Below are 57671 nucleotides of genomic sequence, written 5' to 3'. Positions count from 1 at the left end.
GTGTCGGTGAGCACGAACGCGCCCGACACGAACATCACCCCGAGCACCACGGCGAGGCCGGAGAGGACCAGCCGCAGCTTTCTCGAGAGCAGGCTCTTGAGAGTTGCCCAGATCATGACGCCGGGACCTCTTCCGCGACGACGGTGTCGAGCCGCTTCATGGTGTCGAGCACGCTGTCGGCCGTCGGGTCGGTCAGCTCGGAGACCACCGAACCGTCGGCCAGGAAGATGACGCGGTCGGCGTAGGACGCGGCGACCGGGTCGTGGGTCACCATCACGATCGTCTGGCCGAACTGGCGCACCGAGTTGCGCAGGAACCCGAGCACCTCGGCGCCCGAGCGGGAGTCGAGGTTGCCGGTCGGCTCGTCCGCGAAGATCACTTCGGGACGCGAGACCAGCGCCCGCGCGCACGCGACGCGCTGCTGCTGGCCGCCGGACAGCTGCGAGGGCCGGTGCTTGAGCCGGTCGCGCAGCCCGACGGTGTCGATGACCGTGTCGAACCATGCCGGGTCGGGCTTGCGCCCGGCGATCGACAGCGGCAGGAGGATGTTCTCCTCGGCGCTGAGCGTCGGTAGCAGGTTGAACTGCTGGAAGATGAACCCGACCTGCTGGCGCCGCAGGCGGGTGAGGGCCTTGTCGCGCAGGCCGGTCACCTTGGTGTCGCCGATGTAGACGTCGCCGCGGGTCACCGTGTCGAGCCCGGCGAGGCAGTGCATCAGCGTCGACTTGCCCGACCCCGACGGTCCCATGATCGCGGTGAACTTCCCCCGCCCCAGCTCGACGCTGACCCCCCGCAACGCGACGACCTGTGCCTCGCCGCTGCCGTACACCTTCCACACCTGGTCGGCGCGGGCCGCAACCTGCGAGCCGTGCCCCGTGTCCGCCCGCGTGGGCACCGTGACCGTCACCGTGGTCCTCCATGTCGTCTGTGTGTTTTCACAGACGATCGTCGGCGCTTCCGCGGCCGATCTCGTCGGCTTCCGGGGTGACCTGGTCACTGGTTTCCGCCCCGGGCGTACCCGTACGGCGGGTCAGGGTTCAACCCTGAGACGGCGCCGAACGTGAGTCGGATACCCGATGTACCACTGACTTCCGACGCTGTTCCGATTCACTGGTGGCGGTTCACCGACGGGGGAAGGGATCTCTGTGCCCAGCTTCAGCGCGCCTGGCCGCGGGCCGGTGGTGGTCGTCGACGAAGGGCCGCTGGCCGGTGCCTGGCACGACGCCGTCGACGCCTTCGCCGGACGGGTGGCCCCGTCCGGCGGTCTCCGGGTGCGGTCGCTCGCCGACGGCCCCGGCGCCGCACCGACCGGTGCGGTGTTCGTGGTGACCGACGGCTGGTCGCCGGCGTGGCGCGGCGGCGCCGTGCACCGGCTGCTGGCGGCCTGGGCCGGCACCGCCGTCGTCACCGTGGTGCAGCTGATGCCGCAGGAGGCGTGGCGGCAGTCGGTCGACACCGTCGAGGTCACCTGGCGTCCGTCCCGGAATACGGCCCGGACCACGGCGGGCATGGCCTGGTCCGAGACCGGCCTGGGCAGCCGCGCCGTCGTCCCCGGCACCGTGGCCGTTCCCGTGATCGAGACCGGCGACGGGTGGCTGCGGCGGTGGGCCGGCCTGCTGACGGGCACGGCCCCGGTCACCCTGCCGGCGCTCGTCACCTCGCCCGGCTACCGACCACCGGCCCGGTCGCCCGAACCGGTGCCGCCGGCCGACCTGGTGGCGCAGTTCCGGGCCGGGCGCAGCCGCGCGGCGTTCGGCCTCGCGATCCGGCTCGCCGCGGCACCGCTCACCGACGAGACGATCGGGGCCATCCACCGCTCGGTACCCCGGTCGACCACGGGCCACCTGGTCGAGGTGCTGTCGAGCGACCTGGTGCGCCCGTGCGCGGCCACCGGCTCGGGCGCCATCCGGTTCGAGTTCGTCGACGGTATCCGCGAACGGCTGCTCGCGTTCGGGCACCGCGACCGCACGATGGCGGTGCAGCACATCGTGGAGGAGTCGCTGGCGGCGTCCGTTCCGGCGGTGCGCGGCCTGGTACGGCGCGTCCGCGAGCCGGACCGCGTCGAGCCGCACCCGGTGGACCCGGCCGACACGCCCTACCGCCGCGTCGAACTCGCCGTGCACCAGGCGCTCAGCGGTCCCCACCTGGTGGCGGCCCGGCGACTGCGGCACGCCCTCGGCTGAACGGGTTGTCCGGATCCTGCCCGGCCCGCACCATACGGGCGACATGGCTGGTTACGGAGTGGCTGACCGCCGCATAGCATGCCTGTATGTCACGCGACGTGGTAGCCGTCGATACGGTTGGCGACGCCGGGGCGGCCCGTGGTTGACGGCCATGAGGGGGTGGACGCGGAGGTAGCCGCGTACCGGCGCCGCATCCGCCGGGAACTGATCGAGGCGATGGTGGTGGCGCCGGTCCTGCAGACCGCGGACGGCTGGTCGTTGTTCCTGCACGAGTTGAGCCTCGCTCTCAGCGACGCCGTCCACCGGATCGGCCAGGGTACGTTCCAGTCCCGCGTGGTCAAGGTCGTCAACCACTGCAGCCGCCGCGTCGACGGGATGCGGTCGATCGCCGAGAGCATGAAGCTGCTCGATCCCGACAGCCACGAGACGACGAGCATCCTGCGCTGGGTCGACGAGTGGCACGTCGTCGAGCTGCCCACCGGCGTCGACGTTCTGTGGCTCAAGGACGTGCTCGACGCGCTGCCCGCCTCGGGCGACGTGTACCGGCACGCCGTCGAGGCGCGGATGGACGAGCCGCCCGGGTACTGCGTCACCGGCTGGCAGCTGTTCGCGAACCTCGCCGGGGAGAACGCGGTCGAGGGCACGCTGCCCTGCCTGCGGTTCCTGCAGAAGGTCGCCCCGTCGCTACCGTTCGCCACCCGGGCGCGGCTGCGGAACCTGCTCGGCGCGCTGTTCGCCCGGTGGGAGATCGTCGACCAGCCGGCGCCGGCCGCGCCGGTGCCGCCCTTCGGCGACATGGCGTACCTGATCATCCAGTTCGAGAAGTACGGCGGCGACGGCGACTCGTACCTCGTCTCGCACTGGCGGCAGTGGGCCACCGTCTGGCGGCCGGTCCGCGGCCGGGACCGCCGGGTGAGCGAGGCCGACCTCGAGACCGTCGTCGAGGAGATCGTCGTCGAGGTCGAGCGCGAGTGGGCCGACCGGATGGGCCCGGTGACGATCGAGTTCGTGCTCCCCGACTCGATGCTCGACCTGCCGGTCGAGGAGTTCCGCCGGGAGCTGCGGTCGGTCGAGGCGACCCCGCTCGCCATCAAGTACCCGATCTGCGTGCGGAGCCTGACCCGGCTCCGTTCGACGGAGTGGCACCGCGTGTGGCGCATGCGCTGGCAGCGCCGCGAGACCGCGGAGCTCACCGATGTCGTGCTGCACTGCGCCGCCGACGGAAGCGGCGCCGTGCAGGTCGAAGCGAGCCTGAGTGGAGGAACCGTCGTGCTGGTGCTCAGTGAACCGCCCGTGCCGGGAGGCATCGGGGAACGGCAGTTGCTGGCCGGTCTCCGGGCCGGACTTCCGGCCGTGCTGTGGCACCGGAGAACCTATCCACGTCCGGAGCGGTGCGAGACCGTGGCATCGATGATCCGGGATGCGCTTCTGGGTTCGGGGCTAGCGGAACTCCCGGCCCATGTCGCAGAGTTGAGGAAACGTGCGTGGGGAGAGGGCTCCGAACGGCGGACCCGGCACGTCGGCAACGGCATCGTGATCCTGTGGGACGATCCCGACCGTCTGCCACACCGAGCCTCCGCCGGCGGGGTCGGGGAGGTCCGGCCATGAGCGAGAACGGACGTGGTTCCGGTCGCTCGGGGTGGTGGATCTACGACGGGTCCGGACTGGCCGCGACCGGCGACTGGCCGGAACCGCCGCCGTGGCGCGACTTCCGCGGCGGCCCCGATCTTCCCCCGCCACCCGACGAGCCCGAGGAGGCCGAACGACGGCTCGGCCGGGCGGCGGCGGTGCGCCCGAAGCGCGACCAGCTCGACATCATCAACGCGGCGCTGCGGCTGCGCCGCCCGCTGCTGGTCACCGGCAACCCCGGCGTCGGAAAGTCGAGCCTGGCCTACCAGCTGGCCCGCGACCTCGGCCTCGGCCGGGTGCTGCACTGGTCGATCACGTCGAGGTCGACGCTGCGCATGGGGCTCTACGACTACGACGCCATCGGCCGCGCGCAGGCGGCGTCCGAGCCGGCGGGTCCGGAGGACACCGGTCCGCGCGGGTCGACGATCGGCGACTTCATCCACCTCGGGCCGCTGGGAACGGCGTTGCTGCCGTACGCCCGTCCCCGCGTCCTGCTCGTCGACGAGCTCGACAAGAGCGACATCGACCTGCCCAACGACCTCCTGAACGCCTTCGAGGACGGCACCTACACGGTGCCCGAGCTCATCCGGCTGCGCAGCCGGCAGGCGCGGGTCGAGGTACACACCGCCGACCCCGGCAGCCGGGCCGCGATCGAGGGCGGCGTGGTGAAGTGCCACGCGTTCCCGGTGGTCGTCATCACCTCCAACGGCGAGCGCGACTTCCCCGCGCCGTTCCTGCGCCGGTGTCTGCGCCTGGACCTGCCCGACCTCGACGAGTCCGGACTGGCCGACCTGGTGGCCGCGCACTTCGCGGCGCCCGACGGCCAGGTACGTGAGCTGATCCGGGCGTTCGTCGAGCGGCGCGGCGAACGCGGCACGATCGCGGCCGACCAGCTTCTCAACGCCGTCTTCCTCGCGTCGTCGGGCGTCGACCCGCAGGCGACCGACGGCGACTGGCCGAAGCTGCTCGACGCCGTGTGGCGCAGGCTGGCGCCGGGCAGGCCGTAGTGGACGATCCGATGCGGCCCCAGCCGCCGCCCCCGCGCCAGTGGCCCCGCGTGGGCAGGCTCGCCGGGTTCGAGATCGCCGACGCCGTATGGCTTGCCAGCCGGCCCGGGTTCGGTCCACCGTCCACAGAGGACACCGACCCGACCGGTACGGCGCCCGACACCGACGACGGCACCGACGAGGCGACGGACCCGTCGACCACCGCACCACCCGACCTGCCGACCGCGCGGCCGCCCGCCGACGACGAGCCGTACTTCCTCCCCGTTCCCCCCGACGACGCAGGCGACCCGGCGGCCCGGGTCTGGGAGGGTCCGTTGACCGGTGGGTCGGCGGCCGGATCCGACCGGGTGCCGTCGCGGGCCGACACCCTCAGCGCCCTGCGGCTGACCGTCGGGTCACCGGCCGCCCGGGAGCTCGACGAGGAGGCGACGGCCGAACTCGGCGCCGTCACCCGGCGGTGGACCCCGGTGCTGCGTCCCACCGACGAGCGCCGCTGGGACGCGGTGGTCGTCATCGACGAGAGCCCGCTCATCGACGCCTGGCGCGAGCCCCTCGCCGACTTCGTGGCGGGCCTGCGCCGGCAGGCGGCGTTCCGCACCGTCCAGGTGCGCTGGCTGGTCGAGGGCGACCGCGGCGCCCTGGCCCTGCGGTCGGGCCCCGACGGCCCGTCCGAGTCTGCCGCCGGCATCGTCGACCTCACCGGCCGGCGCATGATCTTCCTGGTGACCCACAGCTGGTCGGCCCTGTGGCGCCGCGGCGTCGTGCACCGGGCCCTGGCCCGCTGGTCGGCGAGCATGCTGGTCACCGTCGTGCACCTGATGCCGCAGGAGCTGTGGCGGCAGACGCTGGCCACCACCGAGGTCACCTGGCACCCGTACGGCCCGGCGCGCAGCACCGGCGGCATGGCCTGGACGGAGAGCGGCCTCGGCAAGCGGGCGGCCTCCGACTTCGAACCCGGAACGGTGGCCGTGCCCGTCCTGGAGCTGGGGGAGGGCTGGCTGCGGCGGTGGTCCCGGCTGGCGGCCGGCACCGTCACCGGCCCGGTCACGCTGCCGGCCGTGATCGCCTCGCCGTCCTACCAGCCGCCGCCGACCGGCGGCCCGCAGACACCGGCCGACCTCGTCGCCGAGTTCCGGGCCTCCCGCACCCCGACGGCCTGCGCCCTGGCCGCCCGCCTGGCCGCCGCACCCCTGACCGACGAGGTCATCTGGGCGGTGCAGCGGTCGACCCCGCGGGCCGGGCCGAGCCACCTGGTCGAGGTGCTGTCCAGCGACCTGGTGCGCCCGACCGGCCCGCCACCGGGACGGCGCAAGCCGGGCGCCATCACCTACGAGTTCGTCGACGGCGTGCGCGAACGACTGCTGTCACTGGGCCAGCGCGACCGCACGATCGCGGTGATGCACCTGGTCGAGGACATCCTCGCCGCGAGCGTGCCGGCCGTCCGCGGAATGGGCGCCCGGGTGCGCGACCCCCGCGCCGAGCACACCCCGGTGGTCGACCCCGCCGACGCGCCCTACGTACGGGTCGAGCTGACCGTCTACCAGGCCCTCAGCGGACCGCACCTGGCCGCCGCACGACGTCTGAGGCACGCCCTCGGCGCACCACCCCCGTCCGGGAACGGACACCCCGTCCCGGAAGAACACCCCCCGACCACGGAGCAGCCCATGCCTGAAGCGCCAGACTTCCGCACGCCCGACGCTGACGCTCCGGCAGAGGGACACTCCGGCGCGGGCCGGCCCGACGCGCCACCCGAGGGACGGCCGAACGCCGTCGCGAACAACCTGCCGCCGCAGAACCCCAACTTCACGGGACGGCGCGACCTGCTCGACGCGCTGCACCGCCGGCTGCGCGCCGGCACCACGGCGGTGCTGCCGGAGGCCGTGCACGGCTCGGGTGGGGTGGGCAAGTCGCAGCTCGTGGTCGAGTACGTCTACCAGCACCTGAAGGACTACGACCTGATCTGGTGGATCCCGGCCGAGCGGCCGGCCCAGATCGTGTCGGCCCTCGTCGAGCTGGCCCAGCGGCTCGACATCTCCGCCACGACCGCGAACACCGCCGTGCCCCTGGTCCTCGACGCGTTGCGCATCGGCCGTCCGCACTCGAACTGGCTGCTGATCTTCGACAACGCCGAGTCGCCGGAGGACGTGCAGCGGTTCTTCCCGGAACACGGGCCCGGCAGCATCGTGGTCACGTCCCGCAACGCGGCGTGGACCGAGGTCGCCAACGGCCTGCGGGTCGACGTGTTCGACCGGCACGAGAGCATCGAGATGCTCCGCAAGCGCAGCCCCGCCCTCAGCATCGAGGACGCCGACCGCCTGGCCGCCGCGCTGCGCGACCTGCCGCTGGCCATCGAGCTGGCGGCCGCCTACCGGGCCGCGACCGACATGCCGGCCGACGAGTACCTGCAGAAGCTGACCGAGATCCTGCCCGACTTCCGCGACGTGGAGGGCGAGCAGGACTTCCCCGACTTCGTCGCCGCCGCCTGGAACATCGCCCTCGACGCCGTGGAGAAGCGCGACCGGGAGGCCCTGCGGCTGCTGCAGGTGGTCGCGTTCCTCGCGCCGGAGCCGATCAGCAAGGCCCTGCTCCAACGGGCCGGCCGGGCCAGCGTGCACCCCGACCTCGACCGCGTGCTGCGCAACGACAACCGGCTCAACCAGGCGATCCGGTCGATCAGCCGGTTCTCGTTGGCCCGCATGGACTACCGGTCGAACTCGTTCCAGATGCACCGCCTCGCCCAGCGGGTGCTCACCGCCCAGCTGAGCGCCGACGACCAGGAGACCCTGCGGCAGGCCGCACACCGGCTCCTGGCCGGTGCCGACCCGGCCTTCCCCGACGAGGCCCCGAACTGGCCCCTGTTCGGCGAGCTGTACCCGCACATCATCGCGTCGGCCGCCGAGCGCTCGGTCGACGAGCGGGTGCACACCCTGATCCTCAACGAGGCCAAGTACCTGTGGCGCTGGGGCGACTTCACCGGTGCCCGCGACTTCGCCCTGCGGGCCCACGACGCCTGGACCGAGGCGCTGGGCGAGGACCACCCCGACACCCTGCAGATGGCGTCGTGGCTGGGCTACATGTACTTCGTCGTCGGCGACTTCCCGGCCGCGTACCGCATCAACGCCCGCACCGTGGAGCTCAACCGCGAGACCTTCGGCGAGGACAGCCAGGAGACCCTCAACGCGATCGGCGCCGTGGCGGCGGACTACCGGGTCGGCGGTGACTTCGCCAGCGCGCTCGACCAGTCCCAGACGGTGTACGAGCGCGCGCAACGCAACTTCGGCGACGAGGACCCGGAGACCCTGCGGGCGGCGCACAACCTCGCGGTGAGCATGCGCCACTCGGGCCTGTACGGCCGGGCGTTGCAACTGGACGAACAGACCTACCGGCGCCTCATCCTCATGTACGGAACGGACCACCTCATCACCCTGGACACCTTCGGCGGCATCAACCTCGACCGCCGCGAACTCGGCGACTGGGTGACGGCGGTCAACCAGCAGGAGACCGTGGTCGAGACCGCCCGCCGCCTCGTCCCGACCGACGACCACCCGGATCTGCTCCTGCAGACGCTGAGCCTGGCGAGCTTCCGCCGCAAGGCCGGTGACCTCGCGGGAGCGCTGCGGACCTCGGCCGGCGCGCTGCGTCGGTACACATACCGGTTCGGCGACAGCCATCCCGACACCGTGCTGGCGAAGCTGACGTCCTCGATCGACATGCGGGTCACGGGGGACCTCGACGGCGCGCTGGAGGCCGGTCAGGCGGCGGTGGAGAGCCTGCGGGCTCTGTACCGTGCTACTCACCCACACACCGCTGGTGCCGAGGTCGATCACGCTGTCACTCTCCGGCTCACCGGACAGGTCGCCGAGGCGCGCGCGTTGAGCGAGCGGGCGTACCGGGTGCTGGCCGAACGCCTCGGCGAGCGGCACGCTCTCGTCCTGTCCAGCGGCATCAACCTCGCCAGCGACCATGCCGCGCTCGGCGACCACACGGCCGCCTACGACCTCGACCTCGACCTGCTCCGCCGCTGCCGCGAGCTGCTCGGCAGCAACCACCCGACGACGTTGTCGTGCGCCCTGAACCTGAGCCTCGACCAGCGCGCGATCGGCCGGGTGGCCGAGGCGGTGACCATGCAGGACGACACGATGACGCGGTTCATGAGCGTTCTCGGCGCCGAGCACCCGGCCACGATCGCCGCGGGCCAGGGCGTCCGGGCCAACTGCGACATCGACCCGCTGCCGCTCTGACCCCGGGCGTCAGACCGCCGTCCACCCCACCGGCTCGGGGTCGGCCGGTGGCAGGTGCGCGCCGATCCAGCGGGCGACGTCGACGACGTCGGCCGGGGTGGACGGGGTCGACCGGGCCATGACCGCCCGGACCAGCTCGGGCCGGCCGATCAGCGCCCGGGCGGCCGGGTCGGTCGGCCGACCGGGCCGGGACAGGCCGAGCCCGACCAGGCTGTGGATGTCGTCGGGCGCGGCGGAGAGCTGATCCAGGTAGCCCCGGTACGCCAGCTCCCGGTCGCCCGCCACCCACGCGACGTCGGCGGCGGACGCGCCGGTCACGGTGCGGCCAACCGTGCCCGGATCGGCGCGGAACAGGTCGAAGGTCGAGGGCCGGGTCAGGCGGTACCGGGCGAGCACCGCGCGTGCGTCGAGCAGGCCCACGTCGGGTACCGCGCGAACGGCCAGCGAGGACCGGTCGGGAACCGGCGCCGGCGCGCCGCGCTCACGGGCGGAGACCAGGTCGGCGACGGCGGCGTCGGGCACGACGACGTTGTGCGCCCGCCACAGCGCCGCGTGGTCGAGTGCCAGATCGGTGGCCAGGGCGTACTCCGCCCGCGGCACCGGTTGGCGCAGGTAGTCCTCGACCTGGTCGAGGAGGGTTCCCGTCAGCCGTTCGCCGTGCCCGGTCAGCTGTCCCGACGCGAGCAGGGTCCGCAGCACCAGGTGGGTCTGCTGACGCCACAGGGCGAACTCGAACTGGGCCAGCGCCACCTGCGCCGGCTCGCACCGGGTGCGGTGGACGAGCCAGAACCCGGTGACTCCGGCGAAGGCGTACGCACCCTGGAGAAGGCCGCTGGCCGGCCGCGGATCGTCGCGCCACCCGGCGTAGTACCGGGTCGTCGGTACCTCCCGGGTCAGGGTCAGCAGGTGGAGCAGCGCGCCGAGTTTCTGGTGCTGGAACTCGTGGACGAGCGTCACCGCGAGCTGTGTCGCGTCGTCGGGGAACGACAGCAGCACCCCGCCGAACGCCTCGCCGCCCGACGCGGACAGCTGACGGAACGGCTCCTTCGCGGCGACGGGAGCCAACACGCGCAGCCCGGCCGCGATCGCCCGCGCGGCCGGCTCGTGGTCGCGGACGAGGATCGCCCACGCCTCGCCGACGACGCTGCGCCACCGGTCGACCTCGGCCGTGTCCAGCGGGCGGGGAACGGCCGGGCCCCGCAGGTCGCGGTAGACGTCGCGGTCGGCGAGATCCACCCGGAGGTCGATTCCGTCGGCCGACGTATCGACCCGGACGGCCTCGCTCCACCCCGGACGTCCCGCGCCGATCCGTACCGTGGCACCGGCAAAGGTGATCTCGCCCGTGCCGCTGTGGACCCGGGCGGTACCGAACGGGGCCGTACCGAACCGGGCGTCGGACGGCGCCACGGCCGCGCCCACCGTCGGAACGACCGCGGTGCCGTTGCGGACGGGGATGTCGAGCTCGACCGTCAGGCCGGTGCGGATCGCGGCCGCCGCGGCGAGAGCGTGCACGTACCCGAGGTCGACCCAGAGCGGAACGTCGGAGAACGGGGCCGTCTGCACGCGCCGCAGCGTGTGCGCGGCCCAGATGCCGACCTCGGGCCGGGCGAGCAGTTCCTCCGTGACGTCGGGGTCGCGCTCGTCGGCCCGGACCAGCACCGCCCACGCGACGTCCAGCCCCGGCAGGGGACCGGTCGCCATGATCCCGTCGGTGTCGGACTCCAGCAGGCGACGCACCACCGTCAGCCGCCAGCTCCGTTCGGACTGCCAGAGGGCGGCGACCACGTCCTCGTCGCCGACGCCGCGCGCGAGCGACTCGAAGTCGTCAGGTGAGACCCGGTGACGCGAGCCGAGCAGGGCGACGTCGTCAGCCGGCACTGTCTGCCGGTGCTTCCTCGGAAGGCCGCATCTGTCCGGAGAACGAGCCCTGGTACCCGCTGATGCTGCCCAGGGAGTCGGCTATCCGCGCCGCCACCCGGGCGGAAGCCGCGTCGAGATCAGCCGAATCCGCTGACCTCAGCATCGCGATGGTGACCCTGGATAAATCGAGCAGCTCAGACTCGATGCCTTCCCTCGGCACGCCAATCACCCAGGCCCCTTCGCCCGTTCGCACGGCAGACGGGGCTCATCCTGCCATGAACACTGCGGGAAAAACGGGTGGGGTGTGCAACGTGTCGGGTGCGAATTACACCCATCAGGGGGGTGCCCCGAGTCGCCGGGTGGCGGCCTCGAAGCGGTCCATCGACGGGTCGCCCGACGCGAAGAACCGCACGGCCTCCACCAGCTCCTCCAGACCGCCGGGGAACCTCATGCACGTGCGGATGACGCTCACCGCCTCCAGCCTGGCCGTCTGCTGGCGGGGGATGGCCGTGTAGACGCGGCCGCGCAGGAGACGGAGGATCTCCTCGCGGGCGGTGGGGCTCTGGAACTCGGGCACCGACTCCAGGGCCTCCACAGCGGGAAGCAGGGCGGCGGCGGTCAGGCGGGGTTCGGCGGCCGGCGCGGGTGCGGTACCGGCGGGCCGCAGGAGGTGCCCCTCGTTGCCGGTGGCGGTGCGGTGCCAGAGGTACGTGGGCGTCTGCGAGGTCCGGCCCTGGGCGCGGAGGTCGCTGAACACCGCGCGCAGGCGGGCCGGCAGGTCGGGAAGGGCGGACACGCCGTCGGCGGTCAGGACGCGCAGCACCTCGCGGCTGAAGACCCCGGTGCGTGCGGCGACCAGGTCCAGGGCGGGCTGGCCGAAGCCGGCGGCGAACAGCACGTCCTGGGCGCGGCCGGGTACGGCGTCGCCGGCCTCGAACGTCTCGTGGCCGGTCACCCGCGGGCTGGGGCCGTGCGGGCCGTGGACCTGGCACGCGTCGACGATCCAGTACTGGCGGTCGAGCCGCGGCACCCGGTCGGAGGCGAAGCGGGCCAGGAGCGCGTCGAGGTCGAGGTCGAGGGGGTCGGCCGGGGTCGTGTCGGCGTAGTAGAGCCGGCGCCGGCGGTGCACGTCGACGAAACCGTGGCCGCCCCACACCACGAACAGGGTCGACCGGGTCTGTGTCGCCGGCCGGCGCACCAGCACCTCGCGCACCGTGGCGCGGTCGGCCGGCAGCACCTCGACGCCGTCCGGAAGGCCGGACGGAACGGGAGAGGCCAGCACCGTGATCTCGGGGACGCCGACCGACCGGAACCACTCCGCGAAGCGCGCCGCGTCGGCGACCGGGCCGGCCAGGTCCCAGCGGGGCTCGTCGCCGTAGCGGTCGATGCCCACCACCACGGCGACGGCGTCACGCACGTCGGGGGGAACGGCGTCGGCGGGGGGACGTGTGATGGGGGAGAGGTCCCTGGGCACGGACAGAACCGTAGCCGAGGGGACGACTCACCACGGGCGAACCCGGTTACATCGACACCGGTTGCGGTTCGTGACCGTTTCGGCGGCAGGTCGGACGCGGGAACCGGCACCGGGCCGTGGCGCCGGTAGCGTGACGCGGATGGAGTTCCGGGTCCTCGGTCCGCTGGAGGTCTGGAGCGCGGGGCGCCGGGTGCACGTCGGTGGGCGGCAGCCCGCCAAGGTGCTCGCCGCGCTCCTGCTCGACGCGCACCGGGTGGTCACCGTCGAGGCGTTGATCGGGGTGGCGTGGGACGGGGAGGAGCCCGCCACGGCCCGGCACCAGGTGCACAAGCTGGTCGCCGGGCTGCGCGGGAGGCTGCCGGGCGCGATCGGCACCGACGGGCCCGGGTACCGCATCGAACCCGGCACCCTCGACGCGCACACGTTCGCCGGGCTGCTCGCCGCCGGCAACGAGGAGGCTGCGCTGGCGCTCTGGCGCGGACCGGCCCTCGCCGGCATCGACAGCCGGGTGGTCCGGGCCCGTGCCGCGGCGCTCGACGAGCGCCGGCTCGCGGCCGTCGAAACGCTCGCCGACCGGCGGCTCGCGGCCGGCGACGCGGCCGCCGCCGTGGCCGGGCTCACCGCGGCGGTGCGGGAGCACCCGTTGCGGGAGACCCTCTGCGTCCGCCTGATGGTCGCGCTCGACCGGTGCGGACGCCGCGCGGACGCGTTGACGCTGTTCGCCCGGACCCGTGCTCTCCTCGCGGACGAGCTGGGCGTGGATCCGGGACCCGAGCTCGCGGAGACCCATCAACGGCTGCTCCGGACGTACCCGAGGCGGCCTCACGCGCGTCCCCCCTCCACAGCGACCACGACGCTGCCGTACGACCTCCCCGACTTCCGCGGCCGCGCCGCGGAGGAGGCGAGCCTGCGCGCGGCGGCCGCCATCACCGCGATCGACGGCATGGCCGGGGTCGGCAAGACCGCGCTCGCGGTGCACGCCGCGCACCGTCTCGCCGACGCCTACCCCGACGGGCAGCTGTTCTGCGACCTGCGCGCGCACACCCCCGGCGGGCGGCCGCTCGACGCCGGGGCCGCCCTCGACCTGCTGCTGCGCATGCTCGGCGTGCAGCCCGACGACGTTCCCGACGGCCTCGCCGCGCGCACCGCCCGGTGGCGCGCCGAGCTCGCCGGCCGGCGCGTGCTGGTGGTGCTCGACAACGCCGAGAGCGCGGAGCAGGTCCGTCCACTGCTGCCGGGCACGTCGGGGTGCCGCGCGATCGTGACCAGCCGGCGGCGACTCGGCGGGCTCGACGGCGCCACGGTGCTCTCGCTCGACGTGCCGCCCCGGACCGACGCGCTGGACCTGCTGGCGGCGGTCGCCGGCGCCGACCGGGTCCGGGACGAACCCGCCGCGGCCGCCCGGGTGGTCGACCTGTGCGGGCGCCTGCCGCTGGCGATCCGCATCGCCGGCGCCCGGCTCGCCCACCGTCCGATGTGGACGGTGGCGGCGCTGGAACGGCGGCTGTCGACCGGCGGGCTGGGGGAGCTGACGCTCGCCGACCGGGGCGTGGAACCGGCGTTCGCGTTGTCGACCGGCTGCCTCGACGGCGGCCGGCACCGCCTGTTCCGGCTGCTCGGCCACCACCCCGGCGCCGACTTCGACGCCGGCTCGGCCGCCGCGCTGACCGGACTCACCGACGTGGAGCCGATGCTGGAGTCGCTGGTCGACCTGCACCTGCTCACCCAGCCGGCGGCGGGCCGCTACTCGTTCCACGACCTGCTCCGCGGGTACGCCCGCACGCTGTGCGACCCGGACGAGGTCACCACCGCCCGGGCGCGTCTGTACGACCACTACCTCGACGCGGCGACCGCCGCCACCGCCCGCGTCGCCGACGGCCGCGATCCCGGCGTCGACCGCGCGCTGGACTGGCTCGACGCCGAACGGCCGGCCCTGGTGGCGCTGGCCACCACCGTGCACGACTGGCGGCTCGCCCACGCGTTACGGCCGTACTTCGAGCACCGCGGCCTGTTCGCCGACTGGCTCCGCGCCGCCGACCACGCGCTGCTCCACGCCGACGCCGCCGGCGCCACCCTGCTGCGGTTCGGCCTCGGCACCCGGGCGATGTGGACCGGCGACCTTGCCGCCGGCATGGCGCACTTCGCGGCCATCCTGCCCACGACCGACGACCCGGGCCTGCGCGCGGCGGCGCTGACCAGCCTCGGCATGCTCGCCCACCTGATGCACCGCGACGCCGAGGCGGCCGGGTACCTGCGCCGCGCGCTGGCCATCGAGCACGACCACTCCCGCATCGTCGCCGTGGGGCTGAACAACCTCGCCCTCACCGAGGGCCGCCTCGGCCGGCCCGCCGAGGCCCTCGCGCACCACCACCGGGCCCTGACGATGGCCCGGCACGCCGGGAGCACGGCGGCCGAACGGGGGATCCTGCTCGGCATCGGCGAGACGTCGCTACGCGTCGGCGCGCCCGCCGAGGCGCCGTTCCGGCTGGCCCGCGACCTCGCCCGGGCCGGCCGGTTCCGGATGCAGGAGGCGCTGGCCCTCGACGGGCTCGCCCACGCGACCGGCGACCGGTCGGCGTGGCGGGCGGCGCTGACGATCTTCGCCGACCTGGGGGCACCCCAGGCGGCACTGGTCCGGGCCCACCTCGAGGACCCGGACTCACCGCACTGCGACCTCTGCTAGCGCCGGCGCCGGCGCCGGGCCGCGTCGTGCGCCCGCGACAGGAGCGCGAAGCCCGTGGCCACGGCGTACATCGCGACGAACACGCCGAAGAAGAACGCGTACTTCGCCCCGGCCGGCACGTGCGGCCAGGCCCACAGCGCGGCGGCGAGCAGGAATCCGATGGTGACGACGACCCAGATGAGCAGACCGCCGTACGGATCGCGGTTCCCGGTTTCCATGCGGTCATTGTGGCATCGATCGACGCACGGAGATGCCGCGACCGTGGGGGAGCACGGCCGCGGCATCAGCTGTCGGCGCAGCGCCTACTCGTACGCGATCGCGTTCAGCACGTTCAACCGCGCCGCCCGCACCGCCGGGATCACCGCGGCGGCCACGCCGATGACGACCGCCGCGAACAGGTACACCACCATCAGCCCGACCGGCAGCGTCAGCGACGTGATGCCGTCGTCCTTCAGGGCCTCGACCACCGCCACGCCCAGTCCCAGGCCCACACCGAGGCCGAGGATCGTGCCGAACAGCGAGATCACCACCGACTCGACGGTGATCATCCGCATGGTCTGGCTGCGCCGCAGGCCGATGGCCCGCAGCATGCCCAGCTCCCGGGTGCGTTCGAGCACCGACAGCACCAGCGTGTTGATGATGCCGAGCACCGAGATGGCGATCGCCACCAGCAGCAGCACCTGCACCGCGCCGAGGAGGAAGTCGAAGATGACCGTCTGGCTGCCGATGTACTCGTCGCGGGTCTGCGCCGACACCTCGGGGCTGTTGGCCAGCACGTCGTCGACCTGGTCCTTGACCGCCGTCACCGAGGCGCCGTCGTCCAGGGTCAGGTAGGCCATCGTCCACTGTGGAGTCTTGAACAGCTCGACCGCGTCGTCGTGGTTGACGATCCAGCCGGTGTTCACCTCCGTGCGACCGGTGACGCCGACCAGCGTGAACGTCCGCTCGCCCTGCGGCAGCGCGAGCGTCACCCGGTCGCCGGCCTTCTTGTCGAAGGCCTTCGCCGTCTCCTGGTCGGCGATGATCTCGCCGCGGTCGAGGGAGGTGATGTCGCCGGTGCCGGTCGGCATCTGCAGCACCTCGCGGGCGTCGGCCCAGTCGTCGTAGGCCCACACCCGCGACCCGCCCTCGCCCTCGACCTCGACGAAGTTCTCCAGCGACACCGCCGCCGCGGTCCGCACGTCGGGCAGGGCCCTGACCTTGTCGTAGGCCGGCTGGTCGAGGATCGGCGGCGTCTCCGACGTCTGCGTGCCGGCGACGATGATGTCGGCCCGCATCTGCTTGTCCATCGCGCCGTCGATCGTGGTGCTCACCGACGACACGATCGTGCTCACGCCGGTGATCAGCGCGATGCCGATCATCACGGCCGCCGCGGTGATGGCGGTGCGGCGCGGGTTGCGCGAGGAGTTGCGCCGGCCCAGCTTGCCCGGCACCGACCAGGAGAAGATCCGCCCGACCGCCGAGACCACCGGCCGGCACAGCAGCGGCGTCAGCAGCGCCACGCCGATCAGGCCGAACAGGATCCCGCCGAGCACCAGCAGGATCGGCTCGTCGCCGGTGCCGTTCAGTCCCAGGACCAGCAGCGCCACGCCGGTCGCGGTGACGATGCCGCCGGCGACGGTCAGCCCGACGATCGACCGGTCGGTGTCGGCGGCGTCGCGCATCGCGGCGACCGGGGGGATCCGGGCGGCGCGCAGCGCCGGCAGCAGCGCGGCGAGCACGGTCACGGTCGTCCCGATGACGAACGAGCTGACGACGGCGGCGGCGGGGACGCCGAGCCCGGCCAGTTCCAGCCCACCGGCGGCGAGCTTGCCCAGGCCCCACGCGCCGACCCAGCCGAGGCCGACCCCGAGGAGCAGGCCCGCCGCCGACCCGATCAGGCCCACGACCACGGCCTCGATCATCACCGAGCCGATCATCTGGCCGCGGCCGGCGCCGATCGCCCGCATCAGCGCCAGCTCCCGGGTCCGCTGCGCCACGATGATCGAGAACGTGTTGAGGATCAGGAAGACGCCGACCAGCAGCGCCACCCCGGCGAAGCCGAGCAGCACGTAGTTGATGAAGTTGAAGATCTCCTTGAGCGGCGCGGAGCTCTTCTCGGCCAGCTCGTCGCCGGTCTCGACGGTGTAGGTGTCGCCCAGTGTCGCCTTGAGGTCGTTCTGCACGGCCTTCACCGAGGCGCCGTCGTCGACCTCGACGGCGATGTTGCTCCAGAGCCCGGTCTCGCCGAGCATGAGCCGCTGGGCCTGCGCGTCGTTCCAGAAGACCATGAACTCGCCGCCGAGCGAGTCGCGCCCACCGGTGTAGCCGGCGATCCCGACGATCCGGAACTCGCGGTTCTCACCCTTGATCCGCACGACGACGGTCTGGCCGACCTTGTAGTCGCCGTCCTTCGCCGCCTGCGCGTTGAGCGCCACCTCGTCGTCGGCGCGTGGCGCCTCGCCCTCGCGCATCCTGATCACCGGGTCGTCGCCGAGCCAGTTCGCGCCGAGCTGGGTGCCGCTCTGGTTGGGCAGCAGCTTGCCGTCCTTGCCGAGCACCAGCGCGCCGTTGGTCGCGACGTACCCGACGGCCTTGCTGACGCCGGACACGCCCTCGACCCGGTCGACCACGGACTCCGGCAGCGGCTGCGCCACCGGGATGCCCTGGAACTCCAGCGACGGCTTCGCCGCGACCTCGAGGTCGGTGTACTGGTAGACGTTGGAGAACAGGTTGTCGAACGTGCGCCCGAGCGTGTCGTTGAGCACGAGCGACCCCGAGATGAACGTGACCGCGAGGATCACGGCCACCCCCGACAGGGCCAGCCGGAGCTTGCGCGCCAGCAGGCTGCGGAACGTCGCCCGGATCATGCCCGCGCACCCTCAGACGGCTTCTTGGAGAGGTCGGGACCCGCGGCCACGTCGAGGTGCTTCAGCTTGTCGAGCACCGCGTCGGCGGTCGGCTCGAACAGCTCGTCGACCACCGCGCCGTCGGCGAGGAACACGACCCGGTCGGCGTACGAGGCCGCGTTCGGGTCGTGCGTCACCATGACGATCGTCTGGCCGAACTCGCGCACCGAGTTGCGCAGGAAGCCGAGCACCTCGGCGCCCGAGCGGGAGTCGAGGTTGCCGGTCGGCTCGTCGGCGAAGACCACCTCGGGCCGCGACACCAGCGCCCGCGCGCACGCCACCCGCTGCTGCTGGCCGCCGGACAGCTGCGAGGGCCGGTGACCCAGCCGGTCGCGCAGTCCCACGGTGTCGATGACGGTGTCGAACCACTGCCGGTCGGGCTTGCGCCCGGCGATCGACAGCGGCAGCAGGATGTTCTCCTCGGCACTGAGCGTCGGTAGCAGGTTGAACTGCTGGAAGATGAACCCGACCTTGGTGCGCCGCAGCTCGGTCAGCTGCCGGTCGGACATGCCGGTGAGCAACGTGTCGCCGACGTACACCTGGCCGCGCGCCACCGTGTCGAGCCCGGCGAGGCAGTGCATCAACGTCGACTTGCCCGAGCCCGACGGCCCCATGATCGCGGTGAACTTCCCGCTGGCCAGCTCGACGTTGACCCCCCGCAGTGCGGCGACCTGTGCCTCGCCGCTGCCGTACACCTTCCAGACATCCACAGCCCGCGCGGCGATGCCGGTCGCGGCGATCGTCCCGGTCACGTCGGTTCCCCTATCGTTCGCAGTCATTGCGACAGACGTTAGGGGACCTGCCGGCCCATTCCGTCCTGCCCGACGGCGATTCGGGGGTACGCCCTGGGGCTGAGTCCGGGGGTGGACCTACCGCCCCGGACGGACGAGCCCGGTCTCGTACGCGAGAACCACCGCCTGTACCCGGTCGCGCAGGCCGAGCTTGGTGAGCACGTGCCCCACGTGGGTCTTGACGGTCGTCTCGCTCACCGACAGCTCGCGCGCGATCTCCGCGTTGGACAGTCCCCGGGCGAGCTGTACCAGCACCTCGCGCTCCCGGTCGGTCAACGCGTCGAGGCCGCGCGGCGGCTGCGCCGACGGGTCGGGCAGCACGGTGGCGAACCGGTCGAGCAGCCGCTTGAGGATGCGCGGCGCCACGACCGCCTCGCCGGCCGCCACCGTGCGGATCGCCGCGACGAGGTCCTCGGCCGGCACGTCCTTGGCGAGGAACCCGCTGGCACCGGCCCGCAGCGCGCCGACCACGTACTCGTCGAGGTCGAACGTGGTGAGGATCAGCACCCGCACGGGCAGCTTCGCCTCGATGATCTGCCGCGTCGCCGCCACCCCGTCCAGGCGCGGCATGCGGATGTCCATGAGCACCACGTCGGGCAGCAGCCGCCGGGCCAGGTCGACCGCCTCCGCCCCGTTGCCGGCCTCACCGACGATGTTCAGGTCGGTCTCGGCGCCGAGCACCATCTTGAACCCCGTGCGCAGCAACGGCTGGTCGTCGGCGAGCAGCACCCGGATCGGCGCACCGGCGGCCGGTGTGATCGGTGGTACAGGTCCGTCGGTCACACCGGGTCCTTTCCATTGTTCAAGGTGACGGGCACAGCACCGACCTCGTCACCGGTGGCGCCCTGGTAGCTGGTGGGGTCCGCCTTCTCGACCGTGTCCGCTTTCTCGGCGGTCTCTCCGGACGTGGGCCGGTCGCCCTGTTCGCCTTCGAGCGGGATGCGGGCGAACACGCGGAACCCGCCTCCGGGCCGGGGCCCGGCACGCAGCGACCCGCCGTAGAGGCTGATCCGTTCGCGCATGCCGAGCAGCCCGTGTCCGACCGTGCGGGGTCCGGGCCGCGGCCCGCGGCCGGTGTCGCTGATCTCAATGGCGAGCTCGCGGGCGGCGAACGACAGCCGCACCTCCGCCGACGCCGGTCCGGCGTGTTTGAGCGCGTTGGTGAGGGCTTCCTGCGTGATGCGGTAGACGGCCAGCGCCACGCCGGGGTCGAGGTGTCCGGGGTCGCCGAACGTGGTCAGCTGCACCGGCAGCCCGGCTTCGCGTACCTGTTCGATGAGCCCGTCGAGGCCGGGCAGGCCGGGCTGCGGTTCCAGCTCGCCGGCCGGCTCGGTGTCGGTGCGCAGCACCACGAGCAGCCGGCGCATCTCCCGCAGCGCCACCCGCCCAGTCTCCTCGATGGTGGCGAGCGCCTCGTCGGCGGCCACCGGGTCGCGGCTCAACGCCCGGCGGGTGCCGGTGGCGAGGACGCTCATGACGCTGACGTGGTGGGCGACCACGTCGTGCAGTTCGCGGGCGATCCGTCGCCGTTCGTCGGCCACGGCCTGTTCGGCGATGGCGAGCTGGCCGCGTTCGGCGGTGCGAGCGCGGTCCTCCAGCGCGCTGACGTAGGCCCGCCGGTTGTGCACCGTGCGGCCGATGAAGAAGATCAGGAGGAAGAGCAGGACGTTGTACGCCACGTAGTACGCGACCGGCAGGTCGACCGGGATGGGGTCGCTCCTCGACAGGCCGAGCGGGGTCAGGGCGAGGGCGAGCGGTCCGAGCCAGAGCAGCACGCTGGTGCCGATCGTGTACCGCAGGCTGCACGACGCGGCGATCGTGTACGTGAGCACGATGAGCGAGGCGCCGCTGCCACCCCAGTCCCTGATGATGGCGGCCACCGACAGGTTGACCACCAGGATGGCCACCGCCCAGTGGACGGCGGTGCGCCGCAGTGCCACGGCGACGTATCCGAGGGCGAGCCAGACCACCGGCCACAACCACGTGGAGGGCTGGTACTGGGGCGGCTGCAGCACCCAGAGCACCGACTCGCCCACGAACAGCACCACGGCGAGCATGACGTCGAACAGCAACCTGCCCCGCGGGCCCTGCTGCTGCGCCACCATGCCTGCGAGGCTATCCGTCCGCGGAGACCGATTCTCGTGCCCCACGCTGATCTCGTCTCCTCCTCCAGGATGAGATCGCCACCCCCCACCCGGCCCCGAGAGGCACGTGCCCCGGCCCCGCCGACCCTCCCCGGCTGAGTCCCCGGCAGAGTCCCCGGCTGAGTCCCCGGCAGAGTCCCCGGCAGAGTCCCCGGCTGAGTCCCCGGCAGAGTCCCCGGCAGAGTCTCCGGCAGAGTCTCCGGCAGAGTCTCCGGCTGAGTCCCCGGCAGAGTCTCCGGCAGAGCGGACCGAACTTCCGGGCACGCAGATACCGCACGGCCCTCCGCCGGGTACCTCCGCGCCCGGAAGCCGAACCGCTCCCGGCTACACCGCCGCGGCCAGCGGGACCCCTCAGCCCTCAGGCGACCCGGTCACGACCGGCGCGCCGTGCCCCGAGGCCGCAACCGCGCCCGCCGCGGCAGCCCCCTCCGCCGGGGGACGGGGTTCCGGGTACGGCGGCGGAGTCCCCCCGTACGCCGGGCACAGGTCCTGATAGCTGCACCACCCGCACAACCGGCTCGGGCGGGGACGGAAGTCGCGGTCGGCGGTGGCTCGTTCGATGGCCTGCCACAGGGCGACGAGGGTGCGTTCGAAGCGGGACAGCTCCTCCTCGTCGGGGGTGTAGTCACACACCTCGGCGTCCTTGAGGTACACCAGGCGCAGCACCCGGGGGACGCGGCCGCGCAGGCGCCAGACGACCAGCGCGTAGAACTTCAGCTGGAACAGGGCGCGGGCCTCGAACGCCTCACGGGGGGCGCCGCCGGTCTTGTAGTCGACGACGCGCAGCTCGCCGGTGGGTGACACGTCGAGGCGGTCGATGATGCCGCGCAGGAGCAGCTCGTCGCCGAGCTGGGTCTCGACCATGACCTCGCGTTCGGCGGGTTCGAGGCGGCGGGGGTCCTCGACGGCGAAGTAGCCGCCGAGGAGGGCGCGGGCGCCGGAGACGAACTCGTCCTCGGTGAGGCCCTCGCCGAACAAATCGGTGACCGCGGCCCACTCCTCGCGCATCCGGACCCACTCGGGCTCGACCAGGGCCTCGGCCGACCCGGGCGTGCGCTCGGCGGCCGGCAGGTCGAACAGCCGGTCGAGCACGGCGTGCACGAGGGTGCCGCGCACCGCGTCGGCGTTGGGCTTCTCGGGCAGCCGGTCGACGGTGCGGAACCGGTACAGCAGGGGGCAGGTCTTGAAGTCGCCCGCGCGCGACGGCGACAGCGAGGGGAGGACCCGTTCAACCGAAACCGTCATGCCGAAGAGGTTAGGTGAGGGGTCTGACAATCCGGACGGCCGTACCATCACCAGGGTGGTCGAGCACGAGGCAGATTCGCGTCGGGCGGGCATCCCGCTCGGGCGGCTCCTCGGCTTCCCCGTGCACCTCAGCCTGTCCTGGCTGGTGCTGGCCGTGCTGGTCACCATCCTCTACGGCGAACCGGGCGCCTACGCCTGGGGTGCGGTGTTCGTGCTCGGGCTGCTCGTCTCCGTCCTGCTGCACGAGCTCGGCCACGCCGTCGCCAGCAGGAGGCTCGGCACCGGTGTGAAGGGCATCACGCTGGAGTTCCTCGGCGGCTACACCGAGATGGAGCGCGACGCGCCGCGTCCCCGGGTCGAGGCCGCCGTGTCGTTGGCCGGCCCCGGCGCGTCCCTGCTGGTGGCGCTCGTGGCCGGCGCCGGCGCCGCGGCGCTGCCCGACGACGGCACCGTGACCCGGCTCCTCGTGCACCTGGCGGTGAGCAACGCGATCATCGCGGTCTTCAACGCGCTGCCGGGCCTGCCGCTCGACGGTGGCCGCGCCCTGCACGCGCTGGTCTGGGCGGTCACCGGCGACCGGCACCGGGGCCAGCGGATCGCCGGGGTCGCCGGGATCGTGCTGGCGGTCGTGGTGGCCGGGGCGGCCGCGTGGCTGCTCGTCGCCGACCACCTGTCGCTGGTCGGCGCCGGGTTCACATTCGTGGTCGCGGGGTCGATCGGCCTGGGCGGCGGTACGGCGGTGCGGCTCGCCGCGCAGGACGCACGGCTGCGGCGGCTCGCCGTCGACCGGCTGACGCGTCCCATATTCGGGGTACCCAGCGGAACGTCGGTCGCGGAGGCCCACCGACGGGGCGGGGAGGGCGCCGTTTTCGGCGTCGTCGACCCGGACGGACGGCTGTGGGCGGTGGTCCCCGAGGCGGAGGATGCGACGGTGCCGGTCGACCGCCGCGAATCCGTCGAGATCGACGCGCTGGCCCGCCTGGTCGGCGACTACCCGTCGGTGGACAGCCACCTGACGGGCGACGACGTGCTGAAGGCCGTGGAAGCCGACCCCGTCGGCGACTACCTGGTCACGGCGGGCGAGGATGTGGTCGGCATCCTGCGCGCCTCCGACATCGAGGGGGAGCGCGTCCCGCTGACCAGAAGGAGTGGCACGTGACCGCCACGCACGCAGGCCCGAGGCACCGAGGGCCGTTCCGGGTGGGCGACCGCGTGCAGCTCACCGACCCCAAGGGCCGGCTGCACACGATCACGCTGGAGCCGGGCAGGCAGTTCCACACCCACCGGGGCATGGTCGACCACGACGCCCTGATCGGCCTTCCCGACGCCAGCGTCGTGACCAGCTCCGGCGGCACCCAGTACCTTGCGCTGCGCCCCCTGCTCGCCGACTACGTCCTCGGCATGCCCCGCGGCGCCCAGGTGATCTACCCGAAGGACGCGGCGCAGATCGTCGCGATGGGCGACGTGTTCCCGGGTGCGAAGGTGCTGGAGGCCGGTGCCGGGTCGGGTGCGTTGAGCTGCTGGCTGCTGCGCGCCGTGGGGCCGACGGGTCAGCTGTTCTCGTTCGAGCAGCGCGCCGACTTCGCGGAGATCGCCCGGCGTAACGTTTCGGCCTTCATGGGCGATGTCCCGGAGAACTGGTCCCTCACAGTGGATGACGTAGGTGCCTGCGAAGAGAACGATTTTGACCGGATAATCCTTGACATGCTCACGCCGTGGGAGCACCTGGATCTCGTCGAGCGCGCTCTCGTGCCCGGCGGGGTCTTCGTGGGCTACGTGGCGACGACGCCGCAGCTCAGCGAGCTGGTCGAGGCGTTGCGCGAGAGCGGGTGCTTCACCGAGCCGCGCGCCTGGGAGACCCTCGTGCGTGACTGGCACGCCGAGGGCCTGGCGGTCCGCCCGGACCATCGCATGATCGCCCACACGGCGTTCCTGGTCACGGCCCGTCGTATGGCACCCGGCGTCGTGGCCCCGCCGCGGCGGCGCAAGCCGAGCAAGGGCGCGGAGGCGTACCAGCTCAAGCGCGCGGCGGCGGCCGCCGGCGCCGTCGTGGGTTCGAAAGGCAATGGGACGCACGTTCCCACGGCGCCTCCAGCAGGCGTCCCGGACGACCCCATGGTGAGCAGCACGACGGTCGGCGGGGCCGTCGACGAACAGGTGGCCGGCCGGGCCGCCGGTGGGGGCACCAACGGCAACGGGACTGCCGAGGTGAACCCGGGCGAGGGGGGCCCATGACGCGTAGCAGCTTTGGGAACGAGATGCCGGCGGTCTTCCCGGACTGGTCTCCGTACACGGAGCTGGACTCGGCGGCCCGCGCGTACCTGAGGGACCCGGAGATCGCGCTCGACGCGCTCGCCGGGGTCATGCGTGGCTCCCAGGTGCTCGGCTTCACGCTGGAGCGCTTCGTGAACGAGGTCAACGGGGTGTGGCAGGAGGTCGTCGTCTGTGACGGCACCCGGCTGGTGCTCTGGCACGGCGAGGACCTGCCCCCCGGTGACGGCCCGCCCGGGTCGATGTCGTCGTCGCTGCGGGTGGTGGCCCTGTCGGCGGTGACGGAGGTGGGCTGCCGGCGGCGGCTCACCCGTACCGGCGGCGGCCAGGTGCGCGTCGACAGCATCGACGTCTACCTGCTGCTCAGCTCGCTCGACGAGACCAGCGCCGGCCCCGGCATGGCCGCCGCGGAGGACGGCGGGCCGGTGATCCGCCACGACGCGCTGCGCTTCGGCAAGACCCTCGACGACGGCGGGGCGGGTCAGATCGGGCGGTTGGAGGAGTTCGCCCGGCTTGTCTCGTCTCTCGTCGGACGGCCGATGATCTGAGCGGCCCGTGACCGGCGCGCGGTTACGCCGCGTCGGCGTCCGGACCGGCGACCGGTGCGCCGTCGCTCACGCGGGTGACGTGGATGCACTCGCCCGGGCACTCCTTGGCCGCGTCGATGACGTGCAGCGTGAGACCGGCCGGCACGCCGACCCGGGCGCCGGGTTCGAGCTTGAGATCGCCGTCGCCGTCCTTGACGTAGGCCAGGCCGTCGACGTCGAACTCGAACACCTCGGGCGCGTACTGCACGCAGAGGCCGTCGCCGGTGCACAGGTCCTGGTCGACCCGCACCTGCAGCTCGTCGGACACTGTGTCGGACACTGGTCCTCCTCCGTTGGTCGGCGGTTCCGACGGTACCCGACCCCACCGCCCCGGCCGAGGGGCGGCGCGGGCGCCGCGGGGGTGTCGGTCGTCACCCGAACCGGTGAGCCGCCACGCCGCGCGACCCGCCCGGGATCGCGCGTGACGCACGGCTCAGCGGCGCCCCGGCGGTCGCCGACGGTGACCCGGTCACCCGCGCCACCGGCCGGATGTGCCGTCCGTTGGTGACGGATGGGTGAACCCGACACCAACGCGGCCAAGAAACCGTGGGCGATGCAACGGGACTAGGCGCCAGATGAGCAGTTAGTGTTAGAGCACAACGTTTAACCCCCGGGGAGGTGGGACGTGGCACGCAGCGACGACGCGGATGCGCGCGCCGCACGGTGGGAGAGGGATGCGCACGACCTCGCCACCCAGGTCGCGTACCTCCAAGAGGAGCTCGCCCTGGTTCGGCGGAAGCTGACCGAGAGCCCTCGTCATGTACGCCAACTGGAGGAACGCCTGGCGGCCGCCCAGGCACAGGTGTCTCGGATGACCGAGAACAACGAGCGGTTGGTGGCCACGCTCAAGGAGGCACGGGCCCAGATCATCACCCTCAAGGAAGAGGTTGACCGACTGGCCCAGCCACCGAGTGGCTACGGGGTCTTCCTGACCAGGCACGAGGACGGCACGGCCGACGTCTTCACCGGCGGCCGCAAGCTGCGGGTGGCGGTGTCGCCGGCGCTCGACCTCGACGAGCTCAAGCGTGGCCAGGAGGTCCTGCTCAACGACGCGCTCAACGTCGTCGACGCGTTCGGGTTCGAACGGGCCGGCGAGGTCGTCATGCTGAAGGAGGTGCTGGAGGCACCGGAGGGCGAGCGCGCCGACCGGGCTCTGGTCATCTCCCACGCCGACGAGGAGCGCATCGTCTATCTGGCCGAATCGCTCACGGACGTGCCGTTGCGGCCGGGTGACTCGCTCATGGTGGAGCCCCGCTCGGCGTACGCGTACGAGCGCATCCCGAAGAGCGAGGTCGAGGAGCTGGTCCTGGAGGAGGTGCCCGACGTCGACTACACCGACATCGGTGGCCTCGACCGGCAGATCGAGCAGATCCGCGACGCGGTGGAGCTGCCGTTCCTGCACGCGGACCTGTTCCGTGAGCACCAGCTCCGGCCGCCGAAGGGCATCCTGCTCTACGGCCCGCCCGGGTGCGGTAAGACGCTCATCGCCAAGGCGGTGGCGAACTCGCTGGCGAAGAAGATCGCCGAGCGGCGGGGTGAGGAGAAGCACACCAGCTACTTCCTCAACATCAAGGGTCCCGAGCTCCTCAACAAGTACGTCGGTGAGACGGAGCGCCACATCCGGCTGGTGTTCCAGCGGGCCCGCGAGAAGGCCGGCGAGGGCACGCCGGTCATCGTGTTCTTCGACGAGATGGACTCGGTGTTCCGCACCCGCGGCTCCGGCGTGTCGTCCGACGTCGAGAACACGATCGTCCCGCAGCTGCTCAGCGAGATCGACGGCGTGGAGGGCCTGGAGAACGTCATCGTGATCGGTGCCTCCAACCGGGAGGACATGATCGACCCCGCCATCCTGCGGCCCGGCCGGCTCGATGTGAAGATCAAGATCGAGCGTCCGGACGCCGAGGCGGCGAAGGACATCTTCTCCAAGTACATCCTCACCGACCTGCCGCTGCACGCCGACGACATCGACCAGAACGGTGGCTCGCGCGACGCCTGCGTCGCGGCGATGATCCAGGCCACGGTGCTGCGGATGTACTCGGAGACCGAGGAGAACCGGTTCCTCGAGGTCACCTACGCCAACGGTGACAAGGAGGTCCTGTACTTCAAGGACTTCAACTCCGGCGCGATGATCCAGAACATCGTCGACCGGGCGAAGAAGATGGCCATCAAGGACTTCCTCGGCAACGGTCAGAAGGGGCTGCGCCTGCAGCACCTGCTCGACTCGTGCGTCGACGAGTTCCGCGAGAACGAAGACCTTCCGAACACGACCAACCCCGACGACTGGGCCCGCATCTCCGGCAAGAAGGGCGAGCGGATCGTCTACATCCGCACCCTGGTGTCCGGTGGCAAGGGCGCCGAGGCCGGCCGCTCGATCGAGACGGCCAGCAACACCGGTCAGTACCTGTAACGCATACCTGGAACGCTCGGTACCTGTAACGCACAGCAACGAGGAAGCGCCGGCCGCGTGCCGGCGCTTTTTCGTGCCACCGTATTGACCAGGAACGGGTGTCTTGTCGGACAGAAGCGTGCGCGCCGGGTTCGGAGGTGTCGGAGCGAACGGCTATTGTCTGTCCGTTCCGATTCCTCGCGGCCGATGGCTGCGCTCGTTCGAGTGAGGCGTACCTGGTGACCGAAGCGAGTCCGGTTTTCATCCATCCGACGGCTGAGGTCGAGGAGGGAGCGTCGATCGGGGCCGGTACGAAGGTCTGGCACCTCGGTCATGTCCGCGGTTCCGCCCGGATCGGCGCCGGTTGCACGATCGGTCGCAACGTCTACGTCGACGGAGACGTCACCATCGGTGACGACGTGAAGATCCAGAACAACGTGTCGGTGTACAAGGGCGTGACCATCGAGAGCAGGGTCTTCGTCGGGCCCAGCGCCGTCTTCACCAACGACCTGCGTCCGCGGGCGACCGGCGACTGGGCGGTCACGCCCACGCTGGTCCGCACGGGCGCGTCGATCGGAGCCAACGCCACGCTGGTCTGCGGGGTCACCATCGGCGAGTACGCGATGGTGGCGGCCGGCGCGGTGGTCACGAAGGACGTCGCGCCGCACCAGCTCGTAGCCGGTAACCCCGCCCGCCCGTTGGGCTGGGTGAACCGCGATGGCGAGGTGGTCGCGCGGGGCGCGGAGAGGCCGTCGGACGACGTCCTGAACAGCAGCGCGGAGGGGAGCGCCAACCAGATGACGCCGATCCCGATCACCCGGGTCGTGGTGACGCCGGAGCAGGAGGCGGCGGTGCTCGCCGTCCTGCGCTCGGGGGTCCTGGCCCAGGGGCCGGTCGTGAAGAAGCTGGAGGACGGCTTCGCGGAGCTGCACGGCGTGCCGCACGCGGTGGCGGTGTCGAACGGCACGGTCGCGCTGGAGGCGGCGCTCGAGGCGCTCGGCGTCGGCCCCGGCGACGAGGTGATCACCACGTCGTTCAGCTTCGCGGCGACGCTCAACGCGATCCTCCGTTCCGGCGCCACGGTGCGCCTGGCCGACATCACCGACGACTACACGATCGACCCGGCCTCGGTCGAGGCGCTGATCACCCCGCGCACGAAGGTGATCATGCCGGTCCACCTGTACGGCCTGCCGGCCGACATGGCCGCGATCCAGGCGATCGCCGACCGGCACGGCCTGAAGATCGTCGAGGACGCCGCGCAGGCGCACGCCGCGGGCATCGGCGACCGGTCGGTGGGCTCGTGGGGCGTCGGCTGCTTCTCGCTGTACGCCACCAAGAACATGCACAGCGGTGAGGGCGGGCTCGTCACCACCACCGACGACGCGGTGGCCGACCGGCTGCGCCTGCTGCGCAACCAGGGCATGCGGGTCCGGTACATGTACGAGGCCGCCGGTCACAACTGGCGCATGACCGACCTGCAGGCCGCGATCGCGGTGCCGCAGCTCGCGACGCTGGCCGAGACGGCGGCCGTGCGGGCCGCCAACGCCGCCGCCCTGTCCGAGGGCCTCGCCGACGTGCCGGGCCTGATCACGCCGGTGACGCCGCAGGGACGCACCCACGTGTGGCACCAGTACACGCTGCGACTGGCCGACGACGCGCCGATCACCCGTGACCAGCTCACCAAGAATCTGGAGCACGCCGGAGTCGGCTTCGGTCTGTACTATCCCAGGCTCATGCACCACTACGAGTGCTACGAGGGTCATCCGCAGATCGCGGGCGACCTCACCCCGACAGCCGAACGGGCCGCCGCGAACGTCGTGTCGGTTCCCGTCCACCAGTGGTTGTCCGCCGATGACCTGGCCCGCATCGTGGCCGCAGTCCGAGGAGCGTTCAGTGCCTAAACTCGCCATCGTCGGTGCCGGAATCATGGGCGCCAACCACGGCCGGGTCGCCGGCTCGATCCGGGAGTTCACCGTCACGGCGGTGTGCGACAACGACCTCGAGCGGGCCGCCATGATGGCGAAGCCGCACGACGCGCTCGCCACGAGCAGCATCGAGGAGGCCATCGACGCGGCCGACTGCGTCGTGCTGGCCACGCCGAGCGAGACGCACGCCGAGCTCGGCACGCGCGTCCTGAAGAGCGGCCGTGACCTGCTGGTCGAGAAGCCGATCGCGACCAGCGCGGCCGACGCGCGGGCGCTCATCGAGGCGGCCGAGGCGAACAACCGGATCCTGATGGTCGGCCACATCGAGCGGTTCAACCCGGCGGTCACCGAACTGGTGCGGCTGGTGCAGGACCCGGTGGCGCTGGAGATCACCCGCGTCGGGCCGTTCACCGGCCGGCTCCTCGCCGACGTGGTGCTCGACCTCATGATCCACGACATCGACCTGGCCCGCGCGGCGATCGGGTCGGAGATCGTCCACGTGTCGGCGGTCGGCCGCGCGGTGCGCTCCGGCGACATCGACCTGGCCACCGCGCTGCTGACGTTCGAGAACGGCGTGATCGCCAACATCACCGCCAGCCGGGTCAGCCAGACCAAGATCCGGCGGATCAGCCTCACCCAGCGCGACAACGCGGTGGTCGCCGACCTGCTGCGCCAGCACGTCGAGGTGCACCGGATCGAGCACTCGGAGTACCTGTCCGACGGTGGCGCCCGGTACCGGCAGAGCGGTCTCGTCGAGATCCCGTTCCTCGCCCAGCACGGTGAGCCGCTCATGCACGAACTGCGTCACTTCGCCGCCTGCGTGCAGGAGCGCCGGACGCCGCTGTCGAGCGGCATCGACGGTCTGGCCGCGCTCGAGGTGGCGATCTCCATCCGGGACCAGATTCTCGCGGGGTAGTCGTCGTGTACAAGGACCACAAGATCGCGGCCGTGGTGCCCGCGTACAACGAGAGCAAGCTGATCGGTAAGACGATCATGACGATGCCCGACTACGTCGACCTCATCGTCGTGGTCAACGACAAGTCGACCGACGACACCTCGGCGCAGGCCCGGGCGGTCGACGACCCGCGGGTCCACGTGATCGACCACGAGGTCAACCAGGGTGTCGGCGGCGCGATCATCACCGGTCACCGCAAGGCGCTGGAGATGGGCGCCGACGTCAACGTCATCATGGCCGGCGACGCCCAGATGGACCCGCAGTACCTGCCCGACCTGCTCGACCCGATCTGCGAGCACGGCTACGAGTTCACCAAGGCCAACCGGTTCTACTCGCGCACCGGCTACTCGACGATGCCGTTCATGCGGGCCGCCGGCAGCATCGCGTTGTCGTTCGCCACGAAGGTGGCCAGCGGCTACTGGAACCTCTTCGACCCGCAGAACGGGTACACGGCGGTCAAGCGCACGGCGCTCAACCGCCTGCCGCTCGACCGGGTCGCCCGCAGCTACGCGTTCGAGAACGACTTCCTCATCTGGCTCAACATCGCCAACGCGCGGGCCAAGGACGTCTCGGTGCCGGCGCTGTACGGCGAGGAGGTGTCCACGATGAACCTGCGCAAGGTCACGTGGACGATCGGCAGCCTGCTCGTCACCGGGTTCTGGCGCCGGATGCTGCGCAAGCACGTGCTGCAGTCGTTCTCGGCCGTCGCGTTGCTGTTCTTCACCGGGCTGGCGCTGGTGACGTTCGGCGCGCTCGTCGGCGTGTGGGTGCTGTACGAGACGCTCGGTACGCCCGTGGCGACCACGGGTAGCGTCCTGCTCTCGGTCGGTCCGCTGCTCACCGGCATCCACATGCTGGTGAACGCGCTGATGCTCGATATCCAGTCGACACCGGACTAGCCTGACCCGGTTATCCACCCCCAACTCAGAGAGAGAACCGAGTCTTGGCCTCGAGCACCCGGACCACCACGGGCGCAGACCCCGACGGCACCGGTCCGAACGGCACAGGTCCGAACGGCACCGGTCCGAACGGGGCCGACCCCGACGGCGCCGAACCGGCCGCCGGCCGGCTCGACCCGCCGCCGGACGCCGAGCCGCGCGACCCCGCCGACGACGCTGCCGCGGCCGACGCCGGTCCGGCGCGCACCTGGACCCAGCGGCTCCTCGGCTGGCCGGCCCAGGCCGCGGCGAGCACGCTGCTGCTCGCGCTGATGTCGCACCTGCGGTACCTGTACAACGCCGGCGACCGCGACCACACGGTGCTGTCGCCGCTGGGCATGCGCTGGGCCGACCCCGACGCGTTCAAGGGCGACTGGACGCTCGACAACGCGCCGCAACCGCACTGGGTGTTCGACATCGTCACCTACATCGGGGCGAGCACCGGCACCCTCGGCCTGGTCTACGTGCTCTACTGGCTGGCCACGATGGCCGCCTTCGGGGTCGCCACCACGCTGCTCGCCCGCACCTGGGTGCCGCGGGTGTCGTGGTTCGCGGTCATCGCGGTCACGGTCGTCACCGCGATCGGCCCGCTGTACGTGCTCGGCTCCGGGGTTCAGTTCTACGCCACCGCGCTGCCCAACGCCCTCGGCGGCAACCTGCTCTACCTGTGCGCCGCCGCGCTGCTGGTCGGCCGGCACCGGCTCGCCGCCGCGGCCGGGGTCGCCACGGCGCTGGCCCACGTGCAGCACGGCGTCGTCGCGCTGGTGCTGATGCTGCTGCTGGCCACGGCGTTCGCCGTGTTCCGGCGCCGGATCGAGTGGTGGCTCGTCGGCGCGTCGGCCCTGACGGTCGGCATCGTCGTGTTCAACCTGAAGCTCCGCCCGGTCGCCGGCGACCTGAAGGACTTCCAGGAGGTCTGCGGCGTCCTCATCCCGTACCACTGTGAAGCCACGTCGTGGCTGTTCAACATCTTCTGGGGCGGCATCGCGTTCATCTCGATGGCGCTGCTGACGTTCGCGTTCATCGGCCGGCGCGAGCTGCTGCGCTGGGTCGTGGTGGTGGTGCTGCCGGTCCTCGGGCTGACCGCCGGGGTGCTCGCCGACCGGCTCAACGTGCCGACGCTCGGGCTCGCCGCACAGGGCCTCAACGTGTACCGGCTGTCGATCGAGCTGTTCCCGTTCGCCGTGTGGGGCCTGCTCGCCGCGACGTTCGCCCCGCTGAGCGTCCGCTGGCGGTGGATCACGATGGCCGCCACGCTGTTCCTCGGCTCGTACGCGCTGCGGTCGGGGTACTGGGCGCTGCCCGGCGAGTTCAACTGGTGGCGCGAGCGCAACGAGGTCACCTCGGTGCCGTGGCTGTTCGTCGCCGGGCTGTTCCTGCTGGCCGCGGTCGTCGTGCAGACGGTGCCCGGCCTGGTGCCGGAGCGCCGGTGGACCAGGCCGCAGTGGCTGGCGCAGGCGTCGGTCGGCGCCGGCATCCTCGTTCTGGTGCTCGCCGGCATCGCCGGCAACCAGTTCGCGGTGCGCACGTTCGACCCGCGCTTCTTCCCCTACCCCGCGCTCAGCGCCTGGGGCGAGGAGGTGCGCAAGGTCGTCCCGCCGGGGGAGCAGCTGCTCATGCCGCCGTCGAACACGCGGGTGCGCATCGCCACCCAGCGCGGGGTGGTGCTCGACTGCAAGCTGGCCCCGTACGGCGGCGCGGCGTGGCACGAGTACCGCAGCCGCATGGAGGCCATCGGCGGCTTCGCCGAGTGCGGCTCGTACGGCTGGCGGTCGGTCAACGCGGTCCAGCTCGCCGACCTCGCGCGTCGCTACGGCGCCGACTACATCGTCGTCCGCTCCGACGAGCAGACCGACGTGACCATCGCCGCCGACCTCACCGCACAGGGGTGGGTCCAGGTGGCCGCAGAGCGACCCGGCGCCCCCTTCCGGGTGTTCAAGGCACCGTGGGAGACCCAGTGAAGGTCAGCTACATCATCCCCGCGCACAACAGTGCGGCCGTGATCCAGAACTCCCTCGAGGAGATCGCCAAGCGGCTCACCGACCTCGACGGGGAGATCATCGTCGCCGAGAACGGGTCGCGCGACGGCACCATCGAGATCCTGGCCGACGTCGCGGCCAGCTGGCCCCACACCGGTCCGACGCTGCGGGTGATCACCACGGCGCGGGGACTCGGCCACGCGCTGCGCGAGGGCATCGCCGCCACCACCGGCCGCACCATCGTGTTCACCGCCGACGACCTGCCCTTCGGCTTCGACGAGCTCGACGCGTTCGAGCGCATGGGCTTTCCGGAGCGCACGATCGTGATCGGCTCCAAGGCGCACCCGGAGTCGGTGGTGCTGCGCTCGCTGCTGCGCAACACGCTGACCGGCGGCCTGCGGATCCTGCGCCGGGTCGTGCTCGGCATGCGCACCGCCGACCCGCAGGGCACCTACGTCATGGACGGCGAGTGGGCCCGGACGCTGCAGCCCGACCTGCGCGAGAGCGGCTTCCTCATCACCACCGAGATCGCGTTCGCGGCCGACCTGGCCGGGATCCCGGTGGTCGAGGTGCCGGTGCGGCTGCGGGAGTCCGGGCACCGCACCCGGATCCGGGCCGGCGACGTGGTCAACATGTTCACCGGCACACTCGCCCTGCGCAAACGGCGCCGGGCGCTCGAGCGGGCAGTCGGGACCAACGGGGGGCAGAGGTGACGAGCGTGGCGACGCCCGGCGTCGACGAGGTGGCGGCCGCACCGGCGCCGAAACCGAGCGGACTCCGCCGGTTCCTGATGATCGCCGTGCGGGTGGTGTTCACCGCCGCCGTGCTCGGGTTCGTCACCTACACCACGATCGACCAGTGGTCGGAGGTGCGGGCCACCATCGCATCACTGGCCTGGCCGTCCATCGTTCTCTCCGGTGTGATGGTGCTCGCCGGGCTCTTCGCGCAGACGCTGGCCTACCAGGCCGCGCTGCGCGACGTCGGGCACCGGGTGAGCGTGCGCACCACCAGCCAGATCTACCTGATCGGCCTGCTGGGCAAGTACGTGCCGGGCAGCATCTGGAGCTTCGTGCTGCAGATGGAGCTGGGCCGGCGCGCCAAGCTGCAGCGCCCGCGGGTCATCGTCGCGTCGCTGCTGGTCGTCGGGCTGTCGACGGTCGCGGCGTTCCTGCTGGGACTGTTCGGCCTGCCGGTGCTGTTCGACATCGACCGCGCCGTGACGATCGCGATCGCCGCGATGGTGCCGGTCGCCCTGGTGTGCGCCCACCCGCGCGTGCTCACCTTCATGATCAACCTGTTCCTGAAGGTCGTGAAGCGGTCGCCGCTCGGCGAGCCGATCAGCTGGTCGGCCGTCGGCATGATCGTGCTGTGGAGCAGCCTCGGCTGGACGTTCTTCGGCATCCACCTGTGGCTGCTGGCCAACGCCACCGCCGCGCCCGGCATCGGCGGCGTGTTCCGCTGCATCGGCGCGATCGCGCTGGCGATCACCGCCGGCATCGTCGCGTTCCTGGCCCCGTCGGGCATCGGCGCCCGCGAGTCGGTCATCGTCGCCGCGCTGGCGCCGTACGTCCCGCTGGGTACCGCGACCGGCATCGCGCTCGCGTCCCGCCTGATCTTCACCGTCGGTGAGCTGATCGCGGCGACGATCGCCGCGCTCAGCGGGCTGGGCGAGGTCCGCGCGGCCCGCGCGGCGATCAAGCGCACGATGGCGTCCGCCGAGGGCGAGGTCGTCCCGCCGGTCAGTGTCGTCGCCGAGGACCGGCCCACGGGTGACCGGGAGAGCACGCCCGCCGCCGACACCGACACCACCACCGACTCCGGAGGTCGTTGAGCCATGCCGTTCCGGGGCGTACGCCTGTGGCTCCTCGCGTTCGCCGCGTTCTTCCTGATGATCGGCGGCTGGGCGCTGGCCGCCCCGTACGACGGCTCCGCCGACGAGCACGACCACATCTACCGCGCCGTCGGCATCTGGAACGGCGACCTCGCACCCGAACCGGCCAACGCCGTGCGCGGCAGCGGCGCGTTCGTCCGGGTGCCCCGCGGCCTCGTGGTGCCCGACGAGCCGTGCTGGCAGTTCAAGCCGGGCATGCCCGCCTCCTGCGCGCCCGAGCCCACCTCCGACGCCACCACCGTGCGGGTCGGCACCGGCGCCGGCCGCTACCACCCCGGCTACTACGCGGTGGTCGGCGTGCCGCTGAAGCTGTTCCCCGGCTGGTCCGGGGTGCTGCTGGCCCGGCTGCTCACCGGCGCCGGCGCCGCCGCCCTGCTCGCCGCCTCCGTGGTCACGATCGTCACCTACTTCCGGCGCCGGCTCATGCTCGCCGGCCTGCTGGTCGCGGTCACCCCGATGGCGCTGCACTTCTTCGGCGCCGTGAACCCGAACGGCCTGGAGATCGCCGCCGGCGTCGGCCTGTTCACCGCGCTCATCCCGCTGCTGCTCGGCCGGCTCGACACCGTGCCGCGCGGGCTGCTCGTGCTCGCCGGCACCAGCGCGGTGCTGCTCGCCTCGCTGCGCCCCACCGGCCTGGTGTACCTGTTCTTCGGCGCGGTCGCCCTGTTCGTCCCGTTCCGTCGCGAGATCCTGCTGCGGCTGTGGGCATCGACGGCGGCCCGCCTGTGGATCGGCGGGGTCGTGCTCGCCGGGCTGGTCAACGTCGGGTACACGCTGGCGTTCAAGGGCACCGACATGGGCTCGGCGTTCCGCCAGCCGGTGACGTTCGAGCGCGGCCAGGCCCTCGTGTACGTCATGCACTACTGGGGCGAGTGGGCCAAGCAACTCGTCGGCGTGTTCAGCTGGCTCGACATCTACCTGCCCGGCTCGATGTACGTGGTCTGGCACATGGCCGCCGGCGCGCTGCTGGTGTTCGGTGCCGCGTTCGGCCACTGGACCGACCGCTGGCGGCTGGCGGTGCTCGTGTTCGGCGCCACCGGCATCCCCACGTTCCTGCAGTGGTGGTTCCTCAACGAGACCGGCTTCGTCACCCAGGGGCGGTACATGCTGCCCGGTCTCGTCGGGGTCATGATCTTCGCGGCGTGGGTGCTCGAGGAGCGCGGACTGCCGGAGCGGGCCGGCCGGTCACTGACCCGGCTCCTGCTGGTCACCGTCGTGCCGTTCCACGTGTTCAGCATGCTGTGGGCGATGGTGCGCTGGCGCAGCGGCCTGCCCGACTACGGCAAGATCGGCCTGGTGTCGCTGTGGCCGCTCAGCCGGGGCTGGCACCCGGTGGTCGGCTCGGCCCTGCCGACGCTGATGCTGGTTGTCGGCCTCGCCGGCCTGGCGTGGCTGGTCTGGCGGCTGTCGGTCCCGGTGGTCACGGCCGTCGCCACCACCGGTCCCGCCGTCGACCTGCCGGAACAGGACGGCCGTGATGACAGTGACCGCGACGACGCGGAACTCGCGACCCGGCGCCCCTGACACCCCTCATTCGATGCAACCGCATCGAGGCGGTGTCGGGCAGTAACCGCCGACTGGACTAGGCTTCATGCATGAGTGTGCGGCGGGTCATGGGTTCCGAGGTCGAATACGGCATTTCCGTACCGGGTAACCCCGGCGCCAACCCGATGGTCACCTCGTCGCAGGTGGTCAACGCCTACGGCGCCCGGCCCGAGCTGTCGCGCAACGGCCGCGCGCGGTGGGACTACGAGGAGGAGTCGCCGCTGCGCGACGCCCGCGGGTTCACCTACTCGGGCGCGTTGTACGACCCCGCGGAGGCGCTCGCCGACGAGGATCTCGGCCTGGCGAACGTGATACTGACCAACGGCGCCCGCCTCTACGTCGACCACGCGCACCCGGAGTACTCCACGCCCGAGGTCACCAACCCGCGCGACCTCGTGCTGTGGGACAAGGCGGGGGAGCGGGTGATGGCCGAGGCCGCCCGCCGCGCCGCCACCATCCCCGGCACCCAGCCGATCCACCTGTACAAGAACAACACCGACAACAAGGGCGCCAGCTACGGCACCCACGAGAACTACCTGATGAAGCGGCAGACGGCGTTCGCCGACATCGTCATGCACCTGACGCCGTTCTTCGTCACGCGGCAGATCGTCTGCGGCGCCGGCCGGGTCGGCATCGGGCAGGACGGGTCGACGCCGGGCTTCCAGATCTCCCAGCGGGCCGACTTCTTCGAGGTCGAGGTCGGCCTGGAGACCACGCTCAAGCGTCCGATCATCAACACCCGCGACGAGCCGCACGCCGACGCCGACAAGTACCGGCGGCTGCACGTCATCATCGGCGACGCGAACCTCTCCGAGATCTCGACCTACCTGAAGGTCGGCTGCGCCTCGCTCGTGCTGGCCATGATCGAGGACAAGGTGCTGCCGGCCGACCTCGGCATCGCCGACCCGGTGAGCGAGCTCAAGGCCGTCAGCCACGACCCGACGCTCACCCACCGCATCCGCCTGCGTGACGGGCGCCGCCTGACCGCCCTCGACCTGCAGTGGGCCTACTACGAGCGGGCCCGCGCCTACGTCGACGACCGGCTGGGCGCCGACGCCGACGAGGTGACCCTCGACGTGCTGGCCCGCTGGGAGAGCGTGCTCGACCGGCTCGGCCGCGACCCGATGCTGTGCGCCAAGGAGCTCGACTGGGTCGCGAAGCTGCGGCTGCTCGACGGCTACCGCGAGCGCGAGTCGCTCGGCTGGGCGTCGTCGAAACTGCAGCTCATCGACCTGCAGTACTCCGACGTGCGCCCGGAGAAGGGCCTGTACCACCGGCTGGTCGCGCGCGGGTCCATGGACCGGCTCTTCGACGACGAGGCCGTGCGCGAGGCGATGACCGAGCCGCCGGAGGACACCCGCGCCTACTTCCGTGGCCGGTGCCTGGCCCAGTACGCCGGCGAGGTCGTCGCCGCCAGCTGGGACTCGGTGATCTTCGACATCGGCCGCGAGTCGCTGGTGCGGGTTCCGATGATGGAGCCCGAGCGGGGCACCCGCAAGCACGTGGGCGCGCTGTTCGACCGGTGCGACACGGCGAAGGACCTTCTGGAGGCACTCACCGGCGGGTGAGGTGTCGCGGCCGCGGTTCGCGGTCGCGGCGAGATAGGTTTGCTCACACGGTTGAGGTGGATCGAGGAGGGGCGGTCATCATGGCCACGCGAGACACGGGCGGTCAGTCGCAGTCGGGCAAGGCCCGCAAGGACGAGGAGATCGACGAGGCGCCGGCACCGGAGGCGAATCCGGAAGTGGCCGAGCGCCACGAGAAGCTCACCGAGGATGTCGACGACCTGCTGGACGAGATCGACTCGGTGCTCGAGGAGAACGCCGAGGAGTTCGTCCGCGGGTATGTGCAAAAGGGCGGCCAGTAGTATCTTCACGCTCGACCCAGAGATCAACTGAAAGGAGCCCCGTGGCAGCGGGATTCGATCCACCGCGCCGGTTTCCGGCCGACGTAGCGCCGCCGGTGTCGTCGTCGTTCGTCGACTACCTGGCTCGTACCGCGCCCGAGCTGCTGCCCGGCCGCCGTCCCCTTCCCCCGGGCATGGCCGCCGAGGGGCTCACCCACGCCACCACGGTCGTCGCGGTCACCTTCGACGGCGGGGTGCTGATGGCGGGTGACCGGCGCGCCACCGCCGGCCACATGATCGCCAACCGGGAGATCGAGAAGGTCTACGCCGCCGACGTGTACTCCCTCGTCGGTATGGCCGGTACCGCCGGCATCGGCCTGGAGGTCATCCGGCTGTTCCAGGTGGAGCTGGAGCACTACGAGAAGATCGAGGGCGCGATGCTCTCGCTCGACGGCAAGGCCAACCGGCTCGCCACGATGATCCGCAACAACCTGGCCGCGGCCATGCAGGGCCTCGCCGTGGTGCCGCTGTTCGCCGGGTTCGACCTCGACGCGCAGGATCCCGCCAAGGCCGGTCGCATCTTCAGCTTCGACGTGGTCGGTGGGGTCTACGAGGAGACCGACTACGAGGGCATCGGCTCCGGCTCGTTGTTCGCGAAGTCGTCGCTGAAGAAGCTGCACAAGCGCGGCATGACGGCCGAGGAGGCGATCCGTGCCGCCGTCGAGGCGCTTTACGACGCCGCCGACGACGACACCGCCACCGGTGGCCCCGACCTGATCCGCAAGATCTACCCGGTGGTCATGACGGCGACCGCCGAGGGCGCCCAGCGGGTGCCCGAGGAGCAGGTGGCCGCACTCGCCCACGAGATCGTCGAGGCCCGTTCCATCTGATCGGCGCAGCCTGACCCGTCCATCCTCCGTGAGCTAAGGAGAACCCCACCGGTGGCTATGCAGTTCTACGCATCACCCGAGCAGGTGATGCGGGACCGCTCTGAGTACGCCCGCAAGAACATCGCCCGGAGCCGGGCCGCGATCGTGTTGAGCTACGAGGGCGGCGTGCTGCTGGTCACCGAGAACGTGTCGACGGCGCTGCACAAGATCTCGGAGATCTACGACCGCATCGGCTTCTGCGCGGTCGGCCGCTACAACGAGTTCGAGACACTGCGCGCCTTCGGTGTGCGGCTCGCCGACCTGCGCGGCTACTCCTACGACCGGCGGGACGTCACCGGCCGGGCGCTGGCCAACGCCTACGCGCAGAACCTGGGCGCGATCTTCACCGACCAGACGAAGCCGTTCGAGGTGGAGATCTGCGTCGCCGAGGTGGGCCGCACGCCCGACCGCGACGAGCTGTACCGCAACAACTTCGACGGGTCGGTGCAGACCGAGAAGGGCTTCCTGGTCATCGGCGGCCAGGCCGAGCCGGTGCTCAACGTGGTGCGCGAGCGGCACAACTCCGACATGAGCCTCACCGAGGCGCTGACGATGGCTGTCGACGCGTTGTCGAGCGTCGGTGGCGAGGGCGGCAACAAGCGCGACATTCCGCGGCACCAGTTCGAGGTCGCGGTGCTCGACCGGCGCAAGGCCGGCCGCACGTTCCGCCGCATCACCGGTGCCGCCCTCGACGCGCTGCTCGACGGCTCGGCGAAGAAGGCCGAGGACACCGCACCGGCGGTCGCGGTGTCGCCGGCACCGGCGAAGAAGGACGACCCGCCGCCGGCGCCGGCCGAGGACTCCGACGCCCGCGCCCGCGCGACGGACAACCCCGGCACGACCGAGGAGACCTCTACCTCCGACGAGACGACCTCCGAGGAGGAGTAGCCGCTACGCGGCCAGCACGGTCAGTCCGACGGCGCCGAGGATGGCGCCGAAGCTGACGACCACGCTGCCCGCGACGATCGCGACCGGCCGCACCCGGGTGTGGCCGGTCGTTTCGTGTCCGGGCCGGTGCAGGTCGGGCAGGCGCACCGCGATCGCCGTGACGATCAGCCAGGCCGTGCCGAGGAGCCAGCCGGCGGCGACGTCGCTGGGGTAGTGCACGCCGAGGTAGATCCGCGACAGCCCGATCCCGATGGCCAGGGCCGCCGCGGCCACCCACGCGGTGGCGATGACGACCCGTTTCGCGGTGAGCGTCGACACCAGCCAGGCGACCGTGCCCAGCACGGCGACGGCGCTCGTCGAGTGGCCCGACGGGAACGAGAAGCCGTCCTCGACGATGGCCCGCTGCAGCGGGTCGGGCCGGTCGCGGCCGATGATCAGCTTGATCGTCGCGACCAGCAGCGCGCCGCCGAGCCCGGCGACGGCCGCCACGACGACCGGGCTCCAGGACCGCTGCCGGTACGCGACGAGGAACGCGACCCCGGCGAGCAGACCGGTGAGCAGCGCCTTGCCGCCGACGTCGGTCAGCGCGATCACCACGCTGTTGTCCCAGGCGGCCCGCTGGTCGGCGATCCACGCGATGAGCCGCCGGTCGAACGCGGTCAGCTCGTCGTCCTCGGTGACCTCGGCGAGTATCGACACGAACATCGTCACGAGGCCGACCACGGCGGCCACGCCGAGAACGAGGACCAGCACCACCATCGGCACCCGGTCGGTGAGCCACGACAGGGCCCGCGGCGCGACGATCCGGCCCCGCACGCGCCGGGCCGCCGGAGTCACCGCCGCGACGACCCCGAACGAGACGAGCACCGCGACCACGATGAGCCCGGCGCTGACGAACGTCGTGCCACCCACCGGCGCAAGCCTAGTGGGTGACGACCTGGACGCGGTCGGGGTAGCGCTGGGCGACCAGGGTGGCGGCGTCGACGTTCGTCGGGGCGTCGGGGCCGGTGAGGAACCGCGCCCGCGGGTCGGAGACGTGGATGCGCACCCGCACCGGGCTCACCGACACCTGCCGCTCGAGGTCGGCGAGCGTGCGCGGGCCGCGGGTCGGGTTGAGGAAGTTGTACCAGTCGTGGCCGTACCGGTAGTTGCGCTGCAGCACCGAGCCGTAGAGCGTCCCGAAGAAGTTGCGGTACGGGTCGCCCATCAGGTCGACGTCGACGGTGTTCTCCGCCTCCGGGAACCGGCTGGCGATGAACACCGCGTCGCGGCCGCCGCCGGGGGAACCGCGGTCGATGCCGGTCGCGAGCCGCACGCCGTAGCTCGGCACGACCGCGTGGTTGCGACCGCCGGCCACGACGAAGAACCCGGCGACCGCCAGCACGACCACGGCGGTGACGGCCAGCGGCCGACGCCCGTTCGTCGTCGCGAGCCGGGCCAGCGAGCCCATCAGCACCAGCATGACGATCACGAGCACGTGCAGCAGCTTGTCGAAGTAGTAGTGCGTGCGTCCGATCGTCAGCAGCTGCCAGGCGCCCATGACCACCTGCAGCGACACGGCCGCGAGCAGCGCGAACGCGGCCATCCGCCGGGCGGGGGAGCGCAGCCCGCCGGCGGCGACCAGCCCCGCCGCGGCCAGCAGAACCAGCAGCAACGCGGCCGGCTTGTCGCTCGGCAGCGCCGTGCCCGCCGACGTGAGCAGCTGCGTGGTGGTGGCGTGCAGCAGCCCGATCGGGGTGATCGCCACGATCGGGACGGCCAGCACGCCGATCACCACCGCCTGCCAGCTGCGCCACACGCGGTAGCGGGCCACCCAGCCGAGCACCAGCAGCCCGGCGAACGGCAGGAACAGGTGGTAGGTGAACGACAACGCGATCACCAGCAGCGCGACCGTGACGATCTGGTCGATGCGACTGGTGAGCGGCCGCACCACCAGCGCGGTGAGCGCGGCGGCGACCACCAGCCCGGCGAGCTCGTTCGGGTAGCCGCGGACGAACACCGCCACCGGTTCGCCGAAGAACACCCCGGCCGCGACCACGGCCAGCGCCGCCGTCACCGCGAGCGGACGGGCGCCGGGACCCGCGATCCGGGCCGCCGACCACAGCACGACGAGCGCCAGCACCACGAACGTCACCACGTACAGCCACAGCATCGTGTCGACCGCGGTGAACGGGTCGGTGCTGCTGGTGTCGGACGAGCGGAGGAACCGGTCGACGACGGCGTACGTGTAGTAGATGCCCTGCGGGTAGGCGCGGATGCCCTCGGTCTCGGCGGCGGGGAGCAGTGTGGCGTCGCCGGGCGGGTGCAGGAACGCGAACCCGCCGAACCGGCCGATCTGTTCGAACAACGTCATGTGCCGGGCGATGTCCTCGCCGCCGGCGACGATGCCGATCCGCCCGCCGAGGTCACGCAGCGCGAACGGAACCACCGTGAGGACCGCGACGCCGACGGTGCCGGCGACGACCGCCAGGTCCGCCGGGCGGTACAGGCGCGGCGCCCGCCAGTCACGCCGCGTCGCGGCGGCGACCAGCAGCGTGAACGCGCTGCCGGCGAGCACCACCGGGTGCAGCTTGCCGACGTAGGAGAAGAACAGTCCGGCGACGACCAGCGCGCCGAACGACTGGACGATCGCGACCACCAGCCGGTCGAGCAGGGTGGTCAGGCCGCGCTGCAGGCCCACGACGGCGGCCAGGTAGACCGGGATGAGCAGCCAGTCGACGCCCACGAGGTGGGTCAGCGCCGGCACCGCCCAGGCCGCCACGAGGGCGCCCAGCAGGACCAACGGGCGCCGACCGCGTGGGTCCGCGGCCGGTGCCCGCACATCGGAGGCCGGCGCGGCTTGTGTCGACATCGGCCGAGATCGTAGCACCGGTACCGGAGCGTCACCTTCGGACCACCGCGGCTCGTGTCGATGCCTGTGTCGGCAACGCCTGACCGTCACGGTCGGTTCCGCATACGGCCCGGGTATTGTGCCGGTCAACGCCGCCGCATCGGCGCGTGCGACGCCCACCCGACCCCCGAACCGGAGCCTGCATGCCGACCCCATCCGTAGAGGTCACCGTCCTGCTGCCGTGCCTGAACGAGGCCGAGACCCTGGCCGTGTGCGTACAGAAGGCGGTGCGCTGCCTGGCCGAGCTCGGCGTCGACGGCGAGGTGCTGGTCAGCGACAACGGCTCCACCGACGGCTCGCAGCAGATCGCCGTCGACAACGGCGCCCGGGTGGTGGCGGCGCCGATCCGGGGGTACGGCGGCGCGCTGCAGGCCGGCATCGAGGCGGCCCGCGGCCGCTACGTGATCATGGCCGACTCCGACGACTCGTACGACCTGTCCAACCTCGGCCCGTTCATCGAGCGGCTGCGCGAGGGCAACGACGTCGTGATGGGCAACCGGTTCAAGGGCGGCATCGCCCCCGGCGCCATGCCGTTCCTGCACAGGTACCTGGGCAACCCGGTGCTGTCGCTGATCGGCCGGGTGCTCTTCGGCCTCAAGCACGTCGGCGACTTCCACTGCGGCATCCGCGGCTTCAACCGGGCCCGCATCCAGGCGCTCGGGCTGTGCATGCCGGGCATGGAGTTCGCCTCCGAGCTGGTCGTGCGGGCCGCGCTCGCCGGGTACACGCTGGTCGAGGTCCCGACGACGCTGCGTCCCGACGGCCGCAGCCGCCCGCCGCACCTGCGCACCTGGCGCGACGGCTGGCGGCACCTGCGGTTCCTGCTCGTGTTCGCGCCGAGCAAGATCCTGGTGTGGCCCGGCGCCGTCCTCGGCGGCCTCGGACTGGTCGCCACCGCGGCCCTGGCCTGGCGGCCGATCCCGATCGGTGGCGCGACCCTCGACGTCAACGCGTTGATCTACGCATGTCTTCTCGTGATCGTGGGGGTCCAGCTCGTCCTGTTCGGCGGGTTCGCCCAGATCTACGGCCGCCACGAGGGCATCACCCACGTCGACCATCTCGCCCGGTGGACCAAGCTGCTGCGCCTGGAGACCTGCATGGCCATCGGGCTGCTGCTGATGGTGCTGGGCGGGATAGGCACGGTCGTGGCCGTCTCGCAGTGGGGCGAGACGGGCTTCGGCCCCATCGAGAACAGCAGCACGATCCGCTGGGTGCTGGTGTCGACGACGTCGATCTCGGTCGGGTTCATCATCATCTGCGCGGGTCTGTTCTCCAGCCTCCTGACGCTGCGCAGCGCGCGGCCCGGTCGTCTCGTGTTCGACGACGAGAACGACGAGGTCCTCGCCGCCCGCTAGCACGTCAGCGGCCCCGGCGGCGGATCGCTCCGACGGCCCGGACGACGGCGAACAGCACCACCCCGGAGGCGGCCAGGAGCGCCACCGCCCACGCGATCGGGTTCCGGTCGTGCACCTGGCCGCCGACGGACCGACCGCAGGTCACCGTGGCCGGGCCGGACCACCACACGTCGGTGCGCGTGCCCTCCCTGCCCCGCTCGGCGACGCTCAGCGCGAGCACCGCCCACGCCAGCACGAGCCGGGCGTGGCCGCGCGCCGGCACGGGTCAGACCCTGGACGGGCCGAAGGCGTGGCGGGTCAGGACCTTGATGCCCTTGCCGCTGCGGGACAGGACGGCGCCGGGCAGCATAGTGGCGGCGTGCAGCCGCGAGGAGACGTAGCGGCGGCTGGCCCTGGCGGCCCGGGGCCAGCCGTGGGCGTCCATCTGGGCAGCGGTCTCGATGAAGTACTTCCGCGCCTCGAGGAAGCGGACCCCGAGCTTGGCGTCGGCGGACGAGACGCTTTCGGCGTGGCGCCGGTACTGGAAGCACAGCGTGTCGTCGACGAGCATCTCCTCGCCCATCTGCACCAGCTCGATGATCAGCGCCAGGTCCTGGATGACCCGCAGCTCCGGCCGGAAGCGCACCGACTGCATCTTCTCCGTGCGCCAGCACAGCGACGGGAAGTACAGCCAGTTGCCGCGCAGCAGGCTGACGGCCATGTCCTCGCCACGCATCACGGTCTGGCCGGTGAACCGGGGTCGGTACACGCGCGCCTTGGTGCGGTCGACCAGGGTGTTCGTGACCCTGCCGTCGGCGTCGATGACCTCCACGCCGGGCTGGATGATCGCGACCTTCGGGTGCTGGGCCGCGAGCGCCTTCACGGTGGCGACGTAGTTGGGCAGCATCAGGTCGTCGGTGCCGAGCATGGTCATGTACTCGTGCTCGGCGAGGTCGGCGCACTTCTGGAAGTTCTTCGTGATGCCGAGGTTCTGCTCGTTGCGCTGGTACCGGATGCGCTCGTCGCCCAGGCCGGCGAACCACTCGGGGACGCCCGGCTCCTGCCCGTCGTCGACCACGGTCAGCCGCCACTCGGGGTCGGACTGGGCGATGACGCTGCGCACCGCCGCCTGCAGCAGACCGACATCGCCGTAGTAGGGCAGCATGATGTCGAGGTTCATGACCGGGCAGGCTCCGTCGCGGTAGGGGTGGCTGGTTCGGGCTCAGGTTCAGGCTCGGGTCCGCGGTCGGGTCCGCGGTCCGGTTCGCGCGTCGCTTCCGGGCGCGGTTCGTCGGGCGCGGGCTTCTGTTCGTCGGGACCGCGTGAGCGCAGCAGCTTCGGCGTCCAGTTCTTCGCCGACATCGCCGGCTTCTCGACGAGGTGCCACGACGGCACCGCGAGCAGCACCGTGCCGGCGAGGGACAGCGCGATGTAGACCACCGGGCCCCACTTGGCGCCGCCGAGCATCGCGACGACCTGCTGCACCGGGAACGCGTAGATGTAGATGCCGTACGAGTAGTCCCGCTTGCGGCCGATGCCCTGGAACCGGGCGGGCAGCTTGCACGCGACCCAGACGAGCAGGTACACGTACGCGGGCAGGCCGATCACGATGAAGCCGCCGAGCGCGGCCGACCCGAGGAACGCCACCGCGGCACCGGCGGCGATCGCCGGGTGCATCGGGATCCGGTGCCGGTACAGGTGCAGGCACGCACCGGCCAGGAACAGCATGAACAGCATGTGCATCGTGCTGACGGTCAGCGTGCCGATCAGCGGCAGCGGGCCGATCGCGCCGCGCGGGTACGTCGACGTGTTCGTCGCCGGAAGCTGGCGGACGAAGTCGGCCACCACGACCGCGTACATGGCCAGCGTGACGATCACGACCAGCCGCGGCGCACCGCGCAGGACGCCGGTCCACGCCAGCACCGCGACGATCACGTAGCACGTCAGCTCGTAGATCAGGCTCCACAGCGACCCGTTGAACGCCGACGGGCCGCCGGTCAGCTCCCCGTACGGCGTGGTGCTCAGCAGCCCGGAGATCTGGTACTGCTGCATGCCGGTGAGGATGTTCTTCGTGAGGTAGTCGAACGGACCGGCGGGGTGGGTCCAGAACCCGGCCAGGGTGTCGCGCTCGTAGATGGCGACGAACGGCGCGATCACGAACGCGGTGACGACCAGGCACGCCCAGAACCCGGGGAAGATCCGCAGGAACCGGTGCCACGCGTACCGCGGAAGGGTGAACCTCATGCCACTGGCCGTGATGAGGAAACCCGACAGCACGAAGAACCCGTAGACGCCGAAGCCGCCGAGCTCGAACTGGTTGCGGGTCCAGGAGTGGCCGTAGTTGGTTCCGCCGTAGCCCAGCGGCGCGGCGTGCGCGACCAGCACGGACGTGGCCAGCACCAGTCGCAGGAAGCCGATGCTGTTGGCCCGGGTGGAGAACTCGTCAGCGAGAGTACGGCCCGGCACCCATCTCGTCGGGATCCGCACGCGCCCCTCCAGTGTCAAACCCGCCCGAACGACCCCGGCAGCATAGGCGACCGATGTCACGGTGCGCTAACTACCCACTCCGACGGCATTGGTTAGACTCTGCCCCGCTCGGCAGGCCACACACCCCTCGGTACTGCTGGCGTCACGCCCACCGACCGAGGGGAAGCCTGTCCGTGTCCGGACCCGCGACGATGGCGCGCGCCGGTGCGGCGCTCGCGCTGGCCTGGCTGCTGCCGACGGTGACATACCTGCTCGGGATCGCCGTCGTGGTGCCGGTGGTCGTCCTGGTGGGCACCGCGGGCCTGCTGCGCGGCGGCCGCACGCTGCTCGACCGGCTGGTCCTCGCGCTCGCGGTGCTGCTCGGCGCCACCTGCGGCGGCGCCCTGCTCTTCGCCGTGTGGCCGTTCGGGATGCACCCGGTCGCCGTCGGCGGGCTCGCGCTCACCGTGCTGGTGCTCGTCGCGGTCCTGACCGGGCGGCGGCCGACGCTGCCGCGTCCCGACCTGTCCGACCTCCTCACGCTCGGCGCCGCGGTGGCGGTCGCGGCGTTCGCCGCACTGCCGCTGCTGCGCCGCAGCCGGACCGACCGGCTCGCGGTCGTGCTCGCCGGCGAGGACCTCAGCCGGCACCTCAGCCTGTACGACGGCATCCGCGACCTCGGCGGCTACGCGTTCCAGAAATGGGACGCCGCGCACGCGCTCATGTACGGGGGCATGGTCACCTACCCGCAGGGCCAGCACATGCTCGCCGGCCTGCTCGACGGCTTCGTCCGCTCCTCCGGCGACGACCTGGGCAGCGGCCTGTCGGCGATGGACCACTATCTCGGCAGCCACGTGCTCGGGTACGGGCTGTTCGCGCTGGTGATGGTGTGGGCGGCGCAGTGGGTCGCCGCCGGCGTGCTCACCCCGTTGCGGCGGATCGTGCTCACCGGCGTGGTCACCACGATGGTCGTCGTCGGCGACCTGGTCGGGAACCTGGTGCTCAACTACACCACCACCGTGCTCGGGCTCGCCGAGATGGCGCTGCTGGTCGCCGTGCTCGCCCGCGGCGTCGCGGGCACCCGGCAGCAGCTCGTGACGATCGCGTGCCTCGTCGTCGCCGTCGGCTTCACCTACTACCTGTTCCTGCCGGCCGCGCTGCTCGCCGTGCTGGCGTGGCTGGTCGTCCACCGGCGCCGCGTGCTGCGGCACCGGGTCGCCACCGCGGTGACCGTGGTGGTGGCCGCGCCGGTCGCGCTGCTCCCGGTCACCCTGGGGTTGTTCCTCGCCGGACAGGCGCAGGCCCTGCTGCGCGGCGGTGAGCTGCGTCCGAGCCGCGACCACCTGATCGCCCTCGGCGCCGCCGTGACCGGCGCGGTGCTGTTCACCCGCTGCCGGCGCGCGCGGATCTGGCGGACCTACCTGGCGGTGCTGGCGGCCGCCGGCCTGCTCGGCGCCGCGCTGCTCGCCTACCAGGCGGCGGCCGAGGGCGGCAACGGTTACTACGCCAACAAGGCGCTGCACCTCGTGCTGGTCGTGCTGCTGGTCGGACTCGGTGCGCTGCTGCACCTGTTGCCGTCACCCCGCCGCGGGCCCGACCCCCGGCGGGCCTGGCTGCAGGCGCTCGCACCGGGACTGGCGGCGGCGCTGGTCGTGTCGGGCGCGTTCGGCCTGGTGCGCGGTGACGCGCCGTACCGGCCGACCAACGGCACCACCTGGCCCAAGATCTGGTGGTTCGCCCAGCGCCGCAACGACGTCGACGCCCGGGCGATCGACCGACTGCTCGCGATGCCGGCGCCGCCGGCCGACGTGGCGGTGATCGTCTACGACGTCGACCCGTTCCGCGCCTATTTCCAGACCCTGTTTCTCGGGACGTTCCAGCGCAGGTCCGGACGCATCGCCCACGGCCTCTACCTCGGCCCGCCCGTCGACGAGCCGGACCGGCTCGGCCACCAGCTCCGCGAACTGCCCGGACCGGTCGAAATCGTCGTGGCCAGCGACGACGCGGAGGCCCACGCCCGGCAGACCGTCGCGCGGTACCCCGACCGCCGCGTGGAAGTGGTGCGGCTACCCTCTTAACACACCGTTAGCCCCGACGGATCGTGGTCGAAAGGACCCTGGCAGGTCGCCCATGAGTCAGCTGAACATCTTCACCGCGGTCGTCGGCCTGGCGCTGCTCGCGGTGTTCTTCGAGATGCTGCGCCGACGCCAGCTCCGGGAGAAGTACGCGGTGCTGTGGATCATTGTCGGCATCGGCGTGGTCGTACCGCTCTCGATCTTCCCCGGCGCACTCAACTCGGTTGCCGAGGCGTTCGGCGTCAAGTCCGGCGCCAGCCTCGTCCTGTTCCTCGGCATCGTGCTGCTGCTGCTCATCTGCACCCACCTCAGCTGGGAGGTCAGCCAGCTCGAGGAGGAGACCCGCACCCTCGCGGAGGAGGTCGCGCTGATCCGCACCCAGCTCGAGGAGCGCTCCGTGCTCCCCGAACGCGACACCCCGGCCACCGAGATCGGTCCGAAGGCGGCCGCCGATGACCACTGACCAGCGCGTCCTCATCATCATCCCGGCGATGAACGAGGAGGAGTCGATCGGCAAGGTCATCGCCGAGGTGCGGGCCGAGCTGCCGTGGGTCGACATCCTCGTGGTCAACGACGGGTCCACCGACAGCACCGCGGCGGTCGCCGCGAGCGCCGGCGCCATCGTGACCAGCCTTCCGTACAACCTCGGCGTCGGCGGCGCGATGCGCCTCGGGTACCGCTACGCCGACCGCAACGACTACGACGTCGCGATCCAGATCGACGCCGACGGCCAGCACGACCCGCGCTACGTCCCGGCGATGCTCAAGGCGCTGGAGACCGCCGACCTGGTGATCGGCGCCCGCTACGCCGGCGAGGGCGACTACGTGGTGCGGGGTCCGCGGCGCTGGGCGTCGAAGGTGCTGTCGATGGTGCTCAGCCGGGTCGCGAAGACGAAGCTCAGCGACACCACGTCCGGGTTCCGGGCCAGCAACCGGCGGCTCATCGCGCGGTTCGCGCGCTGGTACCCGGTGGAGTACCTCGGCGACACCATCGAGATGCTGGTGCGGGCGGCCCGGTCCGGGCACGTCGTGCGGCAGATCCCGGTCGCGATGCGCCAGCGCCAGGGCGGCACCGCCACCTCGCCGTACAAGGCGACCATCTACCTGTTCCGGGCCATGATCACGCTCGTGCTGGCGTTCGTCCGCCGGTGAGGCGGCTGCTGCGCGCGGTGCCCGCGGGCACCCTGGTCGTCGGCGCCGGCCTCGCCGTCCTCGGTGCCGCGTCGTTCCTGCACCTCATGGCCGCCGGGCACAGCCTCGACGACGCGCAGACCTCGTCGGTGGCGGTGCTGTGGTCGATCGTGTTCTCCGTCGGCATCGGCCTGTTCATGCCCGTCGAGCAGGAGGTCGCGCGGCTGGTCGCGGTCCGCTCGGTGTCGGGGGACGGGGTGCGCCCGGTCCTGCGCACCGCCGGCGTGCTGACCGGTGGCATGCTCGCGGCCGTTCTGGTGCTCCTGGCGGTGTTCGCCGGTCCCATGGCCGAGCACCTCTTCGACGGCGAGCGCGGCATGGTGCTCGCCCTAGGCGGCGCCTTCACCGGGCTCGCCGCCGAGCACCTGACCCGCGGCGTCCTGTCGGGGCTGGGCCGGTTCGGCTGGTACGGCACCCAGCTCGCCGTCGACGGCGGCCTGCGGATCGTCATCGCCGGCGCGATGTGGCTCTTCGGCGTCCAGTCGCCCGTGGCGTTCGCGCTGGTCCTGGCGGTCGCGCCGGCCGCCGCCGTGCTGCTCACGCTGCCGCCGGTGCTGCGCGGCCTGCAGGCGGGGACCCGCGTGACGATGGCGACCCTGTGCGCCGGCCTGTTCCTGCTCGTCGCGTCGAGCCTGCTCGCCCAGGTGGTGGCGAACATCGGCGTGATCAACGTCCAGCTGCTCGGCACCGTCGGCGACGAGGGTGTGGCCGCCGCCCTGCTGGCCGCGCTGATCCTGGCCCGTATCCCGCTGTTCGTGTTCGCGTCGCTGCAGGCGTCGCTGCTGCCGGCCCTGACCCGGGCGATCGCCGCCGGCGACCTCGCCGGCTACCGGCACCAGCTCGTGCGCGCGGTGGGCGTGGTCGGCCTGCTCGGCGTGGGGTGCGCCGTCCCGGCGATCGTGCTCGGCCCGTGGCTGGCCGAGCTGATGTTCGACGCCCCCGGCGGCGTGCTGACCCGCGTCGACTTCGCGTGGCTCACGTTCGGGGTGCTGGCGTACATGATCGCCACGGTGCTCGGTCAGGCGGTGGTGGCCCGTGGCTGGCACGCCGGCCAGGCGGTGGGCTGGCTGGCCGGCACGATCGTGCTGGTTGCGGTGACCCTCGGCCCCGGCGACGTGCGGATCCGGGTGGAACTGGCATTCGCGATCGGCTCGCTGGCGGTGATCCCGGTGGTGCTGCCGTTCGCCTGGCGCCGCGGCGGTCTCCCTGTGCGCACCGACACACCGCCCGACCCCACCCCGACCCTGGCAGCTGGCCGCCCCGCCGACTGACCCGCCTGCGCCCCTGCGCCTCTGGTCGACCGACTTCACCCCGACGCCGGCCGCCCCGCCGACCGACTCCGCCCTTGACGCCGGCCGGCCCCCGCCGACCGACCTACCCTGCCGGCCCGCCCTGCCGGCCAGCCCTGCCCCTGGCGCACGCCCAGTCTGCCGCCGATCTTGCAGTTGTGGCCTCCTCCATTTCGCGCTATGTCCCGTTTTAGGAGGGGCCACCACTGCAAGATCGGCGCGATGGTGGTGGGGGCGACGCGGAAAGGCGCGAAAAGGGGCGGCGCGGAGGGGCGGTGTGCATGAGGCGGCGCGGAAGAGGGGCGGAAGGGGCGCTGCGATGGGGTCGTGCGGAGGAGAGGCGATGCGGAAGGGGGCGGTGCTGAGGCAGCCGTATGGAAGGGCCGTGTGGACGGCCGGTGCGGAGGCGCGGCGCGGAGGGGTGGCGCGGTCGTGGGGCGTTTGGCGCGGAGGGGCCGCGTGGTCGTGAGGCGTTGGGTGGGGATGGGCGCCCGGGCGGAGCGGCCCGGCTATCCGAGGCCGCCGGTGGCCAGGGCTTCTTTGAGCTGGGTCTGCCAGTCCGGCTGGGGGGGCATGCCGGCCCTGGCCCAGCCGTCGTGGCCGAGGACGCTGTACGACGGGCGGGGCGCCGGTAGCGGGTACCGGTCGGACGTGATGGGGTGCACCCGCTCCGGGTCCAGGCCCACCGTCGCGAATACCGCCCTCGCCAGGTCGAACCACGAGGCCGTCCCGGACGCGGTGCCGTGGTAGACACCCGGCGGGGCGGTACCGGCGGCGGCACGGGTGCCGAGCTCCACCAGCTGGGCGGCCAGGGCGCGCGCCCACGTCGGCTGGCCCACCTGGTCGGCGACGACGGAGACCGTGTCGCGCTCGCCGGCCAGGCGCAGCATCGTCGCCACGAAGTTCTTTCCGTGTGCGCCGTACAGCCACGCGGTCCGCACGACGTAGCCCCGGGGCGTGGCCAGCACCGCCCGCTCGCCGACCAGCTTGCTCCGGCCGTACGCGTTGACGGGATCGGTCGGGGCGTCCTCGGCGTACGGGGAGGTGCCCCGGCCGTCGAAGACATAATCGGTGGAGACGTGCAGCAGCACCGCCCCGGCGTCGGCGCAGGCCCCGGCCAGCGTGCTCACCGCGTCACCGTTGATCTTCGTCGCCTCGGCCTCGTGCGCCTCGGCGGCGTCCACCTGGGTCCAGGCGGCGCAGTTGACGACCACCTCGTGGCCGGCGACGGCCCGGACCACGGCGGACCTGTCCGTGATGTCCAGGTCGGCGCGGGTGAGGGCGGTGGCGTCCGGACGCAGCGCGACCACCTCGCGACCCAGCATGCCGCCGGCGCCGGTGACCAGCCAGCGCGTCACGAGCGCGCCTTCAGCGGCTCCCACCACGCCCGGTTGTCGCGGTACCAGGCGACCGTCTCGGCGATGCCGCGCTCGAAGTCGACCGCCGGGGTGTAGCCGAGCTCGTTGCTGATCTTCTCGATGCTCAACGAGTAGCGGCGGTCGTGGCCCTTGCGGTCCTCGACCGGCGTGACGAACGACCAGTCGCGGCCGCACGCCTCCAGCAGCTTCTCGGTGAGCTCCCGGTTGGTCAGCTCGCGGCCGCCGCCGATGTGGTAGACCTCGCCGGCGCGGCCCTTCTCCAGGGCGAGCTGGATGCCGGCGCAGTGGTCGGCGACGTGCAGCCAGTCGCGGATGTTGCCGCCGTCGCCGTACAGCGGCACCTTCTTCCCGTCGAGGAGGTTGGTGACGAACAACGGGACGACCTTCTCCGGGAACTGGTACGGCCCGTAGTTGTTGGAGCAGCGGGTGACGACCACGTCCATCTTGTGGGTGCGGTGGTAGGCCAGCGCCAGCAGGTCCGAGCCGGCCTTCGAGGCGCTGTACGGCGAGTTCGGCGCCAGCGGCCAGTCCTCGGTCCAGGACCCTTCCTCGATGGACCCGTACACCTCGTCGGTCGACACGTGCAGGAACCGGCCGACGCCCGCGCGCAGCGCCTCGTCGAGCAGCCGCTGCGTCCCGAGCACGTTGGTGACCACGAACGGCTCCGCGCCGTCGATCGACCGGTCGACGTGCGACTCGGCGGCGAAGTGCACCACGGCGTCGTGGCCCTTCATCACCCCGGCCACGGTGTCCTTGTCGACGATGTCACCCTCGACGAACGTGAGCCCCGGGTGCGACGCGACCGGCGCGAGGTTCTCCCGGTTGCCGGAGTACGTGAGCTTGTCGAGCACCGTCACCGACGCCCCGGGTGAGCCGAGGAGCATGCGGACGTACTGCGAGCCGATGAAACCGGCGCCACCGGTAACCAGAACCTTCACGGGCACGCAATCTACCGGATCGGGCAGTGGCGATCCGGCGCGAGTCGTGTGAATGGTCGGCGAGTCGTGGGCCCGCGGGCCGTTGAACGGACCGCGACCGGCCGACCCTGACATGGCGGGCCGCGTCGGCCCGCGGTGACGGCGGGCACGGCGGGCAACTCGCCGCGGCCCGCAGGGCGGGACCAACATTCGAGGCGGTCCGGGAGCGTGGTGAGTGGGAGCGGATCACGCTCGGTAGGGTGTCGGGAATGCGCGCTGTACTCCTCGCCGGCGGTACCGGATCCCGCCTCTGGCCCATCACGCAGGCCGTCTCCAAGCAGCTGATGCCCGTCTACGACAAGCCGATGGTCTACTACCCGCTGTCGGTGCTGGTGATGGCCGGCATCCGGGAGATCCTGGTGATCACCACCCCGGGTGACCAGGAGCAGTTCCGCCGCCTCCTCGGCGACGGCTCGCAGTGGGGGCTGCGGCTGGAGTACGCGGTGCAGGAGAAGCCGGCCGGTATCGCGCAGGCGCTCCTGATCGGCGCCGAGTTCATCGACGGCGACAGCATCGCGCTGATCCTCGGCGACAACATCTTCTACGGGACCGGGCTGGGCCGGCAGTTGAGCGAGCACACCGACGTGAAGGGTGGCCGCATCTTCGCCTACCAGGTGGCCAACCCCAGCGAGTACGGCGTCGTCGAGTTCGCCCCCGACGGGAAGGTCGTGTCGATCGAGGAGAAGCCGGCGAAGCCGAAGTCGCGGTACGCGGTGCCCGGTCTCTACTTCTACGACAACACCGCGGTCGACATCGCCTCGAAGCTCACGCCCAGCGCCCGCGGCGAGCTGGAGATCACCGCGGTGAACGAGGAGTACCTGCGGCGGGGCGAGCTGCACGTGACGGCGCTCGACCGGGGCACGGCGTGGCTCGACACCGGCACGTTCGACTCGCTGGTGGCGGCGGCCGAGTTCGTGCGCGTCATCGAGCAGCGGCAGGACTACAAGATCGGCTGCGTCGAGGAGGCCGCCTGGCGCGCCGGCCACATCGACGACACGCACCTGCGCCGGCTCGCCGAGCCGCTCACGAAGAGCGGCTACGGCGACTACCTGCTACGTCTGCTCGACCTCGGCTGAGGAACGCTCCGGGACGCTGTCGGCCGGGTGCTTCCACAGGAGGTACCAGGCCGTCAGCGCGGCCATCAGCAGCACCGCGAAGATGACGAACCCGAACGAGCCGATCTCGGTGATCACCGGCCGCCATCCGCGGGGATAGGTGGCCAGCGCCTCGTTGCCGTACTCGTACCGCTTCACGGTCAGGTACAGGCCGTAGGCCACCGCGATGCCCCAGAAGAACAGCCAGACCCCGTACAGCCGGCGCAGGCCGGTCGGCTTGAGCAGCGTCGGCGGGATCGCCTGGGCGGCGAGGAAGAACATGCCCATCCACAGCGGCATGAAGTAGCGGCCCTGCATGAAGTAGCCGATCACCGGGACCATCAGCACGTCGACGACGAGGCCGCCGGCCAGGCAGGCGGCCGGGATGCCGAGGACCACGAACATCAGGCGACGGCTGGAGTTGGTGATCCCGGTGAGCACCAGGAAGCCGATGACCAGCCCCCACGACCACACGAACCACACGGGCAGCTGGGCGGTGGCGTAGCCGAACACGCCGATGGTCTGCCGGATCCAGTAGTCGAACTTGTGGTTGATGACCGTCCGCACGATCTCGCTGACCGGCGTGCGCACCTCCGGCGTCGCCTCGGTGCCGAGCGTGCCGACCTGCGCGGCGAACGACCAGATGAACGCCAGCGCGGCGGCGACGCCGATCGCGAGCACCGCGAACCGCACGTCGCGGCGCGTGAGCAGCTCCCTGATGTGGTGGCGGCGCCCGAGAGCGAGGAAGCTGAGCACCACGATCGCGCCGGCGAGCACGACGCCGAGCGGCCGGTTGAGCGCCAGCGGCACGCCGGCGACCGCGGTGAGCCACACCAGTCGCTTGGTCCACTTCTCGCCGCCGAAGCCGAACGCCTTCGCGTCCTCGGCGTCCTCGTCACGGTTTCTCGACAGCAGACAGGTGAGCGTGACCCACAGGACCGCCGACGAGGCGATCTCCAGACCGTTCGGGTTGACCAGCCCGGTGAGCACCATCGTGGTCGGCGCGAACACCAGCAGCAGCGCCACCATGAGCATGCGGCGCCGCCGCAGCGGCCAGATCGTCACCAGGGCGAAGGCATACAGGACCGCGCACAGCAGCGAGCTGAGCATCCGGGCCAGGTACACGCCGGTCATGTCGGGGAACGGCAGCAGCGGCCACCCGACGATCGCGTAGTAGAACGGGTTGTAGTGGCCGGCGCGGGTGTGCACCTCGTTGTGCCCGCGGCTCTTCGTCGGCGTGCCGAGGCAGGTGGCCGGCTCGATGCCGGTGCGCAGGCAGTCGAAGTTCGGCGGGATCAGGCTCGCCGGCACGCTCTGGTAGCGGCCGTTCTTGCCGTCGTTGGTCGGCGGCGCGAAGATCTCGCCGCGGACGACGCCGGCGGCCCGGATGACGTGGTCGTGCTCGTCGTAGGCGCCGTCGTAGGGGGTGATCAGCGCCCAGGCGGCGGGCAGGAGGAAGAACACCACCAGGGCCGACCAGAAGACGCGCCGGGCCGTCCTCCGGCCGGCCTGATCGACGGGACGGGCGTCAGCCGGTCGGGTATCCGACGTGTTCTCCCCGGTGCCTTCCGAGGGGGGTGCATCCGTGCCGGTGGGCGTGGCGCGGTCGTCCTCGACCTGGTCCCTGATCAGCACGCCCTCCGAAGTTCAGGCCCGCGCGAACCGGCGCCGGGCATAGATCAATACCGCCACCCGGGGCGGGATCGGGGGAATCCTAGCAACTGGATTCGCCGGTCCGGCGGTGCCCGGTGCCTTATCATCACGGATCGTGAAGATCCGAGCCTTGTCCATCGAGGGCGCGTACGAGATCACGCCGGTCGTCCTGGGCGACCCGCGCGGCAACTTCGCTGAGCTCTACAAGGAGGACGTGTTCACGGCCGAGATCGGTCACCCGCTCCGGATCGCGCAGATCAACACGTCCACCTCGGCCCGCGACGTCGTGCGCGGCGTCCACTGGGCCGACGTGCCGCCGGGCCAGGCCAAGTACGTCACGTGCCAGCGGGGCGCGCTGGTCGACTTCGTCATCGACCTGCGGGTCGGGTCGCCGACGTTCGGCCAGTGGGAGAGCGTGCTGCTCGACGCCGTGGAGAAGAAGGCGGTCTACATCAGCGAGGGCCTGGGCCACGGGTTCCGGGCGCTGCAGGACGACACGAGCATCCACTACCTGTGCTCCACCCCGTACAACCCGCAGCGGGAGTACGTGATCCACCCGCTCGACCCCCAGCTGAACATCGACTGGGGCGTCGCCGACCCGGTGCTGTCGGCCCGCGACGGCAACGCGCCCTCGCTGGCCAACGTCAAGGCCGACGGCCGGCTGCCCGACTACAAGGCGTGCCTCGCGTTCCGCGACTCGCTGAAGGTCTGAACTTCGGCAAAAACACCCGCATGTGAACACCGCATCGACGCGCCGCGACGGATAGGGTTTGCCCATGGACCGGCGCATCTTCGGCCTGGAAACCGAGTACGGAGTCACGTGCACCTACCGGGGGCAGCGACGGCTGTCTCCCGACGAGGTGGCCCGCTACCTGTTCCGGCGTGTCGTCTCGTGGGGACGTTCGAGCAACGTCTTCCTGCGCAACGGCGCGCGCCTCTACCTCGACGTGGGCTCACACCCGGAGTACGCCACGCCCGAGTGCGACTCGGTCGCCGACCTGGTCGTACACGACCGGGCCGGCGAACGGATCCTCGAGGG

General features: G+C 71.9%; 47 protein-coding genes and 2 pseudogenes (1 of these 49 running past the window's edge). 29 read left to right on the top strand and 20 right to left on the bottom strand.

All coding sequences use genetic code 11. The features are described from left to right. Together Voc01_RS48310 and Voc01_RS48305 are read right to left on the bottom strand one after the other, a co-directional pair. Nucleotides 1–116, bottom strand: partial view of an ABC transporter permease gene (locus Voc01_RS48310; protein ID WP_203934551.1) — the 5' end (the start) only. The gene continues 2425 nt to the left of window position 1, outside the view; only the first 116 of its 2541 coding nucleotides appear in the window; the start codon lies at nt 114–116; the stop codon falls past the left edge of the window. Then, a complete protein-coding gene (locus tag Voc01_RS48305; protein ID WP_239161032.1) occupies nt 113–907 on the bottom strand; it encodes an ABC transporter ATP-binding protein in 795 nt (264 codons plus the stop codon). Before Voc01_RS48305 ends, Voc01_RS48310 begins: the two co-directional genes overlap by 4 nt. Before the next feature lie 238 nt (nt 908–1145). On the opposite strand from Voc01_RS48305, the gene Voc01_RS48300 reads away from it, so the two are divergent. The 4 genes from Voc01_RS48300 to fxsT all read left to right on the top strand — a co-directional run bounded on the left by Voc01_RS48300 (nt 1146) and on the right by fxsT (nt 9060). Further along, nucleotides 1146–2183 carry a hypothetical protein gene (locus Voc01_RS48300; RefSeq protein ID WP_203934550.1) on the top strand — a complete coding sequence of 346 codons (1038 nt, stop codon included), beginning with the start codon at nt 1146–1148 and terminating at the stop codon, nt 2181–2183. 159 nt (nt 2184–2342) lie between these two features. Then, nucleotides 2343–3791, top strand: a complete 1449-nt coding sequence (locus Voc01_RS48295; protein WP_203934549.1) for a VMAP-C domain-containing protein — start codon at nt 2343–2345, stop codon at nt 3789–3791. After that, complete coding sequence (locus tag Voc01_RS48290; protein WP_203934548.1) at nt 3788–4819, top strand: AAA family ATPase; 1032 nt, start codon at nt 3788–3790, stop codon at nt 4817–4819. The genes Voc01_RS48295 and Voc01_RS48290 overlap by 4 nt, the downstream gene beginning before the upstream one ends. Further along, the gene (fxsT, locus tag Voc01_RS48285; protein ID WP_203934547.1) at nt 4819–9060 is read left to right on the top strand and encodes an FxSxx-COOH system tetratricopeptide repeat protein; all 4242 of its coding nucleotides are present in this window, start codon (nt 4819–4821) and stop codon (nt 9058–9060) included. The genes Voc01_RS48290 and fxsT overlap by 1 nt, the downstream gene beginning before the upstream one ends. Nucleotides 9061–9069: 9 nt before the next feature. Here fxsT and Voc01_RS48280 read toward each other — a convergent pair whose 3' ends face one another. The 3 genes from Voc01_RS48280 to Voc01_RS48270 all read right to left on the bottom strand — a co-directional run bounded on the left by Voc01_RS48280 (nt 9070) and on the right by Voc01_RS48270 (nt 12394). Further along, nucleotides 9070–10938 carry an HEXXH motif domain-containing protein gene (locus Voc01_RS48280; protein ID WP_203934546.1) on the bottom strand — a complete coding sequence of 623 codons (1869 nt, stop codon included), beginning with the start codon at nt 10936–10938 and terminating at the stop codon, nt 9070–9072. Then, nucleotides 10928–11149, bottom strand: a complete 222-nt coding sequence (locus tag Voc01_RS48275) for a hypothetical protein (protein ID WP_203934545.1) — start codon at nt 11147–11149, stop codon at nt 10928–10930. The genes Voc01_RS48280 and Voc01_RS48275 overlap by 11 nt, the downstream gene beginning before the upstream one ends. 105 nt (nt 11150–11254) lie before the next feature. Continuing rightward, nucleotides 11255–12394, bottom strand: coding sequence for an effector-associated domain 2-containing protein (locus Voc01_RS48270; RefSeq protein ID WP_203934544.1), 1140 nt, complete (start codon nt 12392–12394; stop codon nt 11255–11257). 139 nt (nt 12395–12533) lie between these two features. Between Voc01_RS48270 and Voc01_RS48265 the strand changes: the two genes are divergently transcribed. Further along, a complete protein-coding gene (locus Voc01_RS48265; protein ID WP_203934543.1) occupies nt 12534–15077 on the top strand; it encodes an AfsR/SARP family transcriptional regulator in 2544 nt (847 codons plus the stop codon). Here Voc01_RS48265 and Voc01_RS48260 read toward each other — a convergent pair. The 6 genes from Voc01_RS48260 to Voc01_RS48235 all read right to left on the bottom strand — a co-directional run bounded on the left by Voc01_RS48260 (nt 15074) and on the right by Voc01_RS48235 (nt 22145). Then, nucleotides 15074–15295 (bottom strand): hypothetical protein, encoded by a 222-nt coding sequence (locus tag Voc01_RS48260; protein ID WP_203934542.1) that lies wholly within the window; start codon nt 15293–15295, stop codon nt 15074–15076. The two genes, Voc01_RS48265 and Voc01_RS48260, sit on opposite strands and share 4 nt — an antisense overlap. A gap of 84 nt (nt 15296–15379) precedes the next feature. Next, a complete protein-coding gene (locus Voc01_RS48255; protein WP_203934541.1) occupies nt 15380–17926 on the bottom strand; it encodes an ABC transporter permease in 2547 nt (848 codons plus the stop codon). Beyond that, nucleotides 17923–18744 (bottom strand): ABC transporter ATP-binding protein, encoded by an 822-nt coding sequence (locus Voc01_RS48250; protein ID WP_203934540.1) that lies wholly within the window; start codon nt 18742–18744, stop codon nt 17923–17925. Before Voc01_RS48250 ends, Voc01_RS48255 begins: the two co-directional genes overlap by 4 nt. A 90-nt stretch (nt 18745–18834) precedes the next feature. Then, on the bottom strand, nt 18835–19539 hold the full coding sequence (locus tag Voc01_RS48245; RefSeq protein ID WP_275423835.1) for a response regulator: 705 nt from the start codon (nt 19537–19539) through the stop codon (nt 18835–18837). Beyond that, nucleotides 19536–20861 carry a sensor histidine kinase gene (locus tag Voc01_RS48240; RefSeq protein WP_203934539.1) on the bottom strand — a complete coding sequence of 442 codons (1326 nt, stop codon included), beginning with the start codon at nt 20859–20861 and terminating at the stop codon, nt 19536–19538. The genes Voc01_RS48245 and Voc01_RS48240 overlap by 4 nt, the downstream gene beginning before the upstream one ends. Nucleotides 20862–21251: 390 nt before the next feature. After that, entirely contained in the window at nt 21252–22145 is an 894-nt protein-coding gene (locus tag Voc01_RS48235) for a RecB family exonuclease (RefSeq protein ID WP_203934538.1), read from the bottom strand. A gap of 55 nt (nt 22146–22200) precedes the next feature. On the opposite strand from Voc01_RS48235, the gene Voc01_RS48230 reads away from it, so the two are divergent. From Voc01_RS48230 to Voc01_RS48220, 3 genes and pseudogenes are all read left to right on the top strand, one after another. Next, the gene (locus tag Voc01_RS48230) at nt 22201–23304 is read left to right on the top strand and encodes a site-2 protease family protein (RefSeq protein WP_203934537.1); all 1104 of its coding nucleotides are present in this window, start codon (nt 22201–22203) and stop codon (nt 23302–23304) included. After that, nucleotides 23301–24203 (top strand): annotated as a pseudogene (locus Voc01_RS48225) (tRNA (adenine-N1)-methyltransferase); the annotation flags it as partial. The gene Voc01_RS48230 and the pseudogene Voc01_RS48225, both read left to right, overlap by 4 nt. Before the next feature lie 173 nt (nt 24204–24376). After that, nucleotides 24377–24964, top strand: a complete 588-nt coding sequence (locus Voc01_RS48220; RefSeq protein WP_203934535.1) for a hypothetical protein — start codon at nt 24377–24379, stop codon at nt 24962–24964. Nucleotides 24965–24986: 22 nt separating this feature from the next. Here the strand turns inward: Voc01_RS48220 and Voc01_RS48215 are convergent, their stop codons facing one another. After that, on the bottom strand, nt 24987–25283 hold the full coding sequence (locus Voc01_RS48215) for a ferredoxin (protein WP_203934534.1): 297 nt from the start codon (nt 25281–25283) through the stop codon (nt 24987–24989). A 345-nt stretch (nt 25284–25628) separates the two neighbouring features. On the opposite strand from Voc01_RS48215, the gene arc reads away from it, so the two are divergent. The 13 genes and pseudogenes from arc to prcA all read left to right on the top strand — a co-directional run bounded on the left by arc (nt 25629) and on the right by prcA (nt 40285). Continuing rightward, on the top strand, nt 25629–27410 hold the full coding sequence (gene arc, locus Voc01_RS48210; protein ID WP_203934533.1) for a proteasome ATPase: 1782 nt from the start codon (nt 25629–25631) through the stop codon (nt 27408–27410). A gap of 215 nt (nt 27411–27625) precedes the next feature. Further along, nucleotides 27626–28162: pseudogene (locus tag Voc01_RS48205) on the top strand (acyltransferase); the annotation flags it as partial. A gap of 24 nt (nt 28163–28186) precedes the next feature. Continuing rightward, a complete protein-coding gene (locus Voc01_RS48200; RefSeq protein ID WP_203934597.1) occupies nt 28187–29290 on the top strand; it encodes a DegT/DnrJ/EryC1/StrS family aminotransferase in 1104 nt (367 codons plus the stop codon). Beyond that, entirely contained in the window at nt 29283–30230 is a 948-nt protein-coding gene (locus Voc01_RS48195) for a Gfo/Idh/MocA family protein (protein WP_203934532.1), read from the top strand. Before Voc01_RS48200 ends, Voc01_RS48195 begins: the two co-directional genes overlap by 8 nt. Before the next feature lie 5 nt (nt 30231–30235). Further along, nucleotides 30236–31168 carry a glycosyltransferase family 2 protein gene (locus tag Voc01_RS48190; RefSeq protein ID WP_203934531.1) on the top strand — a complete coding sequence of 311 codons (933 nt, stop codon included), beginning with the start codon at nt 30236–30238 and terminating at the stop codon, nt 31166–31168. Nucleotides 31169–31212: 44 nt separating this feature from the next. Beyond that, nucleotides 31213–33168, top strand: a complete 1956-nt coding sequence (locus tag Voc01_RS48185) for a DUF6798 domain-containing protein (RefSeq protein WP_203934530.1) — start codon at nt 31213–31215, stop codon at nt 33166–33168. After that, the gene (locus Voc01_RS48180) at nt 33165–33899 is read left to right on the top strand and encodes a glycosyltransferase (RefSeq protein WP_203934529.1); all 735 of its coding nucleotides are present in this window, start codon (nt 33165–33167) and stop codon (nt 33897–33899) included. The genes Voc01_RS48185 and Voc01_RS48180 overlap by 4 nt, the downstream gene beginning before the upstream one ends. A 5-nt stretch (nt 33900–33904) precedes the next feature. Continuing rightward, complete coding sequence (locus tag Voc01_RS48175; RefSeq protein WP_203934528.1) at nt 33905–35017, top strand: lysylphosphatidylglycerol synthase transmembrane domain-containing protein; 1113 nt, start codon at nt 33905–33907, stop codon at nt 35015–35017. 3 nt (nt 35018–35020) lie between these two features. Further along, on the top strand, nt 35021–36601 hold the full coding sequence (locus Voc01_RS48170; protein ID WP_203934527.1) for a DUF2142 domain-containing protein: 1581 nt from the start codon (nt 35021–35023) through the stop codon (nt 36599–36601). 71 nt (nt 36602–36672) lie between these two features. After that, nucleotides 36673–38190, top strand: a complete 1518-nt coding sequence (gene dop / locus Voc01_RS48165; protein WP_373873970.1) for a depupylase/deamidase Dop — start codon at nt 36673–36675, stop codon at nt 38188–38190. Between the two features lie 80 nt (nt 38191–38270). Beyond that, a complete protein-coding gene (locus Voc01_RS48160) occupies nt 38271–38489 on the top strand; it encodes a ubiquitin-like protein Pup (RefSeq protein ID WP_203934526.1) in 219 nt (72 codons plus the stop codon). Nucleotides 38490–38530: 41 nt separating this feature from the next. Further along, a complete protein-coding gene (gene prcB, locus Voc01_RS48155) occupies nt 38531–39358 on the top strand; it encodes a proteasome subunit beta (RefSeq protein WP_239161031.1) in 828 nt (275 codons plus the stop codon). 51 nt (nt 39359–39409) lie between these two features. Further along, nucleotides 39410–40285, top strand: a complete 876-nt coding sequence (prcA, locus tag Voc01_RS48150; protein WP_203934525.1) for a proteasome subunit alpha — start codon at nt 39410–39412, stop codon at nt 40283–40285. A 3-nt stretch (nt 40286–40288) separates the two neighbouring features. On the opposite strand, the gene Voc01_RS48145 is transcribed toward prcA, so the two are convergent. Together Voc01_RS48145 and Voc01_RS48140 are read right to left on the bottom strand one after the other, a co-directional pair. After that, nucleotides 40289–41197 (bottom strand): phosphatase PAP2 family protein, encoded by a 909-nt coding sequence (locus Voc01_RS48145; RefSeq protein WP_203934524.1) that lies wholly within the window; start codon nt 41195–41197, stop codon nt 40289–40291. A gap of 10 nt (nt 41198–41207) precedes the next feature. After that, on the bottom strand, nt 41208–43136 hold the full coding sequence (locus Voc01_RS48140) for a hypothetical protein (RefSeq protein WP_203934523.1): 1929 nt from the start codon (nt 43134–43136) through the stop codon (nt 41208–41210). A 182-nt stretch (nt 43137–43318) separates the two neighbouring features. Between Voc01_RS48140 and Voc01_RS48135 the strand changes: the two genes are divergently transcribed. After that, on the top strand, nt 43319–44530 hold the full coding sequence (locus tag Voc01_RS48135; protein WP_203934522.1) for a glycosyltransferase family 2 protein: 1212 nt from the start codon (nt 43319–43321) through the stop codon (nt 44528–44530). 4 nt (nt 44531–44534) lie between these two features. On the opposite strand, the gene Voc01_RS48130 is transcribed toward Voc01_RS48135, so the two are convergent. Genes Voc01_RS48130 through Voc01_RS48120 form a run of 3 tightly spaced genes read right to left on the bottom strand, consistent with a single transcriptional unit; the run spans nt 44535 to nt 46996 of the window. Further along, on the bottom strand, nt 44535–44792 hold the full coding sequence (locus Voc01_RS48130; RefSeq protein ID WP_203934521.1) for a hypothetical protein: 258 nt from the start codon (nt 44790–44792) through the stop codon (nt 44535–44537). Between the two features lie 3 nt (nt 44793–44795). Next, entirely contained in the window at nt 44796–45689 is an 894-nt protein-coding gene (locus Voc01_RS48125; RefSeq protein WP_203934520.1) for a glycosyltransferase family 2 protein, read from the bottom strand. Then, entirely contained in the window at nt 45686–46996 is a 1311-nt protein-coding gene (locus Voc01_RS48120; protein WP_203934519.1) for an acyltransferase family protein, read from the bottom strand. The genes Voc01_RS48125 and Voc01_RS48120 overlap by 4 nt, the downstream gene beginning before the upstream one ends. Nucleotides 46997–47169: 173 nt before the next feature. Here Voc01_RS48120 and Voc01_RS48115 point away from each other — a divergent pair, with 173 nt between their 5' ends. From Voc01_RS48115 to Voc01_RS48100, 4 genes are read left to right on the top strand one after another with little or no spacing between them, the layout of a single operon-like run. Beyond that, complete coding sequence (locus Voc01_RS48115) at nt 47170–49053, top strand: hypothetical protein (RefSeq protein WP_203934518.1); 1884 nt, start codon at nt 47170–47172, stop codon at nt 49051–49053. Nucleotides 49054–49105: 52 nt separating this feature from the next. Beyond that, nucleotides 49106–49513, top strand: a complete 408-nt coding sequence (locus Voc01_RS48110; RefSeq protein ID WP_203934517.1) for a DUF2304 domain-containing protein — start codon at nt 49106–49108, stop codon at nt 49511–49513. Then, nucleotides 49503–50201, top strand: coding sequence for a glycosyltransferase family 2 protein (locus Voc01_RS48105; RefSeq protein ID WP_203934516.1), 699 nt, complete (start codon nt 49503–49505; stop codon nt 50199–50201). The genes Voc01_RS48110 and Voc01_RS48105 overlap by 11 nt, the downstream gene beginning before the upstream one ends. Continuing rightward, nucleotides 50198–51511, top strand: a complete 1314-nt coding sequence (locus tag Voc01_RS48100) for a polysaccharide biosynthesis protein (RefSeq protein ID WP_203934515.1) — start codon at nt 50198–50200, stop codon at nt 51509–51511. The genes Voc01_RS48105 and Voc01_RS48100 overlap by 4 nt, the downstream gene beginning before the upstream one ends. Before the next feature lie 527 nt (nt 51512–52038). On the opposite strand, the gene rfbD is transcribed toward Voc01_RS48100, so the two are convergent. Together rfbD and rfbB are read right to left on the bottom strand one after the other, a co-directional pair. Continuing rightward, entirely contained in the window at nt 52039–52887 is an 849-nt protein-coding gene (gene rfbD, locus Voc01_RS48095; RefSeq protein WP_203934514.1) for a dTDP-4-dehydrorhamnose reductase, read from the bottom strand. Continuing rightward, entirely contained in the window at nt 52884–53846 is a 963-nt protein-coding gene (rfbB, locus tag Voc01_RS48090; protein ID WP_203934513.1) for a dTDP-glucose 4,6-dehydratase, read from the bottom strand. Before rfbB ends, rfbD begins: the two co-directional genes overlap by 4 nt. A 248-nt stretch (nt 53847–54094) precedes the next feature. On the opposite strand from rfbB, the gene rfbA reads away from it, so the two are divergent. Continuing rightward, the gene (gene rfbA / locus Voc01_RS48085; protein WP_203934512.1) at nt 54095–54961 is read left to right on the top strand and encodes a glucose-1-phosphate thymidylyltransferase RfbA; all 867 of its coding nucleotides are present in this window, start codon (nt 54095–54097) and stop codon (nt 54959–54961) included. Here the strand turns inward: rfbA and Voc01_RS48080 are convergent. Beyond that, nucleotides 54938–56614, bottom strand: coding sequence for a DUF2142 domain-containing protein (locus Voc01_RS48080; RefSeq protein ID WP_203934511.1), 1677 nt, complete (start codon nt 56612–56614; stop codon nt 54938–54940). The genes rfbA and Voc01_RS48080 overlap by 24 nt on opposite strands. Before the next feature lie 133 nt (nt 56615–56747). Here Voc01_RS48080 and Voc01_RS48075 point away from each other — a divergent pair, with 133 nt between their 5' ends. Further along, nucleotides 56748–57344: a dTDP-4-dehydrorhamnose 3,5-epimerase family protein gene (locus Voc01_RS48075; protein WP_203934510.1), complete on the top strand. Its 597-nt coding sequence runs from the start codon at nt 56748–56750 to the stop codon at nt 57342–57344. A 64-nt stretch (nt 57345–57408) separates the two neighbouring features. Next, a partial coding sequence (locus tag Voc01_RS48070) for a proteasome accessory factor PafA2 family protein (RefSeq protein WP_203934509.1) occupies nt 57409–57671 on the top strand: 263 nt, incomplete at its 3' end.

Source organism: Virgisporangium ochraceum, from assembly GCF_016863655.1.
GTDB lineage: Bacteria > Actinomycetota > Actinomycetes > Mycobacteriales > Micromonosporaceae > Virgisporangium > Virgisporangium ochraceum.
The sequence above is the reverse complement of the archived record's forward strand: the minus strand, read 5'-3'. Positions and strand labels throughout refer to the sequence as shown.

Bases quoted from the DNA above. Each gene is read 5' to 3' on its own strand.
- Voc01_RS48290 (WP_203934548.1), top strand. From the start codon at position 3,788: ATGAGCGAGAACGGACGTGGTTCCGGTCGCTCGGGGTGGTGGATCTAC.
- Voc01_RS48265 (WP_203934543.1), top strand. From the start codon at position 12,534: ATGGAGTTCCGGGTCCTCGGTCCGCTGGAGGTCTGGAGCGCGGGGCGC.
- Voc01_RS48260 (WP_203934542.1), bottom strand. From the start codon at position 15,295: ATGGAAACCGGGAACCGCGATCCGTACGGCGGTCTGCTCATCTGGGTC.
- Voc01_RS48255 (WP_203934541.1), bottom strand. From the start codon at position 17,926: ATGATCCGGGCGACGTTCCGCAGCCTGCTGGCGCGCAAGCTCCGGCTG.
- Voc01_RS48250 (WP_203934540.1), bottom strand. From the start codon at position 18,744: ATGACTGCGAACGATAGGGGAACCGACGTGACCGGGACGATCGCCGCG.
- Voc01_RS48240 (WP_203934539.1), bottom strand. From the start codon at position 20,861: ATGGTGGCGCAGCAGCAGGGCCCGCGGGGCAGGTTGCTGTTCGACGTC.
- Voc01_RS48235 (WP_203934538.1), bottom strand. From the start codon at position 22,145: ATGACGGTTTCGGTTGAACGGGTCCTCCCCTCGCTGTCGCCGTCGCGC.
- Voc01_RS48220 (WP_203934535.1), top strand. From the start codon at position 24,377: ATGACGCGTAGCAGCTTTGGGAACGAGATGCCGGCGGTCTTCCCGGAC.
- Voc01_RS48200 (WP_203934597.1), top strand. From the start codon at position 28,187: ATGACGCCGATCCCGATCACCCGGGTCGTGGTGACGCCGGAGCAGGAG.
- Voc01_RS48170 (WP_203934527.1), top strand. From the start codon at position 35,021: ATGCCGTTCCGGGGCGTACGCCTGTGGCTCCTCGCGTTCGCCGCGTTC.
- dop (WP_373873970.1), top strand. From the start codon at position 36,673: ATGAGTGTGCGGCGGGTCATGGGTTCCGAGGTCGAATACGGCATTTCC.
- Voc01_RS48160 (WP_203934526.1), top strand. From the start codon at position 38,271: ATGGCCACGCGAGACACGGGCGGTCAGTCGCAGTCGGGCAAGGCCCGC.
- Voc01_RS48140 (WP_203934523.1), bottom strand. From the start codon at position 43,136: ATGTCGACACAAGCCGCGCCGGCCTCCGATGTGCGGGCACCGGCCGCG.
- Voc01_RS48135 (WP_203934522.1), top strand. From the start codon at position 43,319: ATGCCGACCCCATCCGTAGAGGTCACCGTCCTGCTGCCGTGCCTGAAC.
- Voc01_RS48125 (WP_203934520.1), bottom strand. From the start codon at position 45,689: ATGAACCTCGACATCATGCTGCCCTACTACGGCGATGTCGGTCTGCTG.
- Voc01_RS48110 (WP_203934517.1), top strand. From the start codon at position 49,106: ATGAGTCAGCTGAACATCTTCACCGCGGTCGTCGGCCTGGCGCTGCTC.
- Voc01_RS48105 (WP_203934516.1), top strand. From the start codon at position 49,503: ATGACCACTGACCAGCGCGTCCTCATCATCATCCCGGCGATGAACGAG.
- rfbA (WP_203934512.1), top strand. From the start codon at position 54,095: ATGCGCGCTGTACTCCTCGCCGGCGGTACCGGATCCCGCCTCTGGCCC.